The organism is Pantoea sp. Cy-640 (assembly GCF_011752635.1).
GTDB classification, from domain to species: domain Bacteria; phylum Pseudomonadota; class Gammaproteobacteria; order Enterobacterales; family Enterobacteriaceae; genus Pantoea; species Pantoea dispersa.
The window spans coordinates 113,640-171,310 of the sequence record NZ_VWXB01000003.1 but is presented as its reverse complement, the minus strand read 5'-3'; the positions used below and the strand labels follow the sequence as shown (position 1 = coordinate 171,310).

At 59.8% G+C, this 57,671-nt stretch carries 50 protein-coding genes (2 of these 50 cut by a window edge); 16 read left to right on the top strand and 34 right to left on the bottom strand.

Going from position 1 to position 57,671, the window contains the following annotated elements:
* Both uraA and upp read right to left on the bottom strand, forming a co-directional pair.
* Positions 1-46, bottom strand: partial view of a uracil permease gene (gene uraA / locus F3J36_RS09615; RefSeq protein WP_031279414.1) — the 5' end (the start) only. 1,238 nt of this gene lie to the left of the window's left edge; the window shows 46 of its 1,284 coding nt (coding positions 1-46); it begins with the start codon at positions 44-46; the stop codon falls past the left edge of the window.
* 218 nt (positions 47-264) lie between these two features.
* Positions 265-891 (bottom strand): uracil phosphoribosyltransferase, encoded by a 627-nt coding sequence (gene upp, locus F3J36_RS09610; RefSeq protein WP_010617600.1) that lies wholly within the window; start codon positions 889-891, stop codon positions 265-267.
* 240 nt (positions 892-1,131) lie between these two features.
* On the opposite strand from upp, the gene purM reads away from it, so the two are divergent.
* Together purM and purN are read left to right on the top strand one after the other, a co-directional pair.
* A complete protein-coding gene (purM, locus tag F3J36_RS09605) occupies positions 1,132-2,172 on the top strand; it encodes a phosphoribosylformylglycinamidine cyclo-ligase (RefSeq protein WP_021506588.1) in 1,041 nt (346 codons plus the stop codon).
* Positions 2,169-2,807 (top strand): phosphoribosylglycinamide formyltransferase, encoded by a 639-nt coding sequence (gene purN / locus F3J36_RS09600; RefSeq protein ID WP_058758319.1) that lies wholly within the window; start codon positions 2,169-2,171, stop codon positions 2,805-2,807. Before purM ends, purN begins: the two co-directional genes overlap by 4 nt.
* Positions 2,808-2,942: 135 nt before the next feature.
* Here purN and pstB read toward each other — a convergent pair whose 3' ends face one another.
* Genes pstB through F3J36_RS09585 form a run of 3 tightly spaced genes read right to left on the bottom strand, consistent with a single transcriptional unit; the run spans position 2,943 to position 7,411 of the window.
* Positions 2,943-3,710, bottom strand: a complete 768-nt coding sequence (gene pstB / locus F3J36_RS09595; protein ID WP_021506586.1) for a phosphate ABC transporter ATP-binding protein PstB — start codon at positions 3,708-3,710, stop codon at positions 2,943-2,945.
* A gap of 12 nt (positions 3,711-3,722) precedes the next feature.
* Positions 3,723-5,321 carry a phosphate ABC transporter permease PstA gene (pstA, locus tag F3J36_RS09590; RefSeq protein ID WP_058758318.1) on the bottom strand — a complete coding sequence of 533 codons (1,599 nt, stop codon included), beginning with the start codon at positions 5,319-5,321 and terminating at the stop codon, positions 3,723-3,725.
* Positions 5,318-7,411, bottom strand: a complete 2,094-nt coding sequence (locus F3J36_RS09585) for an ABC transporter permease subunit (RefSeq protein ID WP_166719578.1) — start codon at positions 7,409-7,411, stop codon at positions 5,318-5,320. Before F3J36_RS09585 ends, pstA begins: the two co-directional genes overlap by 4 nt.
* Positions 7,412-7,594: 183 nt before the next feature.
* Between F3J36_RS09585 and ppk1 the strand changes: the two genes are divergently transcribed.
* The 6 genes from ppk1 (at position 7,595) to F3J36_RS09555 (ending at position 14,370) form a co-directional block, all read left to right on the top strand.
* Positions 7,595-9,655 (top strand): polyphosphate kinase 1, encoded by a 2,061-nt coding sequence (gene ppk1, locus F3J36_RS09580; protein WP_021506583.1) that lies wholly within the window; start codon positions 7,595-7,597, stop codon positions 9,653-9,655.
* Between the two features lie 5 nt (positions 9,656-9,660).
* On the top strand, positions 9,661-11,184 hold the full coding sequence (gene ppx / locus F3J36_RS09575) for an exopolyphosphatase (protein WP_021506582.1): 1,524 nt from the start codon (positions 9,661-9,663) through the stop codon (positions 11,182-11,184).
* 27 nt (positions 11,185-11,211) lie between these two features.
* Positions 11,212-11,811, top strand: coding sequence for a tellurite resistance methyltransferase TehB (gene tehB, locus F3J36_RS09570; RefSeq protein ID WP_021506581.1), 600 nt, complete (start codon positions 11,212-11,214; stop codon positions 11,809-11,811).
* A 585-nt stretch (positions 11,812-12,396) separates the two neighbouring features.
* Complete coding sequence (locus F3J36_RS09565) at positions 12,397-12,582, top strand: YfgG family protein (protein WP_022548292.1); 186 nt, start codon at positions 12,397-12,399, stop codon at positions 12,580-12,582.
* A 124-nt stretch (positions 12,583-12,706) separates the two neighbouring features.
* Positions 12,707-14,143, top strand: a complete 1,437-nt coding sequence (gene mgtE, locus F3J36_RS09560) for a magnesium transporter (RefSeq protein ID WP_021506579.1) — start codon at positions 12,707-12,709, stop codon at positions 14,141-14,143.
* 47 nt (positions 14,144-14,190) lie between these two features.
* Positions 14,191-14,370, top strand: coding sequence for a hypothetical protein (locus F3J36_RS09555; RefSeq protein WP_010617609.1), 180 nt, complete (start codon positions 14,191-14,193; stop codon positions 14,368-14,370).
* 54 nt (positions 14,371-14,424) lie between these two features.
* On the opposite strand, the gene F3J36_RS09550 is transcribed toward F3J36_RS09555, so the two are convergent.
* The 4 genes from F3J36_RS09550 to F3J36_RS09535 all read right to left on the bottom strand — a co-directional run bounded on the left by F3J36_RS09550 (position 14,425) and on the right by F3J36_RS09535 (position 18,657).
* On the bottom strand, positions 14,425-15,201 hold the full coding sequence (locus F3J36_RS09550) for a DUF3750 domain-containing protein (protein ID WP_021506578.1): 777 nt from the start codon (positions 15,199-15,201) through the stop codon (positions 14,425-14,427).
* Between the two features lie 123 nt (positions 15,202-15,324).
* Positions 15,325-16,089 carry an SDR family oxidoreductase gene (locus F3J36_RS09545; protein ID WP_021506577.1) on the bottom strand — a complete coding sequence of 255 codons (765 nt, stop codon included), beginning with the start codon at positions 16,087-16,089 and terminating at the stop codon, positions 15,325-15,327.
* Positions 16,090-16,099: 10 nt separating this feature from the next.
* Positions 16,100-17,287: an arabinose transporter gene (locus F3J36_RS24185; RefSeq protein WP_247653166.1), complete on the bottom strand. Its 1,188-nt coding sequence runs from the start codon at positions 17,285-17,287 to the stop codon at positions 16,100-16,102.
* A gap of 53 nt (positions 17,288-17,340) precedes the next feature.
* On the bottom strand, positions 17,341-18,657 hold the full coding sequence (locus F3J36_RS09535; RefSeq protein WP_166711985.1) for an amidohydrolase family protein: 1,317 nt from the start codon (positions 18,655-18,657) through the stop codon (positions 17,341-17,343).
* A gap of 140 nt (positions 18,658-18,797) precedes the next feature.
* Between F3J36_RS09535 and F3J36_RS09530 the strand changes: the two genes are divergently transcribed.
* A complete protein-coding gene (locus tag F3J36_RS09530) occupies positions 18,798-19,706 on the top strand; it encodes a LysR family transcriptional regulator (protein WP_152390572.1) in 909 nt (302 codons plus the stop codon).
* A 6-nt stretch (positions 19,707-19,712) separates the two neighbouring features.
* Here the strand turns inward: F3J36_RS09530 and F3J36_RS09525 are convergent, their stop codons facing one another.
* The 3 genes from F3J36_RS09525 to F3J36_RS09515 all read right to left on the bottom strand — a co-directional run bounded on the left by F3J36_RS09525 (position 19,713) and on the right by F3J36_RS09515 (position 21,591).
* Positions 19,713-20,081, bottom strand: coding sequence for a hypothetical protein (locus F3J36_RS09525; RefSeq protein WP_166719577.1), 369 nt, complete (start codon positions 20,079-20,081; stop codon positions 19,713-19,715).
* A gap of 125 nt (positions 20,082-20,206) precedes the next feature.
* Positions 20,207-21,127, bottom strand: coding sequence for an NADP-dependent oxidoreductase (locus tag F3J36_RS09520; RefSeq protein WP_166719576.1), 921 nt, complete (start codon positions 21,125-21,127; stop codon positions 20,207-20,209).
* Positions 21,128-21,147: 20 nt separating this feature from the next.
* Complete coding sequence (locus F3J36_RS09515; RefSeq protein WP_058770844.1) at positions 21,148-21,591, bottom strand: ester cyclase; 444 nt, start codon at positions 21,589-21,591, stop codon at positions 21,148-21,150.
* Between the two features lie 96 nt (positions 21,592-21,687).
* Between F3J36_RS09515 and F3J36_RS09510 the strand changes: the two genes are divergently transcribed.
* Entirely contained in the window at positions 21,688-22,599 is a 912-nt protein-coding gene (locus F3J36_RS09510; RefSeq protein WP_166719575.1) for a LysR family transcriptional regulator, read from the top strand.
* 114 nt (positions 22,600-22,713) lie between these two features.
* Here F3J36_RS09510 and guaA read toward each other — a convergent pair whose 3' ends face one another.
* Together guaA and guaB are read right to left on the bottom strand one after the other, a co-directional pair.
* Positions 22,714-24,294, bottom strand: coding sequence for a glutamine-hydrolyzing GMP synthase (gene guaA, locus F3J36_RS09505; RefSeq protein ID WP_021506569.1), 1,581 nt, complete (start codon positions 24,292-24,294; stop codon positions 22,714-22,716).
* Between the two features lie 72 nt (positions 24,295-24,366).
* The gene (gene guaB / locus F3J36_RS09500; RefSeq protein WP_021506568.1) at positions 24,367-25,833 is read right to left on the bottom strand and encodes an IMP dehydrogenase; all 1,467 of its coding nucleotides are present in this window, start codon (positions 25,831-25,833) and stop codon (positions 24,367-24,369) included.
* A 168-nt stretch (positions 25,834-26,001) separates the two neighbouring features.
* Here guaB and xseA point away from each other — a divergent pair, with 168 nt between their 5' ends.
* From xseA to F3J36_RS09480, 4 genes are all read left to right on the top strand, one after another.
* Positions 26,002-27,369: an exodeoxyribonuclease VII large subunit gene (gene xseA / locus F3J36_RS09495; protein ID WP_166719574.1), complete on the top strand. Its 1,368-nt coding sequence runs from the start codon at positions 26,002-26,004 to the stop codon at positions 27,367-27,369.
* Between the two features lie 125 nt (positions 27,370-27,494).
* The gene (locus tag F3J36_RS09490; protein ID WP_166719573.1) at positions 27,495-28,508 is read left to right on the top strand and encodes a M4 family metallopeptidase; all 1,014 of its coding nucleotides are present in this window, start codon (positions 27,495-27,497) and stop codon (positions 28,506-28,508) included.
* On the top strand, positions 28,505-28,834 hold the full coding sequence (locus F3J36_RS09485; protein ID WP_166719572.1) for a protealysin inhibitor emfourin: 330 nt from the start codon (positions 28,505-28,507) through the stop codon (positions 28,832-28,834). Before F3J36_RS09490 ends, F3J36_RS09485 begins: the two co-directional genes overlap by 4 nt.
* 102 nt (positions 28,835-28,936) lie before the next feature.
* Entirely contained in the window at positions 28,937-29,119 is a 183-nt protein-coding gene (locus tag F3J36_RS09480; RefSeq protein WP_071813581.1) for a general stress protein, read from the top strand.
* Between the two features lie 86 nt (positions 29,120-29,205).
* Here F3J36_RS09480 and F3J36_RS09475 read toward each other — a convergent pair whose 3' ends face one another.
* The 13 genes from F3J36_RS09475 to F3J36_RS09415 form a co-directional block, all read right to left on the bottom strand.
* Positions 29,206-31,644, bottom strand: a complete 2,439-nt coding sequence (locus F3J36_RS09475) for a glucose/quinate/shikimate family membrane-bound PQQ-dependent dehydrogenase (protein WP_021506565.1) — start codon at positions 31,642-31,644, stop codon at positions 29,206-29,208.
* Positions 31,645-31,972: 328 nt separating this feature from the next.
* Positions 31,973-32,200 carry a zinc ribbon domain-containing protein gene (locus F3J36_RS09470; protein ID WP_132464726.1) on the bottom strand — a complete coding sequence of 76 codons (228 nt, stop codon included), beginning with the start codon at positions 32,198-32,200 and terminating at the stop codon, positions 31,973-31,975.
* Positions 32,201-32,284: 84 nt separating this feature from the next.
* Positions 32,285-33,775 (bottom strand): ribosome biogenesis GTPase Der, encoded by a 1,491-nt coding sequence (gene der / locus F3J36_RS09465; RefSeq protein WP_021506563.1) that lies wholly within the window; start codon positions 33,773-33,775, stop codon positions 32,285-32,287.
* Between the two features lie 176 nt (positions 33,776-33,951).
* Positions 33,952-35,133 (bottom strand): outer membrane protein assembly factor BamB, encoded by a 1,182-nt coding sequence (gene bamB / locus F3J36_RS09460; RefSeq protein ID WP_166719571.1) that lies wholly within the window; start codon positions 35,131-35,133, stop codon positions 33,952-33,954.
* 19 nt (positions 35,134-35,152) lie between these two features.
* Complete coding sequence (locus tag F3J36_RS09455) at positions 35,153-35,770, bottom strand: YfgM family protein (protein ID WP_150360863.1); 618 nt, start codon at positions 35,768-35,770, stop codon at positions 35,153-35,155.
* Between the two features lie 39 nt (positions 35,771-35,809).
* Positions 35,810-37,084: a histidine--tRNA ligase gene (hisS, locus tag F3J36_RS09450; RefSeq protein WP_058770848.1), complete on the bottom strand. Its 1,275-nt coding sequence runs from the start codon at positions 37,082-37,084 to the stop codon at positions 35,810-35,812.
* Positions 37,085-37,189: 105 nt separating this feature from the next.
* A complete protein-coding gene (gene ispG / locus F3J36_RS09445) occupies positions 37,190-38,311 on the bottom strand; it encodes a flavodoxin-dependent (E)-4-hydroxy-3-methylbut-2-enyl-diphosphate synthase (RefSeq protein ID WP_021506559.1) in 1,122 nt (373 codons plus the stop codon).
* A gap of 38 nt (positions 38,312-38,349) precedes the next feature.
* On the bottom strand, positions 38,350-39,372 hold the full coding sequence (rodZ, locus tag F3J36_RS09440; protein ID WP_150058768.1) for a cytoskeleton protein RodZ: 1,023 nt from the start codon (positions 39,370-39,372) through the stop codon (positions 38,350-38,352).
* Positions 39,362-40,096 carry a type IV pilus biogenesis/stability protein PilW gene (gene pilW, locus F3J36_RS09435; RefSeq protein WP_058770850.1) on the bottom strand — a complete coding sequence of 245 codons (735 nt, stop codon included), beginning with the start codon at positions 40,094-40,096 and terminating at the stop codon, positions 39,362-39,364. Before pilW ends, rodZ begins: the two co-directional genes overlap by 11 nt.
* A gap of 75 nt (positions 40,097-40,171) precedes the next feature.
* Positions 40,172-41,341 carry a bifunctional tRNA (adenosine(37)-C2)-methyltransferase TrmG/ribosomal RNA large subunit methyltransferase RlmN gene (locus F3J36_RS09430; RefSeq protein WP_021506556.1) on the bottom strand — a complete coding sequence of 390 codons (1,170 nt, stop codon included), beginning with the start codon at positions 41,339-41,341 and terminating at the stop codon, positions 40,172-40,174.
* A gap of 187 nt (positions 41,342-41,528) precedes the next feature.
* Positions 41,529-41,960: a nucleoside-diphosphate kinase gene (gene ndk, locus F3J36_RS09425; protein ID WP_021506555.1), complete on the bottom strand. Its 432-nt coding sequence runs from the start codon at positions 41,958-41,960 to the stop codon at positions 41,529-41,531.
* A gap of 169 nt (positions 41,961-42,129) precedes the next feature.
* Positions 42,130-44,427 carry a peptidoglycan glycosyltransferase PbpC gene (gene pbpC / locus F3J36_RS09420; protein WP_247653172.1) on the bottom strand — a complete coding sequence of 766 codons (2,298 nt, stop codon included), beginning with the start codon at positions 44,425-44,427 and terminating at the stop codon, positions 42,130-42,132.
* Positions 44,428-44,454: 27 nt separating this feature from the next.
* Entirely contained in the window at positions 44,455-49,335 is a 4,881-nt protein-coding gene (locus tag F3J36_RS09415; protein WP_166719569.1) for an alpha-2-macroglobulin, read from the bottom strand.
* Positions 49,336-49,481: 146 nt separating this feature from the next.
* Between F3J36_RS09415 and sseA the strand changes: the two genes are divergently transcribed.
* Positions 49,482-50,321 (top strand): 3-mercaptopyruvate sulfurtransferase, encoded by an 840-nt coding sequence (sseA, locus tag F3J36_RS09410; RefSeq protein WP_166719568.1) that lies wholly within the window; start codon positions 49,482-49,484, stop codon positions 50,319-50,321.
* Positions 50,322-50,412: 91 nt separating this feature from the next.
* Here the strand turns inward: sseA and sseB are convergent, their stop codons facing one another.
* The 5 genes from sseB to trmJ all read right to left on the bottom strand — a co-directional run bounded on the left by sseB (position 50,413) and on the right by trmJ (position 55,212).
* Positions 50,413-51,180, bottom strand: a complete 768-nt coding sequence (sseB, locus tag F3J36_RS09405) for an enhanced serine sensitivity protein SseB (RefSeq protein WP_058758294.1) — start codon at positions 51,178-51,180, stop codon at positions 50,413-50,415.
* Between the two features lie 52 nt (positions 51,181-51,232).
* The gene (gene pepB / locus F3J36_RS09400) at positions 51,233-52,519 is read right to left on the bottom strand and encodes an aminopeptidase PepB (protein ID WP_166719567.1); all 1,287 of its coding nucleotides are present in this window, start codon (positions 52,517-52,519) and stop codon (positions 51,233-51,235) included.
* 57 nt (positions 52,520-52,576) lie between these two features.
* The gene (locus F3J36_RS09395) at positions 52,577-53,746 is read right to left on the bottom strand and encodes an IscS subfamily cysteine desulfurase (protein ID WP_166719566.1); all 1,170 of its coding nucleotides are present in this window, start codon (positions 53,744-53,746) and stop codon (positions 52,577-52,579) included.
* A gap of 89 nt (positions 53,747-53,835) precedes the next feature.
* Positions 53,836-54,333 carry a Fe-S cluster assembly transcriptional regulator IscR gene (iscR, locus tag F3J36_RS09390; protein WP_031279392.1) on the bottom strand — a complete coding sequence of 166 codons (498 nt, stop codon included), beginning with the start codon at positions 54,331-54,333 and terminating at the stop codon, positions 53,836-53,838.
* Between the two features lie 135 nt (positions 54,334-54,468).
* Positions 54,469-55,212, bottom strand: a complete 744-nt coding sequence (gene trmJ / locus F3J36_RS09385) for a tRNA (cytosine(32)/uridine(32)-2'-O)-methyltransferase TrmJ (RefSeq protein ID WP_031279390.1) — start codon at positions 55,210-55,212, stop codon at positions 54,469-54,471.
* Between the two features lie 122 nt (positions 55,213-55,334).
* Here trmJ and suhB point away from each other — a divergent pair, with 122 nt between their 5' ends.
* On the top strand, positions 55,335-56,138 hold the full coding sequence (suhB, locus tag F3J36_RS09380) for an inositol-1-monophosphatase (RefSeq protein ID WP_058758291.1): 804 nt from the start codon (positions 55,335-55,337) through the stop codon (positions 56,136-56,138).
* 46 nt (positions 56,139-56,184) lie between these two features.
* Here the strand turns inward: suhB and F3J36_RS09375 are convergent, their stop codons facing one another.
* Together F3J36_RS09375 and F3J36_RS09370 are read right to left on the bottom strand one after the other, a co-directional pair.
* Positions 56,185-57,492: an IS4 family transposase gene (locus F3J36_RS09375; RefSeq protein WP_166719739.1), complete on the bottom strand. Its 1,308-nt coding sequence runs from the start codon at positions 57,490-57,492 to the stop codon at positions 56,185-56,187.
* A 129-nt stretch (positions 57,493-57,621) separates the two neighbouring features.
* Positions 57,622-57,671: the 3' portion of a hypothetical protein gene (locus F3J36_RS09370; RefSeq protein WP_058758290.1), read on the bottom strand. 964 nt of this gene lie beyond the right edge of the window; the window shows 50 of its 1,014 coding nt (coding positions 965-1,014); its start codon lies beyond the right edge, outside the window; it ends in the stop codon at positions 57,622-57,624.

Here is a 57,671-nt window from a genome sequence, read left to right as displayed (position 1 = left end):
GCAACAGTGGCGGGCGTTCACTAACGCCAATGGCTCTGCGAGTCATCATTTATCCCCTATACGTTTATTTTTATGCTCGTTCGTCAACGCCGCACCTTATCGTAGTGGCGCAATTCATTGCGCCTTGTCCGGATGGGCACCATAGCTTGCCCGGCATCAGCGCGATAAATCGCGCCGCTACAAAATGTGCATCCTGTCGATACGGTGTCTGACTGAACGGTATTTTTGCCAAAAAAAAGCCGACTCTCTGGCCGGCTGGTTTATTTATTTGGTTCCGAAAATCTTGTCGCCGGCATCGCCGAGGCCCGGGATAATGTACCCCTTCTCGTTCAGGCCCTGATCGATCGACGCGGTGTACAGCTCAACGTCCGGATGCGCTTTCTCCAGCGCGGCAATGCCTTCCGGCGCGGCCACCAGCACCAGCACTTTAATGCTGTTGCAGCCGGCTTTCTTCAGCAGATCGATGGTGGCGATCATCGAGCCGCCGGTCGCCAGCATCGGGTCAACCACCAGCGCCATACGCTCTTCGATGTTTGACACCAGCTTCTGGAAGTAAGGCACCGGCTCCAGCGTCTCTTCGTCACGGTAAACGCCCACCACGCTGATGCGCGCGCTCGGTACGTGCTCCAGCACACCTTCCATCATGCCAAGGCCAGCACGCAGAATCGGGACGACGGTAATTTTTTTGCCTTTGATTTGATCGACGTCGACCGGACCGTTCCAGCCTTCAATGGTCACGCGCTCGGTTTCGAGATCGGCGGTGGCTTCATAGGTCAGTAAGCTGCCCACTTCCGAGGCCAGCTCGCGGAAGCGCTTGGTGCTGATATCATGCTCACGCATCAGGCCCAGTTTATGTTTGACCAGCGGGTGTCTGACTTCCACGATCTTCATGATTATTCTCCCGGAATTGAGTTGAGCTAAAAAAAAATCGCCGGATTATACCGCCTTTTTACCGCCGCGCCACCGGTGATTGGTCAGGTAACGTGCACAAATCGCCTGAGAATAAGGATTAGCGAAAAATCAGCACGCTGCAAAGGTGCCCTGAGATGGGACTCGCAAACGTTTGCCTGCGCTGGTAGAATTGCCGCGCTTAATTTTTGCCACCAACCGCAATCGCGTGGGGATTCCGCAGTGACCGACAAAACCTCTCTCAGCTACAAAGACGCCGGTGTTGATATTGATGCTGGTAACGATCTGGTTGACCGTATTAAAGGCGTAGTAAAGAAAACCCGCCGCCCGGAAGTGATGGGTGGACTGGGTGGCTTTGGCGCGCTGTGTGCGCTGCCGCAGAAATACCGCGAGCCGGTGCTGGTCTCCGGAACTGATGGCGTCGGCACCAAGCTGCGTCTGGCGATGGATCTCAAACGCCACGACAGCATCGGCATCGATCTGGTCGCGATGTGCGTGAACGATCTGGTGGTACAGGGCGCTGAGCCGCTGTTCTTCCTCGACTATTACGCCACCGGCAAGCTGGATGTGGATACCGCCTCCGCGGTGATCACCGGTATCGCCGAAGGCTGTCTGCAGTCGGGCTGTGCGCTGGTCGGCGGTGAAACCGCTGAGATGCCGGGCATGTATCACGGCGAAGATTACGACGTGGCCGGTTTCTGCGTCGGCGTGGTGGAAAAGTCTGAGATCATCGACGGCAGCAAAGTGCAGGATGGCGACGTGCTGATCGCGCTGGGCTCCAGCGGTCCGCACTCTAACGGCTACTCGCTGGTGCGTAAAATTCTTGAAGTCAGCCAGACCGATCCCACCACTAAACAGCTGGAAGGCAAACCGCTGGCCGATCACCTGCTGGCGCCGACCCGCATCTACGTGAAAAATATCCTTAGCCTGATTGAGCAGGTGGACGTGCATGCCATTGCCCACCTGACCGGCGGCGGCTTCTGGGAAAACATTCCGCGCGTCCTGCCGGATAACACCCAGGCGGTGATTGACGAGAAAAGCTGGCAGTGGCCGGCGGTATTCAGCTGGCTGCAGCAGGCCGGTAACGTCAGCCGTCACGAGATGTACCGCACCTTTAACTGCGGCGTGGGCATGGTGATCGCGCTGAGCCCGGCCGATGCCGACAAAGCGGTACAGCTGATGACCGCGGCTGGCGAGCAGGCGTGGAAAATTGGCGTGATTAACGCGTCTGATGCCGAAGAGCGTGTGGTTATTAACCCATGAAGAAACTGGTTGTACTGATCTCCGGCAACGGCAGCAATCTTCAGTCCATCCTCGACGCCTGCGAGAGCGGGCGTATTAACGGCAGCGTGGCTGCCGTTTTCAGTAATAAAGCCTCGGCCTATGGTCTGACGCGTGCGCAGCAGGCCAGCGTGCCTGCTCACGCGCTGTCCGCGCAGGATTTCACCGATCGCGACGCCTTTGACCGCCAGCTGATGCAGCAGATCGACGCTTATGCGCCGGATCTGGTGGTGCTGGCCGGTTATATGCGCATTCTGAGCCCGGCGTTTGTCGCGCACTATCACGATCGTCTGCTGAATATTCATCCGTCGCTGCTGCCGAAATATCCCGGTTTGCATACGCATCGCCAGGCGCTGGCGAACGGGGACGCGGAACACGGGACGTCGGTGCATTTTGTGACTGACGAGCTGGACGGTGGACCGATCATTCTGCAGGCGCGCGTGCCGGTATTTGCTGACGATGACGAAGCTGAGATCAGCGCCCGCGTGCAGCATCAGGAGCACGCGATTTATCCGCTAGTGATCAGCTGGTTTGTCGAAGGTCGCTTGCAGATGCGCGCGGGCAAAGCGTGGTTAGATGGCGAACCGTTGCCGCCGGAAGGTTATGCGCACGATTGATTGACCTTGACGCCGTGCGCTTGCAGGAATTGCGCAATAAATTGCGCCGCTACGGGGCTGTGCCGGCTTTTATTACTGCATGATTTCTTTGCACATTTCGTAGCGGCGCGATTCTTCGCGCTAACCTGACAATACTTACCCAAACCGGCCGGTAATATAATCCTCGGTGCGCCGCGCCTGCGGTGCGGTGAAAATCCGGTCGGTTTCATCAAACTCCACCAGCTGCCCGTTATGCATAAACGCGGTGTAATCGGATACGCGCGCTGCCTGCTGCATGTTGTGCGTCACCAGCACCAGCGTGAAATGCTGCTTCAGCGTGGTCATCAACTCTTCAATCACCAGCGTCGAGATCGGATCCAGCGCCGAGGTGGGTTCATCCAGCAGCAGCACTTCCGGCTCGATGGCGATGGCGCGCGCAATCACCAGACGCTGCTGCTGACCGCTCGACAGCGTCAGCGCATTCTGCCCCAGCTGATCTTTCACTTCGCCCCACAGCGCCGCCGCCCGCAGCGCGCGCTCGCAGGCCTCATTCAGCACGCGACGATCGCGCACGCCCTGCAAGCGCAGACCGTAAACCACATTCTCATAGATCGACTTGGGGAACGGGTTCGGGCGCTGGAACACCATGCCGATGCGCCGCCGCAGCGCTGGCAGATCCTGGTTCGCCTGCATCACCGCGTGGCTATCGAGCAGAATCTCACCTTCGATGCGGCAGCCATCAATGACGTCGTTCATGCGATTGAAGCAGCGCAGCAGCGTCGATTTACCGCAGCCGGAGGGCCCAATCAGCGCCGTGATGCGATGCTTAGGGATCTGCAAATCAATGTTATTCAGCGCCTGGCGTTCGCCGTACCACAGCGACAGCTGATTAACGGTGAGCGCAATAGCGTAATCGGGCGTCATGTGTAAACCTTATTAGTGCGTCATAAGCCGGTAGCGCTCGCGCAGCCGATGGCGCAGCACCATCGCCAGCAGGTTAAGCGACAGAATGATCGCCACCAGCAGCAGTGCCGTGGCATACACCAGCGGTCGGTCGGCGTCGATGTTCGGGCTCTGGAAGGCCAGATCGTAAATCTGAAAACCGAGATGCATAAATTTACGGTCAAGATGCAGGTAAGGAAACACCGCATCGACCGGCAGCTCAGGCACCATTTTGACCACGCCCACCAGCATCAGCGGTGCGGTTTCGCCGGCGGCGCGCGCCACCGCCAGAATCAGGCCGGTGAGCATCGCCGGTACCGCCAGCGGCAGCACCACGCGCCACAGGGTTTCTGCCTGGGTTGCGCCCAGCGCCAGCGAGCCCTGACGCAGATTGTCCGGAATACGCGACAGCCCCTCTTCGGTGGCGACGATCACTACCGGCAGCGTCAGCAGCGCCAGCGTCAGCGCCGCCCACAGCAGGCCAGGCGTGCCGAAGGTAGGATTGGGCAGCGAGCGGGAGAAGAACAGCTGATCGAGGGTGCCGCCAATCAGCCAGACAAAAAAGCCGAGGCCAAACACGCCATACACAATCGACGGCACGCCAGCCAGATTCACCACCGCAATGCGCACCAGCCGGGTGAGCGCGTTGCGCCCGGCGTATTCGTGCAGCCAGACGGCGGCCACCACGCCCAGCGGCATGACAATCACTGACATCAGCAGCACCATCAAAACAGTGCCGAAAATCGCCGGCAGCGCGCCATTTTCACTGCCGCCCGAGGTGGGCGAGTCACTGACAAACTGCCAGATCTGACTGAGGAAATGCCCGATTTTCTGCCCGAGGCTCAGGCTGTTTGGATACCAAGCGGCCACCACCTGCGCCAGCGGAATCAGATGATCGTCGCCCTGCACGTCGCGCAGCACCAGCGTATCGCGCTGGCTTTCATGCTGCAGATGCGCCAGCTGCTGCGCCAGCGCGCCGAAGCGTTTATGCAGCGCCGCGCTGTTGGCATCCAGTTCTGACTGATCCTGCAGGCTGAAGTGACCACCGCGCCGCTGCTCGTCAGCCTGCTGTTGCAAACTCTCCAGCTGGGCGTTAAGGCGCGCCATTTCAATACGCCTGATGTTGCTCGCCTGGCGCAGCTGCTCATGCACCTGCTTCAGCCGCTGCTGCAGCAGTGCATCGCGGTCGCGCGCGGTCAGCACCTCGTTGTCTTCACGCAGCTCCACCAGCCAGCCGTAGGCATTGCCGCCACTGCGTCGCTGTAGCACCAGCACTTCTGCCGGGCGTCGGGTTTGCGCTTCGCCCTGACTGACGATGACGCGGAAATCCGGCGCGGCAAAATCGCGGTTACCGGTTTTCACTACGTAGCGCCAGCGATCGCCCTGCTGCTGGCGATCCAGCGTTTCACCCAGCACCATCAGCGGTGCCCCCTGCGGCGGCTGGAACTGATACTGATCGACCGGCTGCGGCCAGAACGCCCTGACGCCCTGCCAGCCCAGCAGGCCGATTAATAAGGTAAATGCCAGCAGGCAGACGGCGACCGCACCGGCAGTCAGCCAGCGCCAGCGATCGTTTTGACGCAGCGCGCTCATGCCTGCCCCTCATGCTGACTGTAGCGCTGGCGCAGCCGCTGACGAATCAGTTCCGCCACGGTGTTGATCGCCAGCGTGAATATCAGCAGCAGCAACGCACTGAGAAACAGAATGCGATAATGGGCGCTGCCCGCCGCGGCTTCCGGCATTTCAATGGCGATATTGGCCGACAGCGCGCGCAGCCCGGCAAACAGGCCGCCTTCGCTCACCGGGGTGTTGCCGGTGGCCATCAGCACAATCATGGTTTCGCCCACCGCACGACCAAAGCCGATCATCAGCGCGGCAAAAATGCCTGCCGACGCGCCCGGCAGCACCACGCGCGTCAGGGTTTGCCACGGTGTCGCACCCAGCGCCAGCGAGCCCTGCCCCAGCGCCACCGGCACGCTAAACAGCGCATCTTCCGCCAGGGTGAAGATTAGCGGCACCAGCGCAAAGCCCATCGCCAGCGCCGCCACCAGCAGGTTACGCTGCTCATAGTGCGCCAGCTGTTCGCCCATCTGCGGCCACCACAGTGTCGGCAGCCACAGCGTCAGTAACGTCACCAGTAACAGCAGTGGCATCAGCAGCAGCACTTCAAACCCGGGCCGCCGCCAGCGCGCCGGCAAACGCGGACTGAGCACGCCGCACACCAGCAGCGTGGCGGCCAGCACCAGCGGCAGCAGCATCACGCCAGGCAGCGCGCGGCTGATGTGCGGCGCCAGCCACACGCCAGCGATCAGGCCAATCACCACGCTCGGCAGCGCGCCCATCATTTCAATGCCCGGCTTGACCCAGCGGCGCAGGCCCGGCGACATAAACCATGCGGTATACATCGCCGCCGCCAGCGCCAGCGGCGTAGCAAACAGCAGCGCCAGCGACGCCGCTTTCAGCGTGCCGATCACCAGCGGCATCAGGCTGAATTTGGCCTGATAGCTGTCGCCGGCGGCGGTGGACTGCCATACCCAGTCCGGCTGCGGATAGTTTTCATACCAGATTTTCTGCCACAGATTGCGCCAGCTGAAATCGGGCCACGGATTATCCAGCGCGAACTGCTGCCACTGTCCGGCACGTTCGACGATCAGGCTATCGCCGCGCGGAGACAACGCCAGCGCGCTGATGCCCGCGGCCAGCTGGCGCGTGACAATCGGGCCCGCCTGCTTGCTGGCGAACAGGCGCACCACGCCCTGCGCGTCAAAGCTGGCAAAAACGCGCCGCTGCGCCTCAGGCACGATACCGAGCACACCCGCGCTGTGCGTGAAGGTGTGAATCTGCTGCAGCCGTGGCCCGTGGTCACCGGTGATGGCAAACCATTGCTGAATGCCACGCGCATCCTGAATCAGTAAGCTGCGCCCGCCCGCCAGCAGTTGCAGGCTGCGCGGTTGCTGAGACAGCGTCTGAGTTTCCCGCAGCTGCGCGCCCTGCGGCGTAATCTGCCACACCCGCAACAGCCGTCCGGTACTGGTGTACAGCAGCGTGCCGTCCGGCGACAACCGCATCAGGTCGGCCTGCTCACCGGGCAATACAATCTGGTCGACGCGTTTCTGGCCGGCAAAGGTCAGCAGGCTGATACCGGCCGGCGTTTGTGCGGCGATGCGCCACTGATGATCGCCAGGCACCGCCAGCGCCATCTGGCTGACCGCGCCCTGCGGCAGATGCAGCAGCCGATCGCCCAGCGGGAAATACCATTCACCGTGCTGGCCGTGGATGAGCGGTTGCATCAGCAACAGATCGCCCTGCATATTGAGCAATACGCTGCCGCCGTCGCTGCTGGTCACCGCCGCCTGCGGCTGGCCGTTCAGCGCCAGCGCGTCGCCCGCTGGCTGGCCGTCGAGCGGAATAAAGCGCGCTTCGTTGCGGCTGATGCGCCAGCCGAGCTGGCCTTCGCTGCCCAGCGCCAGCGCCGGGGCTTTGTCCCACAGCTGCTGACTGAGCGTCGGCTGCATGCCCGGCGCGCTGAACAGCGGCATCACCACCCAGATCAACCAGAAGAACAGCAGCAGCATCAGCAGTAAAATTCCCACACCGCAGGCCGTGACGATGCGGCGCACGAACTGATCGATGGCGCGTCGACGACGGTCACTAAAGTGGACAGGAATACGATTTATGCTCATGCAGGCCAGAGTTACCCTTGAAGTTATGCCGCTATGTTGCCCGTAGCTGATTGATAAGACAACTGTTGAGGTTGGACAAGGCTGCCATACTCTCGCCATAATGGTGGAGGACACTGAGCGGAACCGCAATTTTGCGTTTATTCCGCCGGACATTCCGTCCAGCAACAGCATCACGGAGTCAGAATGGGTCAGGAAAAGCTGTATATAGAAAAAGAACTAAGCTGGTTAACCTTTAACGAACGCGTGCTGCAGGAAGCCGCTGATAAAAGCAATCCGCTCATTGAGCGCATGCGTTTTCTCGGCATCTATTCCAATAACCTGGAAGAGTTTTATAAAGTGCGCTTTGCCGATCTCAAGCGCCGCATTCTGATTGGCGAAGAACAGGGGACGCCCACCACCCTGCGCCATTTGCTGAAAAAGATTCAGCTGCGGGTACAGAAATCGGATCAGGAGTTCGATGCGCTGTATAACGATCTGCTGCTGGAGATGGCGCGCAACCAGATTTTCCTGATCAATGAGCGCCAGCTGTCACCCAATCAGCAGGAGTGGCTGCGCTACTACTTTAAGCATCAACTGCGCCAGCACGTCACGCCCATTCTGATCAACCACGACACCGACCTGATTGAGTTCCTGAAAGACGACTACACCTATCTGGCGGTGGAGATTATCCGCGGCGAAGAAATCCGTTACGCCCTGCTGGAGATCCCGTCCGATAAAGTGCCGCGCTTTGTGAATCTGCCGGCAGAATCGCCGCGCCGTCGCAAGCCAATGATTCTGCTGGATAACATTCTGCGCTACTGCCTTGATGAGATTTTCAAAGGCTTCTTTGATTACGACGCGCTGAACGCCTACTCAATGAAAATGACGCGCGACGCCGAGTACGACCTGGTCACGGAGATGGAATCCAGCCTGCTGGAGCTGATGTCCTCCAGCCTGAAACAGCGCCTGACCGCCGAGCCGGTGCGCTTTGTCTATCAGCGCGATATGCCCGATGCGATGGTGGAAATGCTGCGCCATAAGCTGTCGATCTCCAGTTACGACTCGATTGTGCCGGGCGGCCGTTATCATAACTTCAAAGATTTCATCGGCTTCCCGAACGTGGGCAAAGCCAATCTGGAAAATCGTCCGCTGCCGCAGATTCGTCATATCGGTTTTGATGGCTTCCGCAACGGCTTTGATGCCATCCGCAACCGCGATGTGCTGCTTTACTATCCGTACCACACCTTTGAGCACGTGCTGGAGCTGCTGCGTCAGGCGTCGTTTGACCCGAACGTGCTGGCCATCAAGATCAACATTTACCGCGTGGCCAAGAATTCGCGCATCATGGATGCGATGATCCACGCCGCCTACAACGGTAAAAAGGTCACGGTGGTGGTCGAGCTGCAGGCGCGCTTCGATGAAGAAGCCAACATTCGCTGGGCGAAGCGGCTGACCGAAGCGGGCGTGCATGTGATCTTCTCGGCGCCCGGCCTGAAGATTCACGCCAAGCTGTTCCTGATCTCCCGCCGCGAGGGCGAAGAAGTGGTGCGTTACGCCCACATCGGGACCGGCAACTTCAACGAAAAAACCGCGCGTATTTACACTGACTATTCGCTGCTGACCGCCGATGCGCGCATCACCAACGAAGTCCGGCGCGTATTTAACTTTATCGAAAACCCGTATCGCCCGGTAACGTTCGAACACCTGATGGTGTCGCCGCAAAACTCGCGCGCCATGCTGTATCAGCTGATTGATAACGAGATTGCCAACGCGCAGCAGGGCAATCCTTCCGGCATTACGCTGAAAATCAACAACCTGGTGGACAATGGTCTGGTGGATCGGCTGTATGCCGCCTCATCGGCCGGCGTGAAGATCAACCTGCTGGTGCGCGGCATGTGCTCGCTGATCCCCGATTTGCCGGGCATCAGTGAAAATATTCGCATCACCAGTATCGTTGACCGCTACCTTGAGCACGACCGCGTCTATATTTTTGAAAGCGGCGGCGATAAAAAAGTATTCCTGTCGTCGGCGGACTGGATGACGCGCAACATCGATTATCGTATCGAAGTGGCGGTGTCGGTGCTCGATCCGCGCCTGAAACAGCGCATACTGGATATCATTGCCATTCTGTTAAGTGATACGGTAAAAGCCCGCATCGTAGACAAAGAATTGAGTAACCGTTATGTTCCGCGCGGCAATCGCAAGAAGGTGCGCTCGCAGCTGGCGATTTACGATTACATCAAGAAACTGGAACAACCCGAATAACGCCTATGCCAATCTCCCATAAAAGTACGCCGAAACCGCAGGAATTCGCCGCCATCGATCTCGGCTCGAACAGCTTCCACATGGTGATTGCCCGTGTGGTGGATGGCGCCATGCAGGTGCTGGGACGTCTGAAACAGCGCGTGCACCTCGCCGACGGGCTGGATGCGCAAAATCGCCTGAGCGAAGAAGCGATGGAGCGCGGGCTGAGCTGCCTGGCACTGTTTGCCGAGCGCCTGCAGGGGTTTAGTGCCGCCAACGTCACCATCGTCGGTACGCACACGCTGCGCATCGCGTCCAACGCGGAAGAGTTTCTGCAGCGCGCCGCGGAAGTCATCCCTTACCCGATTGAGGTGATTTCCGGCAATGAAGAGGCGCGCCTGATCTTTATGGGCGTTGAGCACACGCAGCCGGAGAAAGGCCGCAAGCTGGTGATTGATATCGGCGGCGGTTCAACCGAGCTGGTGATCGGCGAAGATTTTGAGCCGCAGCTGGTGGAAAGTCGCCGCATGGGCTGCGTCAGCTTCGCCAACCTCTACTTCCCGAAAGGCGAGATTAGCCAGGAGAATTTCCGCCGCGCCCGGCTGGCCGCCGCGCAAAAGCTGGAAACGCTGGCGTGGCAGTACCGTCTGCAGGGCTGGCAGTATGCGCTGGGCGCGTCCGGCAGTATCAAAGCGGCCTGCGAAGTGCTGCTGGCGATGGGCGAGAAAGAGAAGCGCGTGACGCCGGAAAACCTCGACATGCTGGTGAGCGAAGTGCTGAAGCACAAATCCTTTGCTGCCCTGAGCCTGCCGGGGCTGTCGGATGAGCGCAAGGCGGTGTTTGTGCCGGGGCTGGCGATTCTGTGTGGCGTGTTTGACGCGCTGGCCATTCGCGAGCTGCGCCTGTCGGATGGCGCACTGCGTGAAGGCGTGCTGTATGAGATGGAGGGCCGCTTCCGCCATCAGGATATCCGCAGCCGTACCGCACAGAGCCTGGCGAATCATTACGCCATCGACAGTGACCAGGCACGCCGCGTGCTGGAAACCACCGAACAGCTGTACAGCCAGTGGCTGGAGCAGAATCCGAAGCTGGCCAATCCCCAGCTGACGGCGCTGATGAAGTGGGCAGCGCTGCTGCACGAAGTCGGGCTGACCATCAACCACAGCGGTATGCAGCGTCATTCGGCCTACATCCTGCAGAACTCCAATATGCCGGGCTTTAATCAGGATCAACAGATGCTGCTGGCCACGCTGGTACGCTTCCACCGTAAAGCGGTGAAGCAGGATGAGATGCCGCGTTTCACCTTGTTTAAAAAGAAACAGTTCCTGCCGATGATCTTCCTGCTGCGGCTCGGCACCCTGCTGAACAATCAGCGTCAGGCCACCACGCGCCCCGACACGCTGAAGCTGAGCACCGACGATGGCCACTGGACGCTGACCTTCCCGGCCGGTTTCCTCAGTCAGAATACGCTGGTTCAGCTGGATCTGGAGCGGGAGCAGGCTTACTGGAATGACGTCACCGGCTGGAAACTGATGCTGGAAGAGGAGTAACGCGGGCTTCAGGCCCGCAATAGCACTATGACAACACGCCCCGATAACTATTTTGCGGAGAAATACGGCCTGACGCCGCCCCACTCCGAAGTGCTGGCCGCGCTGCCAAAACTGGCAGTGGGTAACGCGCTGGACCTCGGCTGCGGCCAGGGCCGCAACAGCCTGCTGCTCAATCAGCACGGTTTTACTGTTACCGCCTGGGACAACAATCCGCAGAGCCTGGAACGCCTTAACAGCATCATCGCGGAAGAGCAGCTGCAGCAGATACATACCGAACAGTGCGACCTGAATCAGGTGCGCTTCAACGGTGATTATCAGTTTGTGTTTTCCACCGTGGTGATGATGTTCCTGCAGCCGGCGACCATCCCGCAGCTGATCGCCGATATGCAGGCCAGCACGCGCAAGTACGGTTACAACCTGATTGTGGCGGCGATGAGCACCGACGATTATCCCAACACGCAAAACTTCCCGTTTACCTTTAAATCGGGCGAGCTGAGCCATTATTACCGTAACTGGCACATCGTGAAGTACAACGAAGAGGTCGGTGAACTGCATCGCCGCGATGAACACGGTCAGCGCATTAAGTATCGCTTCGCTACCCTGCTGGCGCAGAAAGCCAGCTACTGATGTCTGGCAACAAGATGGTCCGGTCGCCATCAATGGCGACCCTACAACGGATTAATGCGGTTGGTGAAAGTATGCGAGTTTCGGTCGCCATCAATGGCGTAATGCCGTTCGGTGACGAAAACGCAAGCCGCACCCTATCGTAGCGGCGCGATTCATCGCGCAATAAATTGCGCCGCTACGAAAAGTGCCTCTTTTTTTAAATAAATTCAAAGGTTAACTTTCAAGCGTTACATCATGCGAGTTTCGGTCGCCATCAATGGCGTGATGCCGTTCGGTGACGAAAACGCAAGCCGCACCCTATCGTAGCGGCGCGATTCATCGCGCAATAAATTGCGCCGCTACGAAAAGTGCCTCGTTTTTTAAACCAATTCAAAGGCTAACTGGCATGAGTCACATCATGCGGCTTTCGGTCGCCATCAATGACGCCCCTGCAGAGTCGATGACGCACGCTTCGCCCGGCGGCTGATATCGATCAAAGCAACCTTAACCTTTTCTGCTCATTTTTCACGCAGCGGTTGACCTCCCGGTCGGGTTGTGACTAAATGTTGCCACCGCCCAGCCGGGCTTTGACAGGAACCACCCCGCGTGAATAGCGCCATCTCTGCACGAAGACGTCCCAAAACCGGTACCATGACCCGCATCGTTTTGCTGATCAGTTTCTTTATTTTGGTTGGCCGTCTGATTTTCATTATCCCCGGTGCCATCGAGCATCATCAGCAAAAGAAAGCCGCACCTGAACCGGTCACACTGAGCACCAGCGAGACGCGCTAAGGAATTTGCGGGTCATCGTCGCTCTGCCATCACATTGTCCGCCGCGGCAATGCTGCTTGTTACGCCCACTTTACCCGCAACGCGCTACACTTTGACCTGACTTTACAGACACAAAGGACGCGTTATGTCTGCTTCGCACGCACAACAACTATCAGAAACCCGCCAGCGAATTCTGCACCTTCTGCTCAGCGAGCACGATTTAGTCGATGTGCTGCTGGATAAATCCGTCGACCTCAATGCCGCCGAACTGCGCAAAATCACCGGCTGGCGTCAGCAGCTGGAGCATGAACTGCCGCAGCTGCACGCCGCCGACCTGGCGGACATTCTCGAAGCGCTGCCGGAAGAGGAGCGTCTGGCGCTGTGGCGGCTGGTACCCTACGAGCAGCGCGGTCGCGTGCTGGTGGAGGCCTCCGAAACCGTGTGGGCCAGCCTGACGGAAGAGATGACCGACCGCGAAATCCTTCGCGCCATCGAGCCGCTGGATATTGACGATCAGGTCTATCTGGCGCGTTACCTGCCGCGCGATCTCACCGGCCGCCTGCTCACCACGCTCGACCCCAGCCTGCGCGCCCGGCTGCTGGATGTGATTGAGCTGGATCGCGATCGCGTCGGCCAGGTGATGGACTTTAATATCCTGACCGTGCGCTCAGACGTGACGCTGGCAACGGTGCAACGCTTTCTGCGCAAGCGCAAAAGCATGCCGGACGGCACCGATAAAATCTTCATCACCGACGAACACAATCAGCTGCTGGGTGAACTGGCGCTGACCGATATCCTGCTCAACAAACCTAAAACGCTGGTGGCTGAGGTGATGAACGCGCGCCCCACCACTTTCCAGCTGGATGACAAAGCGGAAGAGGCCGCCAGCGCCTTCGAACGCTATAACCTGATCTCTGCTGCGGTGACCGATGCCAAAGGCAAGCTGATTGGCCGTATCACCGTGGAAGATGTGATTGACCTGGTGAACGAAGAGAACGAAAGCAACATCCGTAAGATGGGCGGCATCAGCCAGGGTGAAGACGTGTTTGCACCGGTGCGCAAAGCGGTAAGAAAGCGCTGGACCTGGCTGGCCGTCAACCTGTGTACGGCATTTATCGCCTCGCGCGTCATTGGCCTGTTTGAGGACACCATTTCGCAGCTGGTGGCGCTGGCCACGCTGATGCCGATTGTCGCCGGCATTGGCGGTAATACCGGCAATCAGACCATCACCATGATCGTGCGCGCGCTGGCGCTGCATCAGGTTGAACCCGGCAACTTTTCGTTTCTGATTGCGCGCGAACTCGGCGTGGCGCTGCTTAACGGCCTGTTCTGGGGCGGCATCATGGGCGGCGTGACCTGGCTGATGTACGACAACCTGCAACTGGGCGGCGTGATGATGCTGGCGATGGTGCTGAATCTGCTGCTGGCGGCGCTGATGGGCGTGCTGATTCCGCTGATTATGACCAAACTCAAACGCGACCCGGCGGTCGGCTCCAGCGTGCTGATCACCGCCATCACCGATACCGGCGGCTTCTTTATCTTCCTCGGTCTGGCCACGCTGTTTCTGCTGCACGGCCACTAAAGCGCAGCTACAATCAGCGTTGATCCCTAATCAGCTGGAGAGCAGTGATGTTTAACGTGGATGATTTTGTGCAGGCGAAAACCGGTGGTCCAAAAATGCAGGTGTTGCGCGTTGCGGGCGATACGCTGTGGTGCGCCCGCGTTGACGATCCGATCAAAAAAGAGATCGAGGTGAAGGCCGACAGCGTCAATCTCTATCATGAAGACGGGGATTTCGGCGTCTGTTAACGGCTGCGAGCCCGCGCCGCCCGCGAACCGATACTGTCGCGGCGCGGCGCTGTCTCAGGGCTTATCCTTCTGTAAATTATCCTGCCCCACCCCGCCGATAAACGGCAGCCGCAGGCGCAGCGGGGTGAAATCCAGCCCCAGATTCAGTCCCAGCAGATTCACCTCCACGCCCTCTTCCGCTCCCAGCGTGACGCCCAGCACGCCGAGCAGCGACAGCTGCACGCCGCGCCCGGATGGCGGCAGGCCAAGCGGATGCAGCAGCGAACGGAAATCCTTACCGATGGCATTGGCGGGCAAATCGAGCTTCAGCGCCGGCACTTCACGGCCAATGTGAGCGAGGAAGGTGTTGCTGTTGGGGCCCGGCCACGCATGATAGGTGTTGGGCCACGGATAGGATTGAATCGCCGCTTCAATCTGCGGGATCATCGCCTGCGCAGCCGCACCGCGATGTGACACCAGCAAACGCGGACGCGCACCGTACCAGTAGCCGTCCGGCAGATTGCTGTTGCGCCGCACTTTATCGCCGCTGCCCCAGCTGATCACCTCATAACGGTTGTAGCGGGTTTCTCCGGCGCGCTTAAAGATAATCCACGGATGCACGGCCACCGCGCCTTTCCAGCCGTAGGTCGGCGCAGCATACACCTGCACAATCGCCTCACTGGCGAAGCGCTGCGGATCCGGTGCCAGCCCAGCCGAATCACGGCGCGCTGTCGCCCAGCCGCCGCGTTCGGTGGTGAACTCACCGCTGCGCGTCGCCTGCGCCAGGCTGGCCGCCAGCGACAGTAACACCACACAGAGAAAAGAGAGTAAAACAGCTTTAACAGGCAACATGCATGGGCATCCCGGTGGTGAAAAAACGCTCCCGCCATGATGCGCCGAAACGGCAGCGTCTGTATTCACCAACTATGCGGTGGACAAAAAATGCGTTGCGGTGCCCGGTCAGCTGATTTTTCCTTAGTCAGGCAGGGCGATACCGCTGATATCGGCGCATATCGCCAGCAACTGCTGCTGCAGCCGTGGATTGCGCGCCTGCGGATTAGCCGCCAGCGCCTGACGGTGATAAAAATACTCCCCGCTGACGCGCGCCTCATCGGCGGTGGCTAACCACACCTGGGTACGATGCGCCTGATCAAGATCGTCGGGTGCCCCGGCACCGCCCATTTTGGTCGGCACCCAGCCTGGCTCCAGCGCGTTGCTGTATACCTGCGGCCAGCGCCGGGCGATAGCAAACGCCAGTATGGCATCATGCAGTTTACTCTCAGCATAAGCCTGCGAAGCGTGCCAGCGCCGCCGCTGCCACAAAATATCATCCAGGTTAGCTTCGGCATGATGATGCATGCCGGAGCTGAGGTAAATCAGCCGCTGCGGCCGTTCAATCAGCGCCGTAAGAATATAGGGTGCCAGCGTGTTGATGGCGAACAGATGCGGCAGGCCATCTGCGGTTAACTGATAAGGCTCGCGATAGCCAACCGCCACGTTGTGGATCACCGCATCAAATCTGCCGAGCGCATTAACCTGCTGCGCCACACTGCGGGCGCCGGCGATGGTTATCACGTCGCCGCTGACCACGGCTTCAGCCTGCGGTAGCGCCTCCTGCGCGGCGCGGGCACGCGCGGCGTTGCGTCCGTGCAGCACCACCTGATGGCCCTGCTCAACCAGCAGTTCAGCCGCCATCAGCCCGAGGCCGGTGGATGAACCGGAAATAAAAATACGTGACATGGAAAACCCCTTAAGCGTGAAGTGAAGCGGCGCGCGATGTCAGCGCCAGCAGCGCCCCGAGCAGCGCACAGGCCGCACCAAACAGATAGACGGCGGCATAGCTGAAGTGGCTGGCGATGGCACCGGCAATCGGTCCGGAAATACCATAAGCGATGTCGAGAAAAGCAACGAAGGCGCCCATGGCGCTGCCGCGACTGGCCGGCGGCACGCGCTTCAGCGCTTCCACGCCGAGGGCGGGAAAGATCAGCGCACAGCCAAGACCGGTAATCAGCGCGCCGGTGAGCGCCAGGGTTTCGTCAGGCGCAAACCACAGCAGCATCTGCCCCAGCGCCTCCACCAGCAGTGAATAAGCCGCCACGCGGTAGCCACCAATGCGATCCGGCAGATGTCCAAGCACCAGGCGCACGGCGATAAAACCAACGCCAAACGCGGTCATCACCCAGCCGGCCAGCTGCCAGTGACGCGCGGCGAAGTAGAGCGAGGCGAAGGCCGTCAGGCCGGCCAGTCCGACGCCCTGCAGCATCAGGCCACAGCCTTCACGCCAGATGCGGCCAATCACCCGATAGAACGGCAAACGTGTTCCCCCGACCGCGCGATAACCGCTGGCAGCCGTGGCGATGAGCGCCGCCAGCAGCGGAGCCGCGATGCAGGCCAGCATCGCCGCCGCTAAGCCGACATGCTGATACAGCATCATGCCGGCAGGGGCACCGAGCGACAGCGCGGCAAACATGGCGATGCCGGTCCAGGACATCGACAGACCGGCACGCTGTGGCCCGACCGAGGCGATTGACCAGGCCACGCAGCCGGTGACGAACTGGCTTTCGCCCATACCCGCCGCCAGCCGTCCGGCAATCACCAGCGCCAGACTGACCGCCGGTGAAAAGCCCGGCAGTGCGGCCAGCCAGTAAAGCACGCCAGCCAGCGCGCACACCGCCGCGCCCTGCAGCGCCGAGCGCTTACCGCCAACGCGATCGGTCAGTTGACCGGCGTAACCGCGCGTCAGCACGGTGGCAACAAACTGTATCCCGATCACCAGCCCGACCCACAGGTTGCTGAAACCGAGATGCTGATGGATAAACAGCGGGATTACCGGCAGCGGCAAGCCGACCGCCAGATAACCGCAAAACAGCGCGGCAATCACGCCGGTCGCCGGTCGCGACAAATGCGCAGCTTCAGCCTGCGCGCTTAATGCAGACATAACAGCCTCCATAAATGAACAGACAGCGCGGCAGGCCGCCGCGCTGCGGAAAATCAGGCAAACAAAGGATGGTGATAGCCGCTGGCATTCAGCAGATAGTCGCGCGAGGCGGTGATTTCCGCGTTCAGCTGTGCCACATCGACGTTGAGCAACTGACCATGACGTTTACGCAGTTCACCCGCCACCATCACGGTATCAACATCGGCGCGTTGCACCGCCTGCACCACCGTTGCCGTCACGCTGGTCAGCGGGAAAACGCCGATACCATCGGTGCGCAGCATAATAACGTCGGCCTGTTTACCTGGCGTCAGCGTGCCCGTTTGCTGCTCCAGCCCGGCCGCACGCGCGCCGTTAATCGTGGCCGACTGCAGTACGGCTTCCACGCTAATCGGTGCCGGTACGTCGCTTTCGCCCCGGAAGCGGCGATAGCGCATCGCTGAGCGCTGCTGGTTAAACAGCGCCTGCATTTCACCGAACAGATCGCTGCCGAAGGCGGTATCGAGATCGATACCGAGCGCCGGCGTCATTCCGCGATCGACCGCCTGCTGCCAGGCAAAGCTGTCGTCGTCGAAACCAAACAGCGCATCCGAACGCGGATTCACGGTAATGTTGACGCCCGCGTCCGCCAGCTGCTGCCAGGTGTGCGCCGGTACGCGCGTACAGTGGTTGAAAATGTTGTGCGGACCCAGCAAGCCGGCTTCGGCAAACTCCGCCGGCAGCTGCGCCAGGTCACCAATAAACTCAGTGAGAATGCGCATATCCAGCTCGCGCGCCACGCGCCACCACGCCAGGTTGAGCTGGCCAAACAGGCCAACCTGCACACGGCTGCCGGCGTGGTTCCAGCGGCTGGCGAGACGGGCCAGATCGCCCGGCAGATGATCGCTGGAAGCCTGCTTATCCATTGCTGCGCCAACCATGTGCAGCGCACGAATCCCGCTCTCCTGCAGCGCGTCGAGCGCCGCATCGGTATGCGCCGGACTGCGTGAACTGTGGCAGGCATCAATCACCGTGGTGATGCCGGCATCCAGGCAAGCCAGCGCCGTCAGCCGGGTGCTGAGGTACATATCCAGCGGACGGTAATGCGCGCCGAGCGTTTCTGCCACCACATCGATATAGGCAAACAGGTCGTCAACGTTGGGCATCAGACGGCGCATCGCACCCAGCCACATATGGTGATGCGCATCCACCAGGCCTGGCATCACGATATGGCCGCGGGCATCAATCACCTGCGCATCGTCGGCGGAAAGGTTTTCCCCCACGGCGGCAATACGATCGTCCTCAATCAGCACATCGCCACAGACGAGGTCGGGCACGCTGGCGTCCAGCGTCAGGATAGTGCCGCCTTTAAAAAGGGTGCGCCGTACAGTCATAACATTCTCCTCAAAAGAGATCAGGAATCCGGCGGTCAGTGCCGGTCGCGTTTCGGGGCACACAATAAGTTGCAGCGCATTTTTGATAAAGGTAGGCTCAGGCAAATGATCTTTGCTAAAAATCAAAGATGGAGAACAGGATGAGTTTTGATGGCCGACTATTATCCGGCATGAGCGTGCTGGCAGCCGTGGTTGAAGCTGGCAGCTTCAGCCGCGCCGGTGAAGTGCTGGGGTTGTCCGCCTCGGGCGTCAGCCGGGCGATTTCACGACTGGAACAGCGTCTCGGCGTGCGCCTGCTGGATCGCACCACCCGCACCCTGCATCTCACCAGCGAAGGTGCCAGCCTGTATGAGCGGGCAGCGCCGCATCTGGAAGGGATTGAAGAAGCAGCAAACTACGTCTCCGGCGCCGCCGTGACGGTGCGCGGTACGCTGCGCGTGAGCCTGAATCCGCTGTTTTCCCGCTATGTGCTGGCGGCAAAGCTGCCGCTGCTGCGTGCCCGTTATCCGCATCTGGAACTGACGATTTTGCAGCAGCCCGATGTGGGCGATCTGGTGGCAGAAGGTATTGATGTGGCGGTGCGTTTCGGGCCGCAGCCGCCGTCCACCATGACCTCACGCCTGCTGTTACAAACGCGCGTCCTGACGGTGGCCGCCCCGGACTATCTGGCACGCTGTGGCCACCCGACGCAGCCGACGCAGCTGACTGAGCACAATTGTCTGCAATACATCGATCCGCGCAGCAATAAGCCCTTTAGCTGGGAGTTTCATCGCGGCACGCAGCGGCTGACGGTCGCCACCCACGGCCATCTGACCACCACCGATCCGGATTTAATGGTACAGGCGTGCGTCGGCGGTGCCGGCGTAGCCCAGGTGCTGGCGCTGAGCGTGCAACATCTGATCGCCAGCGGTGAACTGGTCGAACTTTTCCCCGACTGGCCTGACGAAACCTATCCGCTGTTTATCACCCGGCCTTCGCGCCGTCTGGCCCCGGCGGCGGTGGAGGCATTTCTCGGTTTTTGCCTGGAGATTTGTGCGGAACAGCACTGACGCAAATTACCGATTACCCTCAGCGCGTGTTTGCCGGTAATAGCCCACCAGCTGAACGATGAAGGTGAGCGTTGCGAGTAAAAACAGTATCCCACCCAGGGGAATGGTGCCGAGCAGGAACCAGCCCATGACACCTAATTCATACAGCAACTGGCCGCGATCTTCTCCCAGGATGTAACAGGGATGCACGTTGCCTTCGTCCAGCTGGCAGCCCGCCAGACTGGCGACATATCCCGCGCCTATCGCGCAGATCAGCGGCAGAAACGCGAGAAAAGCCGTACCGCACAGCATCACAAGATAGAGAATGATGATGGATGTCAGCGGGCGTTTGCCCGGTGGTGCGCGCTTGCCCGCAGCTCTGAAATTAAACAGCACGTTTCCTCCTGAAGCCTCTGCCGTTAACGCCAGATTATTAACACATCCTTATCCCCTGCGACAGACCGGTAAACAAACGCCCGCAGGATAGCGGGCGCGTTTTTACTGCGACATGACGCCAGGCGTTAAGGGTTGGCGCGGATAATCACTTTGCCGCGCGCATGGCCGGTCGCCACCTTCTCCAGCGCGGAGCGCGCATCATCCAGCGAAAAGATAGCGTCGGTGATGACCTGTAACTGCCCGGCCTGGAACAGGCTGCTCGCCCGGGCAAGATACGGCGTCGCGCTGGCGAAGAAGACAAACTCGCCGTGATACCCGGTGGCAGGCGTGATGCCGAACTCCACCAGCGAGGCAATGCGCCCGCCAGCGCGCAGCACGGACCAGGAGCGGCTCAGCGTTTCGCCACCGACGCTATCAATCACCAGATCGACATCGCGCGTTGTTGCGAAGTCCTGCGTGCGGTAGTCAATCACTTCATCGGCGCCCAGACTGGTCACCAGCGCGTGGTTTTTCGCCGACGCCGTGGCGATGACATAAGCGCCCGCCTGATGCGCCAGCTGGACGGCCATGCTGCCGACGCCACCCGCTGCGGCGTGAATCAGCACGCGCTCGCCGCGCTGCAGCTGACCCACATCGAACAATGCCTGCTGCGCGGAGCCAAACGCGGTAGGCAGCGCCGCGGCCTGTTCGGCGCTCATCGCTGCCGGGACAAGGCATACGTCATCGGCGGCGATCACCAGGCTTTGTGCAAAAGCCCCGCCTGCACCCGGTGGCGTGCGCCCGAATACGCGATCGCCCGGTTTTAAATGGCTAACGCGCTCGCCAGCTGCTGTAATCACGCCGCAGAAATCCATGCCCGGCACGTAAGGCAGGTCCACCGGGAAAACCTGCTGCATATGCCCTGAGATGATTTTCACATCCAGCGGGTTAACGCTCGCCGCTTCAACCTGCACCGTCACCTCATCCGGACTGGCGGCGCGTAATTGACGTTCGCCAATCGTCAGCACATCGGCGGTGCCAAACGTATCAATCAATGCTGCTTTCATTATCAACTCTCCGGTCTGATTCAGGCTTGTGGCGGAAACTGGCCAAGCTGGAGGAACAGGCCAAACCAATCCTCCATGTGCCAGGTGGTGATCAGACGGCCGTCCTCCAGCGCATGGAACTCATGCAGACGGAAGCTCACTTTCTTACCAGTCGGCGCGATACCGAAAATTTCGCCGAGATGGGTGCCGCTGATTTCCGCCCGCGCCGCGATGCGGCCCGGTTCCTGAATCATGTCATGCACCACGATCTGCACGTCCGGAAAGGCCTGCGCCAGCATGCGAATGATCGGCTTGATGCCTTCCGGCCCGGGCGCCTGTCCCGGCGCCAGCGGGATGTCTTCCCATGACGGTGCCAGCACGCTATCGACCAGATCGGGGTTGTTGTCGCTGAAGGCCTGATAGAGCGTCTCTACCGCCTGTCGTTCAATTTTGAGCCGTTGTACGTATTCTGCTGCTGGATTCATCGTTATTCACTTTCAGGTGGGGGGTTGGTTGTGGAATTTTGCGCAGCGCCCTACAATTCGTCCAACAAATATTCAATATGAGTGATTATTTGCCGTATGGATTTTCATGGCATCGATCTCAATCTGTTAGTGGCTTTTGACGCGCTGATGAACGAGCGCAACGTCACGCGGGCGGCAACCCAGGTGGGCGTCAGCCAGCCGGCGATGAGTGCGGCACTGTCACGGTTACGCACCCTGTTCGGTGACCCGCTGTTCATGCGCAGCGCGGAGGGTTTATTGCCGACTGCGCGTGCGCGCGATCTGTCCGGCCCCATCGCCGGGGCGTTGCGCCAGCTCGAAGCGACGCTGGTGGCAAAGCCCGCGTTTGCAGCGGAAAAAGCGCAAATAAACTTCAAACTGGGCGTGTCGGAGTATCCGGCTTTCGTGTTGCTGCCTTCGTTAATGCAGGCGCTACAGGACGCCGCCCCCGGCGTGTCATTGAATGTGCAGGCGTTTACCAACCGCGATCACGCGGTCGATTTGTTAGATGCCGGCGCGATTGATGTCGCTATCGGCGTCATGCCTACCCACAGCGATAGCCGCATCATCTCCCGGCCGGTATTGCGCGACGAATTCGTCACCATCGTCGCCAGCAACCATCCGGCGGCCAGACGCGGCATGAATATGGAGAGCTACCTGGCGCTGCCGCATATTCTGGTCTCGCCGGAAGGTGAACTGTACGGCCTGGTTGATCAGGTGCTGGCGCAGCAGGGTAAAAAGCGCCGGCTGGGGCTGACGGTCCAGCAGATGTTTACGGTGCCGTCTATCGTGGCGCAAACCCACATGACGGCGACCGTGATGAAGCGCGTGGCGCTGCATGCGCAGGCCAGTCGCCAGCTGGTGCTGTTCCCTCCACCGCTGTCGTTGCCCGAAATGGTGTTCAACCTGATCTGGCACCGGCGCAGCGACGCGCATCCCGCCCAGCAATGGTTCAGAGAATTTATTGAACATCAGGCGGCACGGCTGTAGGCGCTGTATCTGAATTCTGCGCGGATCGGGCGATGCGAAAGATGGCAGGATAAAAAAAGCCCGCAGTTACGCGGGCTTTGAGGCTTCAGGTGCTGGCGGTTGCCAGTGCGGGCGTTATTCCCACTCAATCGTCGCAGGCGGTTTACCTGAAATATCATAAACCACGCGTGAAATGCCGTTCACTTCGTTGATGATGCGGTTGGAGACGCGGCCGAGGAAGTCGTACGGCAGGTGCGCCCAGTGGGCCGTCATGAAGTCGATGGTTTCGACAGCACGCAGGGAAACCACCCAGTCGTATTTACGCCCATCGCCCATTACGCCGACGGAGCGCACCGGCAGGAACACGGTAAAGGCCTGGCTGACTTTGTTGTACAGATCGGCTTTGCGCAGCTCTTCGATAAAGATGGCATCGGCACGGCGCAGCAGGTCGCAGTACTCTTTCTTCACTTCACCCAGTACGCGCACGCCCAGACCCGGGCCCGGGAAGGGATGGCGGTACAGCATGTCGTAAGGCAGGCCGAGTTCCAGACCGATTTTACGCACTTCATCTTTGAACAGCTCTTTCAGCGGCTCAACCAGGCCCATCTTCATCTCTTTCGGCAAACCGCCCACGTTGTGGTGCGATTTGATCACGTGCGCTTTACCGGTAGCCGAAGCCGCCGACTCAATCACATCCGGATAGATGGTGCCCTGCGCCAGCCACTTCACGTCGGTCAGCTTCAGCGCTTCTTCATCGAACACTTCCACAAACACGCGGCCGATGATTTTACGTTTGGCTTCCGGATCGTTCTCGCCCGCCAGCGCGTCGAGGAAGCGCCCTTCTGCCGCAACGTGCACGATGTTCAGACCAAAGTGGTCGCCGAACATGTCCATCACCTGCTCAGCTTCATTCAGACGCAGCAGTCCGTTATCGACGAACACACAGGTCAGGCGCTCGCCAATCGCGCGGTGCAGCAGCATCGCGGTCACGGACGAGTCCACGCCGCCGGACAGGCCGAGAATCACACGGTCTTCACCCACCTGCTCACGGATGCGCTCTACCGCATCTTCGATGATTTTGGCTGGCGTCCACAGCGCTTCACAGCCGCAGATGTCGCGCACAAAACGCTCCAGCATGCGCAGGCCCTGACGGGTGTGCGTCACTTCCGGGTGGAACTGCACGCCGTAGAAACGCTTCTCTTCGTTAGCCATGATGGCAAACGGGCAGCTTTCGGTGCTGGCAACCGTCACGAAGTCTGCCGGGATCGCCGTGACTTTGTCACCGTGGCTCATCCACACGTCGAGTAGCGGTTTGCCCGCCGCGCTGATGGCATCTTCGATATCACGCACCAGCGCGCTCGGGGTTGTCACTTCAACCTGCGCATAACCAAATTCACGCTCGTTCGAGCCTTCAACCTTACCGCCCAGCTGCATCGCCATGGTCTGCATGCCATAGCACACGCCCAGCACCGGCACACCGGCGTTGAACACATATTCCGGCGCGCGCGGGCTGTTGTGCTCGGTGGTGCTTTCCGGACCACCGGACAGGATGATGCCGTTCGGGTTGAACTGGCGGATTTGCTCTTCGGTGACATCCCACGCCCAGAGTTCGCAGTAGACGCCCAGCTCACGCACGCGGCGCGCGACCAGCTGCGTATACTGAGAACCAAAATCGAGGATCAAAATACGATGTTTATGAATATTTTCAGTCGTCATTGAGGCGTTTCCATTGGGATGGACTTAATAATAAAAGCGCCCGGCTGGAGCCGGGCGGGAAATCTTACGGGATTATGAACCCATGCGGTAGTTCGGTGACTCTTTGGTAATGGTCACATCGTGCACGTGGCTTTCGTTGATGCCGGCGCCGCTGATGCGCACGAACTCGGCTTTGGTGCGCAGATCGTCGATGGTCGGGCAACCGGTCAGGCCCATGCAGGAGCGCAGGCCGCCCATCTGCTGGTGCACGATCTCTTTCAGGCGGCCTTTATAGGCAACGCGCCCTTCGATACCTTCCGGCACCAGTTTGTCGGCGGCGTTATCGCTCTGGAAGTAGCGGTCAGACGAGCCTTTGGACATCGCGCCCAGTGAACCCATCCCGCGGTAGGATTTGAACGCACGGCCCTGGTAGAGCTCGATTTCGCCCGGCGATTCTTCGGTACCGGCCAGCATGGAGCCAACCATTACCGCCGACGCACCCGCGGCGATGGCTTTGGCGATGTCACCAGAGAAACGGATACCGCCGTCAGCGATGACCGGAATACCGGTACCTTCCAGCGCTTCAACCGCGTCGGATACTGCCGTGATCTGCGGTACGCCAACGCCGGTAACGATACGGGTAGTACAGATGGAGCCCGGGCCAATGCCCACTTTCACCGCGCTCACGCCCGCGTTAGCCAGCGCCAGTGCGCCTGCACCGGTCGCCACGTTGCCGCCGATGATTTCGAGGTCCGGATATTTTGCGCGGGTTTCACGGATACGCTGCAGCACGCCTTCGGAGTGGCCGTGCGAGGAGTCGATCAGCAGTACGTCAACGCCCGCAGCGACCAGCGCATCAACGCGCTCTTCGTTGCCGGCACCGGCACCCACTGCGGCACCGACGCGCAGACGACCCTGCGCATCTTTACAGGCGTTAGGTTTACGCTCAGCTTTCTGGAAATCTTTAACGGTAATCATGCCCAGCAGGTGGAAGCTGTCGTCAACAACCAGCGCTTTCTCGACGCGTTTTTCGTGCATTTTCTGCAGCACGACTTCACGCGCTTCACCCTCTTTCACCGTCACCAGGCGCTCTTTCGGCGTCATGACCGCGGTCACCGGCAGCGTCATATCGGTCACGAAGCGCACGTCACGACCGGTAATGATGCCCACCAGCTCGTTGTCGGCGTTAACCACCGGATAACCGGCGAAGCCGTTACGTTCGGTCAGCTCTTTCACCTCGGCCAGCGTGGTGGTTGGCAGCACGGTCTGTGGCTCCGTTACGACGCCGCTTTCGTGTTTTTTCACCTTGCGAACTTCATCCGCCTGGCGCTCAATCGACATGTTTTTGTGGATAAAGCCCAGACCGCCTTCCTGCGCCAGCGCAATCGCCAGACCGGCTTCGGTCACGGTGTCCATCGCTGCAGACAGCATAGGAATGTTGAGACGGATGTTTTTGGTCAGCTGGGTGCTGAGATCGGCCGTGTTGGGTAAAACAGTGGAGTGAGCGGGAACGAGCAGGACGTCGTCAAATGTGAGGGCTTCTTTCGCGATTCTTAACATTGCAATATCTCCACCTGGGGCGTTTAAAACAGATAAAATATTGCCGCGGCATTATACAGGCCGAAATCGGTTGCCTCCAGTGTTTTTTCGGAAAAAGTCTTGATCCTCCGGGGCAGGCATGTAGTATCGGTTAATTAACCCTCTGATTTGAAATTTGATCCTCATCACATGTCGCTACCGCCAACCGCCAATATTTTTACTGTCAGCCGCCTGAACACCACGGTGCGCCAACTGCTGGAAAATGAGATGGGCCTGGTGTGGCTCAGCGCTGAAATTTCCAATTTCACTCAGCCCGCTTCCGGTCACTGGTACTTCACTCTGAAGGACGATGGCGCGCAGGTGCGCTGTGCCATGTTCCGCAACAGCAATCGACGCGTCAGCTTTCGCCCGCAGCACGGTCAGCAGGTGCTGGTGCGTGCCAGCATCACGCTGTATGAGCCGCGCGGCGACTATCAGCTGATTATCGAAAGCATGCATCCGGCCGGTGAAGGGCTGCTGCAGCAACAGTTTGAGCAGCTGAAAGCCCGGCTGGCGGCGGAGGGGCTGTTCGAGCAGCAGTTTAAACAGCCGCTGCCGGAGCCGGCGCGCCAGGTGGGTGTGATCACCTCCGCCACCGGCGCGGCATTGCACGATGTGCTGCGCGTGCTGCATCGCCGCGATCCCTCGCTGCCGGTGGTGATCTATCCGACCGCAGTGCAAGGCGTTGATGCGCCCGCCGCCATCGTGCGCGCCATCGAGCTGGCCAACCAGCGTGACGAGTGCGACGTGCTGATCGTCGGGCGCGGCGGCGGTTCACTGGAAGATCTGTGGAGCTTCAACGACGAGCGCGTGGCGCGGGCCATCTTTGCCAGCCGCCTGCCGATCGTCAGCGCCGTTGGGCATGAAACCGATGTCACCATCGCCGACTTTGTTGCCGATCTGCGCGCGCCGACGCCTTCTGCCGCTGCCGAACTGGTGAGCCGCAACCAGATCGAGCTGCTGCGCCGTTTGCAGTATCAGCAGCAGCGCATGGAGATGGCGATGGATTATTACGTGGCGCAGCAGCAGCGCCGCTTCACCCGGCTGCAGCATCGTCTGCAACAGCAGCATCCGCAGCTGCGCCTGGCACGGCAGCAAACCACGCTGATTCAGCTGCAGCGTCGTCTGCAGGAAGCGGCCGACCAGCGGCTGCGCCTGGCGCATCGCCAGCAGGATCGCCTGCTGCAGCGCCTGCAATCCCAGCAGCCGCAGGGACGTATTCTGCGCGCTCAGCAACAGTTACAGCAGTGGCACTACCGGCTGCAGCAGGGCATGGAAAAACAGCTCAATCACAGCCGGCAGCGTTTTGGTACGCTGGCAGCACAGCTGGAAGGCGTAAGTCCGCTGGCGACGCTGGCGCGCGGCTTTAGCGTCACCACCGATGCTCAGGGCCAGGTGGTGAAAAAGACCCGTCAGCTGCATACCGGCGATCTGCTGCGTACCCGGCTGGATGATGGCTGGGTGGAGAGTCAGGTGACGGCGTTACAACCACAGAAGACGCGCAGCCGTAAGGCGTGATAATCTTTTCAGCCGCATAAATGGTTGATAACCCCCCTTAAATCGCGCGTGCTGCAGACGCAGCGGCGCGCGATTGATAAGCGGGTCTATACTTTCTGACATACCCATCCGTCAGGGAGTCCGACATGCCTTACAGCGTTATTCCTCCGTACATTCTGCGAAACATCATCGATAACTGTTCCGGCGCACAGCAGGATTACGCGCGGCGCACCCTCACCCACGTGCAACAGCTGATGGCGGAACATCCTCACACCGCCAGCACAGCCAGCACTGCGCAGCCCGGCAGTGTTTTGCGTGCTATCTACGACGCGGGTAATACGCAAAATCTGCCCGGCACCCTGATCCGTGAGGAAGGCCAGCCCGGTAACGGTGACGTCGCCGCCGACGAAGCGTGGAACTATCTCGGCATCACTTATGATTTCTACTGGCAGATCTACCAGCGCAACTCGCTGGACAACAAAGGCCTGAAACTGGATGGCACCGTGCATTACGGCAAGGAGTACCAGAACGCCTTCTGGAATGGCCAGCAGATGGTATTTGGCGACGGCGACGGTGAGATCTTCAATCGCTTTACCATTGCCATTGATGTGGTCGCGCACGAGCTGACGCACGGCGTGACCGAAACCGAAGCCGGGCTGATTTACTTCCAGCAGGCGGGTGCGCTCAACGAATCGATGTCCGATGTGTTTGGCTCGCTGGTGAAGCAGTATCACCTCAGGCAAAGCGCCGATCAGGCCGACTGGATCATCGGCGAAGGGCTGCTGGCGGCGGGTATTAAGGGCAGCGGCCTGCGCTCGATGTCTGCGCCCGGTACCGCCTATGACGATCCGCTGCTCGGCAAAGATCCGCAGCCTGCCGATATGGATCACTATATCGACACGCGCGAAGACAACGGCGGCGTGCATCTTAACTCCGGCATTCCCAATCGCGCCTTCTATCTGGCGGCGACCGCGCTGGGCGGCTTTGCCTGGGAACGGGCCGGTCAGGCATGGTACGACACGCTGTGCGATAAGGAATTGCCGCAGGATGCCGACTTCAGCACCTTTGCGCGCTTTACCGTACAGCATGCCGCAAAACGTTTTGATAATACGGTGGCACAGGCGATCCAGTCCGCGTGGCACGAGGTAGGTGTAAGGTGAATATTCAGCTGACCGATGACGCCATCATTGATCTGGCGCGTGAAGGCGGCATTGCATTTATCCCCGGCCTGCGCAGCGAGCGGCGATTTGCGCTGGCGCAGCTGCCGGAACCGCAAAAGCAGCGCGTGTGCAACGTGCTGGAGCAGGCGCTGCCGCTCGGCGAACCGGAGGAACAGGCCGCCAGCATCGGGCGCGGCGACCAGCGCTATTTCCGCATCCAGATTAGCTACGCAACTCACCGCGAAGCCGGAACGATTGTGATCCTGATTCCGGAAAACGTTGCGCCTCCTGAACTGCAGGCGCTGTGGCGCGATGGCGAAGAATAACTTAGACAGTTCCCACAGCATCGCCGTAACTAACTGACTATACTGGATAACGTGGCTAGCTAGTCCACATCAAAGAAAATACCCTTAGATGAGGTCTCTGCTATGACACAAACCAAGCAACGAGGCGGTGCCGGGAACTTTGCAGAGGACCCGGAGCGCGCCAGGGAAGCCGGTAGCGCGGGCGGCAAAGTCAGTGGGGGCAATTTCAGGAACGATCCTGAGAGAGCCAGGGAAGCTGGAAGAAAAGGAGGTCAAAAAAGCCGTCGCCCCTCCAAGCAGAAGTAAGTAAGGATCCTTACAGGAAGGAGTACGCCACGGAAGGTTAATAAAAAAGGCCGACATCATGATGTCGGCCTTTCTTTTACTGCGGCTTACTTGCTGTCGGGCAGCGCGTAAGCAATCACGTAATCACCGCGATCCGGCGACTGACGCGCACCGCCTGCAGAGATCAGGATGTACTGTTTGCCGGTTTTCGGCGAAACATAGCTGATTGGTCCGCCCTGGCTGCCCACCGGCAGACGTGCTTTCCACACTTCTTTACCGGTTGAGCTGTCGAAGGCGCGCAGGTAGTAATCCTGGGTGCCGGCAATAAATACCAGACCGCCCTGCGTTGCCAGCGTACCGCCCAGCGTCGGCATACCAACCGGCATCTGCGCATGCATTTTGATACCAAACGGACCGGTATCCTGCACCGTACCCACCGGCACCTGCCACACAATCTGACGGGTCTTCATGTCGATGGCCGACAGCGTACCGAACGGCGGTGCCTGGCAGGGAATGCCCAGCGGTGACATAAAGCGGTTTTTGTTTACTGCGTACGGCGTGCCTTTCAGCGGTACCGCACCCATGCCGGTGTTGATGGCTTCACCGCCGTTGCTGGCAGCCGATTTGGTGGTGTCCTGCGGAATCATCTGCACCCATAGGCCGAGACGCATATCGTTAACGAACATGTACTGGTTGTTCGGATCGAACGAGATGCTGCCCCAGTTCATGCCACCGAGCGAGCCCGGGAAGCTGAGCGAAACATCGGTGTCCGGCACGGTGAACAAGCCGTCATAACGCATGCCTTTAAAGGCAATACGGCAAGCCAGCTGGTCAAACGGCGTGGCGCCCCACATGTCTGACTCGGTCAGTTTCTGATTGCCAATGTTTGGCATTTCTACCGAGTGCGGCTGAGTTTTGGTGTACTGCTCGTTCGGGATATGGCCCTGCGGCATCGGCAGCTCTTCAACTTTGGTCAAAGGCTTGCCGGTCAGGCGATCCAGCACCCAGATCATGCCGGTTTTCCCGCCGATCACCACCGCAGGTTTGGTGGTGCCGTCCTTCATCGGGAAGTCCACCAGGCTCGGCTGCATTGGCAGGTCGAAGTCCCACAGGTCATTGTGGACCGTCTGATACACCCACTTCTCTTTACCGGTGGTGGCATCCAGCGCCAGCACCGACGCGCCATACTTGTGATCCAGCGCGGTACGGTTGGCACCCCACAGGTCCACCGACGAGCTGCCCATCGGCAGGAACACGGTGTTCATCGCCGGATCGTAAGAGATTGGTGCCCATGAGTTTGGCGTGCTGCGGGTGTAATCCTGACCCGGCATCAGCACGGCGTTTGGATCTTCATTGCCCGGGTCAAACGCCCAGCGCATCTGGCCGGTGATGACGTCGAAGCCACGGAGAACGCCGCCAGGCATGTCTGTCTGTACGTTATCCGCAACGCGACCGCCCACCACGACCGTGGTGCCCGCCACCTGCGGCGGCGAGGTCAGCTGATACTGCGGATCCGGCGCGCTGCCGAGACCTTGCTTCAGATCGACCACACCGTGGTTACCGAAGTTTTCACACAGCTCGCCGTTATCGGCGTTGATGGCAATCAGACGCGCATCGATGGTGTTCATCAGGATGCGACGCTGGCAGCTATCGCCCGCTGCCAGCGTTACCGCTGGCACCGGCGTGGAGCCCGGCTGCGTTGGCTGCTGTACCGGTTTGGTGGCATCAAAGTACGCCAGACCACGGCAGCGGTTCCACACCTGCGCCTGCGCATTGATTTCGCGCTTCCAGATCTGCTTACCGCTGTCGGCTTCCACCGCAATCACGTTGTTGTGCGGCGTACACAGATACAGGGTGTTACCCACCTGCAGTGGCGTTTCCTGATCTTCTGCACCGTTACCGGTCGGGCTGATCGGCGTGTCGCCGGTATGGAACGTCCAGGCAACCTGCAAGTCTTTCACGTTGTCGCGGGTAATCTGGTCGATAGCGGCAAAACGGTCGCCCTGCGGCGTACGGCCGTAGCTGCTCCAGTCCTGCTGCGGTTTGCTTTTATCTACCGGGATCAGCGGCAGCTGCTTGCCGGTGAAGGCCACGGTCGGATGCGGCTGGAACATCTGGACAAAGGTGACCACCATACCAACGGCAATCACTGCTGACAGCGCATACGAAAGCTTCGCCAGCGAGGCCTTGCCTTCACGCTTACGCAGCGCCGGCCAGGTAATAAACGCCAGCACCATCAGGCCGGCCGGCACCATCAGGCGCGACACCAGCGGCCAGAACTGCCAGCCAGCATCGTACAGCGCCCAAATCAGCGTGCCGGCGAAGACCAGAATAAACAGCGTAACCGCTGAGGATTTACGGCGAAAGAACTGAATCGCCGACAGTAACATGACGATACCGGCAATGAGGAAGTACCAGCTGCCGCCCAGGGCCACCAGTTTACCGCCACCGATCGCGAAGAACAGGCCGATCGCCAGCAGGACCAGCCCGAATAACACGGACCAGAGACTCAACCCTTTACCGGGACGAGCGGAATTTTCTGCCATAACACAAACTCTCCTGAAAAAAAACGCGTGGCGGCCGGAATGCGGGAGCAGCCGGTCAATGTCTTCCTGGCTGAGCAGGGACAGGAAGTTATCCGTTACGCTTTATTTTATATCTGTTGGTACGGGAGCTACGCCCGTTATGCAGCGCTTGTGAGCGAGGCCGCAGGATCAACATCCGCTGGCATTCGCGACAAGGCGGGCAGGATTGTACCATCCGGTACAATTAAAAGTGAACATCCATAACGCGGTAGTTACTGGGCAATAGCATTTTTGCTACAAACGCAGCGCGAAGCGAGCAGCCAGCGCCACTTCGCGCTATCGCAAACCCTCATTCCCTAACGTCTTCCGGGCGATAATGCACGCGCCTGCTGGAGATCAGGCCGTGACCGTGGGTACAGAAATAATCTATGGCACCGCACGCTTTCAGCACCTGCAGCGGCTGCTGGCAGTCGGGACAGCAGGCCAGCGCGGTGAAATGACGCTGGCAGTGCGGGCAGTCGAAGCGTTGTTCGCTGTAAGTGAGCGGTTGCTGACAGTGAGGGCATGGGGTGAGCATGATGACTCCGGAATCGTGGCTGAGGATCGTGATAAACCGGATGTTACGCCAAAAAAAGAGGGCCCATCCGGGCCCTCATCATGTTTAGCGTTTGTTTTTCTTCAGATGCGATATCAGACGCTTACGCTTACGCTGCTGGGTTGGTGTCAGCAGGTTGCGTTTGCCCGCATACGGGTTATCGCCCTCTTTAAACTGGATGCGAATCGGCGTTCCCATCACGTTCAGCGAGCGGCGGAAGTAGTTCATCAGATAACGCTTGTAGGAATCCGGCAGATCCTTTACCTGATTACCGTGAATCACCACAATCGGCGGGTTATAACCACCGGCATGCGCGTATTTGAGTTTCACGCGGCGGCCACGCACCAGAGGCGGCTGATGGTCGTCAGCAGCCATGTTCATGATACGCGTCAGCATGGAGGTATTTACGCGCTTGGTCGAGCAGTCGTACGCTTCGGTCACGGATTCAAACAGGTTGCCCACGCCGCTGCCGTGCAGTGCCGAGATAAAGTGCACGCGCGCGAAGTCGATAAAGCCGAGACGGAAGTCCAGCGTCTCTTTCACTTCGTCTTTAATCTCCTGCGACAGGCCATCCCACTTGTTGACCACAATCACCAGTGAGCGCCCACTATTCAGGATAAAGCCGAGCAGCGACAGGTCCTGATCGGAAATGCCCGCGCGCGCGTCAATCACCAGCATCACCACGTTGGCATCTTCAATCGCCTGCAGCGTTTTGATGACGGAGAATTTTTCCACCGTATCAGTGATTTTGCCGCGCTTACGCACGCCCGCGGTATCAATCAGAATGTACTCGCGGTCATCACGCTCCATTGGAATGTAGATGCTGTCGCGCGTGGTGCCCGGCATGTCGTACACCACCACACGATCTTCACCGAGGATACGGTTGGTGAGCGTTGACTTACCTACGTTGGGACGCCCGACAATTGCCAGTTTGATCGGCAGACCGGTCGGATCGAAGGCTTCTTCCTCTTCTTCCTCCAGCGCTTCACCGTTCTCTTCGGCGGCTAACGCGGCCCAGTAAGCTTCGTTTTCGTCCTCTTCGCTGACTTCCCGCGGCGCGATGTCATCCATCCACGGCAGCAGCGCGGTTTCCAGCAGGCTGGTGACGCCACGACCGTGCGACGCGGCAATCGGGTGAATCTCACCCAGGCCGAGCGCGTAAAAGTCCAGCACCGCAGCATCCGGATCGAGACCGTCAGTTTTGTTGGCAACGAGGAACGTCGCTTTATCGCGCGAACGCAGATGATTGGCGATCTGCTGATCCGCCGGCATGACGCCAGCACGCGCATCGACTAAAAACAGCACCACATCGGCCTCTTCAATCGCCAGCAGCGACTGCTCCGCCATGCGGTTTTCCACGCCTTCCTCGGTGCCATCAATACCGCCGGTATCGATAACAATAAATTCGCGCCCTTCCACTTCGGCGCGACCATATTTGCGATCGCGAGTCAGTCCAGGGAAATCGGCCACTAACGCATCACGTGTGCGCGTTAAGCGGTTAAACAGCGTGGATTTCCCCACATTGGGACGCCCAACCAGCGCGACCACAGGTACCATAACACTTGCCTCAGTTTTAAAAATAAATCGCCCGAATGGCGTGATTCTAACGGCATTTGCCGTCAGGTTCAGGCCGCAGGCGCCAAGAATATCATGCCTGACTAAAAACAGAACGGCCCCTGACGAATCAGGAGCCGTATCAATGCGTGCGAAACGCTGCCCGTCGGGCCATCGCCTTAACGGGTGATGGCGTAGACCTCACCGCCTTTCGCCTGGATCAGCAGTTTGTCACCGGCCACGACTGGCTCGGTCTGGAAGCCATCGCTGTCCAGTTTCTGCTGCGCCACAAAGCGGCCGTCCAGGGTGTTAATCCAGTGCACGTAGCCTTCGCTATCGGCGACCACCAGGTAACCGTTGAACAGCACCGGAGACGTCAGGTTACGGTGCAGCAGATCGCTCTGACGCCAGATCGCCACGCCGCCATCGGCGTTGAGCGCAATCACGCGGTCATCCTGATCCACCAGATAGATGCGACCGGCATCGACGATCAGATCTTTGACGCCGCCGATTTCACGCTTCCACAGAATCTGACCGGAACGCAGATCCAGCGCCGTCAGGTTACCGTTGTAGGCCAGCGCATAGACCACGCCATTGACGATAACCGGCGTGGTGTCGACATCGTTAAGACGATCGATCTCGGTCGCGCCGCTTGGCTGGGAGATACGCTGCTGCCAGATCAGCTGCCCCTGGTTCATGATCACCGCGCTGACGCGGCCGTTATCACCGCCAACAATCGCGCCGCCGAACGCCACCGCAGGCGCCGATTCACCGCGCAGCGACAGCGCTGGCATATCCAGATTCACGCTCCATTTCACCGCGCCGCTGCTCTGATCGAGCCCCTGCAGCATACCGTTGCTGGTGTGAATCAGCACCAGACCATCGCTGACCACCGGACGCGATAGTGCTTCGCCAGCCACTTTGGTCTGCCAGGCAATGCTGCCGTCGCTGCTGTTCAGGGCAAATACCTGCCCCCGCTCGCTACCGATGTAGAGGCGATCGCCAGTGGCCGTGATACCGCCAGACAGCAGTGCCGAAATGTTTTTCGAGAAGAAGCCGGTTTTCTCAGAGAGGTTCACTTTCCACTTCTCTTTGCCGTTGCTGGCGTCGAGCGCTTTCACGATACCGAAGCGGTCGGCGGCATACACGGTGCCGTCCTGCCAGGCGGGATGCAGATTGGAGTAGAAATCACCCACGCCGTCACCGACCGAGGTGCTCCACGCGGTTTCCGGCGTGAACTGGTTTTCAACCTTCGGCAGCGGGGCCATTTTCACTACATCTTCTTCGCCGCTGAACAGCGAGCAACCGCTGAGCAGAGTGACTGACATCAGCCCTGGCAGCAGGTATTTACGTAATTCCATGTGCGCTCTCTTGACTGGCTTAACTTAAGTTATTCATCTTCATCTGCAGCATCTGCTTCAGCGCAGGAGAAGCCTGCGATTCCGCACCTTTGCTCCAGGCATCACGGGCGCCCTGTTTATCGCCTTTGCTCAGCAGTGCTTCGCCACGAATGTCCGCCACAATGGCTGTCCAGCCATCACCCTTCACATTGTTCAGGGTAGTAAGGGCGGCATCGGCCTGATTTTGCTGCAGTTGAATGCGTGCCAGACGCAGGTTGATCACCGCCTGCAGATTGGCATCTTTGGTGTCTTTCAGCCCGCTCTGTAACAGCGTGATGGCTTTGTCTAACTGATTGGCGGCAACGTACTGTTTAGCCAGATCCAGCGCGGCCAGCGCACCGTAGGTGTTGTTGTTCTCGCTGGCGAAGCTGGCGACCGCTTCCAGCGTCTGCGGCTTGTCTGCCTGCATGGCGCTGGTCAGCTGCTGATACTGCGCCGACGCGGCTTTGTCCGTCCCTTCCTGATGGCTGCTCCAGAAACGCCAGCCACCCAGTGCAGCGATACCGACGATAACCCCGACCGCCAGTGCTTTGCCATTATTGGCAAAGAAGCGACGCAGCGCATCAACCTGTTCGTTTTCGTTGCTGTAAACTTCCACGCAATCCCTCTCCTTAAAATGCCTGTTGCAGTGCTGCGCTTACTGCAGCAGCGTGTGCAGCGTCGCGGCGGCGTCGCTCTGCGCCAGCGTCTGCTGATCGCCGGTGCGCAGGTCTTTAATCACCACCTGGCCCGCTTTCACTTCGTCTTCGCCCAGCACCAGCGCAATGCGTGCGCCCCACTTGTCTGCACGGGCAAACTGCTTCTTGAAGTTACCGCCGCCGAAGTTGGTCATCAGCTTCAGCGCCGGGTCGGCATCACGCAGTTTTTCCGCCAGTTGCATCGCGGCGGACTGCACGCCCTGCCCCGAAGCGATAACATAGACATCAACAATGCGCGTCGGTTCAAATTCCGGATTCACCGCCTGCACCAGCAGCACCAGACGCTCGAGCCCCATGGCAAAACCGACCGCCGGCGTCGCGCGGCCGCCCAGTTGCTCCACCAGACCATCATAGCGACCGCCACCGCACACGGTGCCCTGCGAGCCGAGGCTGCTGGTCACCCATTCGAACACGGTGCGGTTGTAGTAGTCGAGGCCGCGCACCAGGCGCTGATTGATGCGATATTTGATGCCGGCATCGTCGAGCAGCGCGCACAGGCCGCTGAAGTGTTCACGTGACTCCTCGTCGAGGAATTCACCCAGCGTCGGCGCGTCGTTAAGCAGCGTCTGAATATCCGGATTTTTGCTGTCCAGCACGCGCAGCGGATTGGTATACATGCGGCGTTTGCAATCTTCGTCCAGCACCTCTTTATGCTGTTCGAGGAAGGCCACCAGCGCGCTGCGGTAGTTGGCGCGTGCTTCCAGTGAACCGATGGAGTTCAGTTCCAGCTCAACGTGGTCAGCAATACCCAGCGCTTTCCACCAGCGATGGGTCAGCATGATCAGCTCGGCGTCCACGTCCGGCCCCTGCAGGCCAAACACTTCCACACCCATCTGATGGAACTGGCGATAGCGCCCCTTCTGTGGACGCTCGTAGCGGAACATCGGACCGATGTACCACAGGCGCTGCTCCTGATTGTACAGCAGACCATGTTCGATACCGGCGCGCACGCAGCCTGCGGTGCCTTCCGGACGCAGCGTCAGGCTTTCGCCGTTGCGGTCTTCAAAGGTGTACATCTCTTTTTCAACCACGTCGGTGACTTCACCGATCGCGCGGCTGAACAGTGGGGTTTGCTCGACGATTGGCAGACGGATTTCACTGTAGCCGTAGCTGGCCAGCACCTGCTTCAGGGTGCCCTCAATACGCTGCCAGATGGCGGTATCTGCCGGCAGGTAATCGTTCATCCCGCGAATCGCTTGAATATTCTTCGCCACGTTAGAATCTCTTAATACAAAAAAACCTGTCCGGCATCATACCTTATGAGGATGAAACCGCACAGGTTCAATCACAACTGGCGTGCGCCGGGCGCACACCGTCCTTTATTTTTCCAGCTGCTGCACGTTGATGCGGCGGCTCTCGTCCAGCATGGTGGCTTTTGCACGGATGCGCGCTTCCAGCTGATCGATCATGTCATTGTTGTCGAGACGATCGCGCTGGCGCACGCCATCTTCGTAGAAACCGCTTTTCTTGTTGCCGCCGGTGACGCCGAGCGTCGAGACCGTGGCTTCGCCGGGACCGTTCACCACGCAGCCAATGATCGAGACGTCCATCGGCGTAATGATGTCTTCCAGCCGCTCTTCCAGCGCGTTCACCGTGCCAATGACGTCAAACTCCTGGCGCGAACAGGTCGGGCAGGCGATGAAGTTGATGCCGCGTGAGCGGATGCGCAGTGATTTCAGGATGTCGTAGCCGACTTTAACCTCTTCAACCGGGTCAGCGGCCAGCGAAATGCGCAGCGTATCGCCAATCCCTTCCGCCAGCAGCAGACCAAGGCCGATCGCTGATTTCACCGCTCCCGCACGCGCGCCACCGGCTTCGGTGATGCCAAGGTGCAACGGCTGATCGATGGCTTTTGCCAGCAGACGGTAAGATTCCACCGCCAGGAACACATCGGAGGCTTTGACGCTCACTTTGAACTGGTCAAAGTTGAGGCGATCGAGGTGATCAACATGACGCATCGCGGATTCGAGCAGCGCCTGCGGCGTTGGCTCACCGTATTTTTCCTGCAGATCTTTTTCCAGCGAACCGGCGTTAACGCCAATACGGATCGGAATATTGTGGTCACGGGCGCAATCCACTACCTGGCGAATACGCTCGTTGTTACCGATGTTGCCCGGGTTAATGCGCAGGCAATCGACGCCGTACTCGGCCACTTTCAGGGCGATGCGGTAGTCAAAGTGAATGTCCGCTACCAGCGGCACGTTGACCTGCTGCTTAATCAGTTTGAAGGCTTCCGCCGCATCCATGGTGGGCACGGACACACGCACGATATCCACACCGACGCGCTCCAGCTGACGGATCTGATTCACCGTGGCTTCGACGTCCGTGGTACGGGTGTTGGTCATTGACTGAACGGCGATAGGCGCGCCATCGCCAACCGGCACCTTGCCGACGTAAATACGTGTAGATTTGCGACGGATAATGGGTGCTTCGTTATGCATATTCTCTCTCCACAATTACCCGGAAAGCGCGCTGCGCGTTATTGCGCACCCAGCGTCAGACGGGCAACCTGGTTATTACGGATAAAACGACTTAAATCAACGGGCTGATTCTGATATTGCACGTCAACCGCACCCGGAGCGCCAATTTTCAGACGATACGGAGCGGTGCCGGACAGGCTGAGTTTACCGCCGCTACGTTGCAATCCGCTGAACAGCTTCTTACCGGTCGCATCGGTGACTTCCAGCCAGCAGTCAGCTTTGAAGTTCATCACCACGGCGTTAGGGTCGCCCGCAGGCTGGCTGACGGCAGCGGTACCGGTTGGCATTGAGCCTGCCGGCACGCTGTTGGCCGGCGCCGGTGAGGTGGCCGCTGGCGGTGCGTTATCAATCGGCGCCTGGCTCGGGGACACCACTGCGTTGTCGCTGCTGGTTGCCGTGTTGCTGCTGGTCGCTGCTGGCGCACTGCTGGTACTGCCAGCGTTGTCTGGCGTGCTGACCGCACCGGCACCGGTGTCAATCGGCGTACCGGCTGCGTTAGTGTCGCTGTCGGTAGTGCTGTCCGTGCTGTTATCACCCAGCGGAATCGACTGGCTGTTGTCGCTGCTGCTGCCGTTCTGGTCAGCCATCGACACCAGATCCGCCTGCGAGGCTTTATGGTTCTGCCACCACCAGGCGCCGGTCAGGCCGACCACCACAAAAATCACCAGCCAGGTGAAGATCATCAACCAGCCGTCACGCTTTTTACGACGCTTACCCAGTGAGAAGCTCTGCATCGGCTCAATTTTCGCCGCACGCACCGGAGCCTGCTTCGCCATCATCGGCAGCAGGTCATCTTCAGGTACATGCACCAGACGCGCATAAGAGCGAATGTAGCCGCGCAGGAAGGTCGAGGCCAAATCCGCCGGGGATTTATCCTCTTCAATATCACGCACGGTAGAAAGTTTCAGGCACAGGCGCTCAGCGACGTTTTGCTGGGTCAGCCCCATCTGCTCACGGGCCAGACGCAGGCGTTCACCTGTGGAATGTACTGCAGAATTCTCTTGAGTGGCTTCAGTATTCATTAGCTAAATAACGCTGGTACTGTATCGATTGTGGAAAACTTCGCGCCAACCGGTCGCCATAACGTGTAACGTCAGCAGCGTTTCCCTGTTGCGCGGCGAAACGTATCTGTAACCCCAGACTCTCTGCCGTTGCTGGCAAATGCTGATGGTAAACTTCTAAAAGCAGCGGCACTGAAGCCCACTGCTGCTGTTCAAGCCGTCGTTCCACTTCCGTCAGCAGCATACTGCCCTGCTCCGGTGCGGCATCCAGCGCGAGATCGAACTGCTGGCGCGCGGCGCGATCCTCTCCCGCCTGCAGGTAACAATAGCCCGAAAACAGCAGGGCATCCTGAGCGGCGTCGCTGTGCTGCGCTTCAGTTGCCAGCTTAAACTGTTGATGCGCTTCGTCATACTGCCTCAAACCGCAGAGAAACGCACCGTAATTGTTAGCCACATAACCATTCAGCGGCGCTAACTGCTGCGCGCGCTGGTAGTAATGGCGCGTCCGGGCGTTATTCTGCTGTGCCTGCGCGACGCGCGCAAGCGCCAGCGGCACCCGGTAATCGCGCGGCGCGGCCTGCTGCGCGCGCAGCAAATTGCGCTGCGCCGCGGCATAATCCTTCACCGCCAGATAGTGCAATCCCAGCTGCAGCCGGATATCGGCCGCGCCGTGCCGCGCCGGTGCTTCGACACACCCGGTTACAACAAAGCCGGCCAGCAGCGCGGCGGGTAATCCTTTACGCATCTCAGTCTCTCCCTGTCAGTTCAGCGCAGAGACTGCCATGCCTGACGCCCGATGCGTAGCAGCGGGCGCGATCTTTCAGAGCGCCTTCACAGAGATGGCTTCACCGGCCATTTTTTTACGCAGCGTACGCTTGGTGCGGTCGATAACATCGCCCGCCAGCTGACCACAGGCGGCATCAATGTCGTCGCCGCGCGTTTTACGCACGATGGTGGTGAAACCGTACTCCATCAGCACTTTGGAGAAGCGGTCAATACGGCTGTTCGAGCTGCGGCCATACGGCGCGCCCGGGAAGGGGTTCCACGGAATCAGGTTGATCTTGCACGGCGTCTCTTTCAGCAGCGCCGCCAGCTCATGCGCGTGTTCGGTGCTGTCGTTGACGTGATCCAGCATCACGTACTCAATCGTCACGCGGCCCTGATTGGCGTTGGATTTGCCAATGTAGCGCTTCACCGCCGCCAGGAAGGCTTCGATGTTGTACTTTTTGTTGATTGGCACGATGTCATCGCGGATGGTGTCATTCGGTGCGTGCAGCGAAATCGCCAGCGCCACGTCGATCATATCGCCGAGCTTGTCCAGCGCCGGCACTACACCCGAGGTCGACAGCGTCACGCGACGTTTGGAGAGGCCGAAACCGAAGTCATCCAGCATGATCTCCATCGCCGGTACCACGTTGGTAAGGTTCAGCAGCGGCTCGCCCATGCCCATCATGACCACGTTGGTGATCGGACGCTGGCCGGTCACTTTAGCGGCACCGATAATTTTTGCCGCGCGCCATACCTGACCGATGATTTCAGACACGCGCAGGTTACGGTTAAAGCCCTGCTGCGCGGTCGAACAGAATTTACACTCCAGCGCACAGCCTACCTGCGAGGAGACGCACAGCGTGGCGCGGTCGGCTTCCGGGATATACACGGTTTCCACCAGCTGATCGCCGACGCGAATCGCCCACTTGATGGTGCCATCGCTGGAGCGCATCTCTTCCGCCACTTCCGGCGCACGAATTTCAGCGCGCTGCATCAGCTTGCCACGCAGCACTTTATTGATGTCTGTCATCTGCTCGAAATCATCGCAGCAGTAGTGGTACATCCACTTCATGACCTGATCGGCACGGAACGGTTTTTCGCCCATCTCAACAAAGAATTCGCGCATCTGCTGACGGTTAAGATCCAGCAGGTTAATTTTTTCGTTTTTCGGGGAAACAACCACGGGGGAAGCGGACGACGGCGTCACAATCTGTTCGGACATAATGTTCTCTGGCCTCGTTGTTACACGTTACGGCTCTGGTTAAGAATAGGAAAAAAACAGCGCCCTCGCTGAGCCAGGCTCAACAAGGGCGCATAATTGTACTACATCTGCTGCGTGATGCCAGGGGAACGTCTTAGCCACCGGTTACAAGGTGTAAAGACGCCTGTCCGCATCCGCTACCGCGCACTTAGCGGGTACGTGGGCAGACTTCGTTTTCTGCGAAGAAGTAAGCGATTTCGCGTGCCGCAGATTCTGCAGAGTCAGAACCGTGGGTGGCGTTTTCGGTGAAGCTGTCTGCGTAGTCAGCACGCAGCGTACCGGCCAGCGCGTTGTCCGGGTTAGTTGCACCCATCAGATCGCGGTGACGCTGGATAGCGTTTTCGCCTTCCAGAACAGATACCACAACCGGGCCAGAAGTCATGAACTCAACCAGACCATCAAAGAACGGACGGCCTTTGTGCTCCGCGTAGAAGCCTTCAGCCTGCTCTTTGGTCAGGTGCAGCATTTTCGCACCAACGATTTTGAAGCCAGCGCTTTCGAAACGGTTGTAGATAGCACCAATCACGTTCTTAGCGACGGCGTTTGGTTTGATGATGGAGAAAGTGCGTTCGATTGCCATGATTACCTCTGATTAGCATCCTGAAGAAACCGGGAACCCGCTCCCGGTAAGAAAACGCGCCGATTATAGGGAGATCGGCGCGCCTTGCCTATGACTGAAGAGAGGAATTATTGAAAATAATTGATTTCTGTCGGGGCAAACACGCAAAAAATATGCCATAGCGCTGCGTTTAGCCGCGCGTGAAAGACACCGAAGCCAGCTGCCCGGCCTCATCCATCACCACCAGCTGATAGCGACCGGGCTCGCGCAGCACCAGCGAGGCGCTGCTTTTTCCCGCCGCCAGCTCCACTGGCTGCCCGTTTAAAAACCACCAGCGCTGCGTACCCTGCCCGCCCTGCACCGCCACCGGCAGCAGCAATACGGCCTTACCGGGCAGCGGCTGCACGCGCTGGCCATTGATCACGCCGGTCACCAGCAGCGGCGCGCTGTCCCCCTGATTCAGCGGCGGACAGGTCGCATCCACTGGCGGCAGGCGCTGCGCCCGCCGTTCGCCCGGTGGCAGCCATGGCTCGAGCGGCAGCGGCCACATCACGCGTTCCCGGCTTTGCGCATCCGGACAATCCGCCGCCACGCGCAGCCCTTTGCTGTTTTGCCAGAAGCGCTGGCGTAAGCCATTGACGCCCTCCTGACCCGGCGCCAGCAACGTTGGCGGCACGGTCTGATTCAGCACCCAGCTGTAACGCCGCTGCCGGCAGTTCTCGTCGCCGGCGGGCAACGGCTGGCCGCCGGGCCAGCAGATACTGACGGCGCTGACCGTTGCCGGGCGCGGATCGCCGGGCACGCCGCGCGCCGGCAGGTGTCCCGCCAGCAGGTGATTAACCTGCTGCATCACCGGCACCGCCGACGCGTAACCGAACTGGCCGGCAACCGGTGTGGCATCCGGCCTGCCCACCCAGACGCCAATCAGATAGCGTAGCGTGATACCGACGCTCCAGGCATCGCGATAGCCGTAGCTGGTGCCGGTTTTCCACGCCAGCGACACGATATCGGCAACCGCCCCGCTGGCGGCAGGCTGCGCCTCACCGGCGAGGATGCGGCGCACAATCCACGCCGCGCCGGGCGACAGTAACGGGCGCTGCAGCAGCGGCTGCTGCGGCAGCCAGCGCAGCTGCGCAGCATTACCGTGACGGGCAAAGGCGCTGTAGGCGGCGACAATGTCGTCCAGCCGCGCGCCGGTGCCGCCCAGCACCAGCGATAGATTCGGTTCACCGCCCGCCGGAAAACGCAGATTCAGGCCGACATTGCGCAGCCGCGCGGCGACGTTTTTCGGTCCAAGCGCCTCCAGCAGCTGCACCGCCGGCAGGTTGAGCGAACGCTGCAGCGCTTCGCTGGCGCTGACCGGGCCGTGAAAGCCGCTGTCGAAATTGCCGGGACGATAGTCGCCAAAGCGGCGTGGCACATCCTGCAGCAGCGATTCGCCATGAATCAGGCCATCATCCAGCGCCATGCCGTAGACAAACGGCTTGAGCAGCGATCCCGGCGAACGCACGCTGGCAATCATATCCACGTGGCCAAAGCGGCTGTCGTCATTGAAAGACACCGAGCCGACGTAGCCGCGCACCTTCATGCTGCTGTGATCGACAACCAGCAGTGCCAGCGAGGTGCGCGGCGGCAGCCGGGTTTGCAGCGACGCAGCGAGGTTCTCCAGTTCGCGCTGCAGCGACACATCCAGCGTGGAGGTAATTTTGCTGTCGGGCGACAGCGACAGCAGCCGGCGTGCCAGCAGCGGCGCCAGCTGCGGCAGCTGACGCGGCGGCAGCCATACCGGCTCCTGTTTGATTTCGGCGACGGTCTGCGCCGGCCACACCTGATACTGCGCCAGGCGATCCAGCACTTTATTGCGGGCAGCTTCAGCGCGCTGCGGCCAGCGGTCCGGGCGCAAACGGCTGGGTGCCTGCGGCAGCACCGCCAGCAGCGCCGCCTCGCCGCGGGTAAGCTGCGACGCCGGTTTGCCCAGCCACATCCAGCTGGCGGCGCCGACGCCCTCAACCGTGCCGCCAAACGGGGCGCGGTTGAGATACAGCGTGAGGATCTCGCGCTTCGACAGATGCCACTCCAGCTGCAGCGCGCGCCACGCCTGCACCACTTTGCCTCGCAGGGTACGCGGCTGCGGATCAATCAGCCGCGCCACCTGCATAGTCAGCGTGCTGCCGCCGGAGACAATGCCGTGCTGTAGCAGGTTTTGCCCAACGGCGCGCACTATCGCCAGCGGGTTAATGCCGGGATGGTGCCAGAACCAGCGGTCTTCGTAGGTCAGCAGCGCCTCGATATAGGCCGGTGACACCTCGTCCAGCGTCACCGGATAGCGCCACACGCCCTGTCGATCGGCAAAACGCCACAGCGGCGTGCCATCTTCCGCTACCACCACCCGCGCCGGCTGTAACTGGCGCAGCGGCAGCGGATCGAGCCGGTCCAGCAGCCATACTGCGCCCACCAGCAGCAGTAACAGCAGCACCAGCCCGCACAGGCGTCGGTGGCCCAGCGTCACGGGCGCTTAACGCACATGAAGTTTTTCCGGCGTGGTGCCGATGGCGCGCCACGCGGGCACATACATCGACTCCACCTGCGGTGGCGGCAGACGATAACTGCCCGGCGTCACCGCACGCGCCAGATACAGCAGCGTGCCGGGCGTGTAGCCATCCAGCGCCAGCGCGGCGACAAAGCGGTCGTCGCGAAACTCAAGATGTTTGATGTTGGCCTGCTGCATGTCCATCATGCTCTCTTTCAGCGCATCGGCACTGTCGCCCAGGCTGGCGCTGCTGTCGCTCAGGTTTTGATTTTCCAGCTCCAGTCCGGCCGGCAGCAGATCCACCACCAGCGCATCGCTGACGCGCTGACTGGCACCCACCTTCAGCCGCACCACCAGCAGCTCACCGCTCTTAAGGTTATTGAGATCGGCCGGTTTGCCGTCCAGCGTGAAGTATTCGCGACTGATGCTGAGCACGTTGCTGACCGGTGACGGCGCAGTGCGCGGATAGCCGACCACATTGAGCGTGCCGTACAGCGGCGACGGCGTGTAGCTGGTCACCGTCAGGCCCTGCTGCAACTGCTGCGCGCTCAGCCCGAGACTCAGCGGCCGATTGCTGCGCAGCGGCTGGTTCTGCAGTGTGGCCTGCCAGGCTTCACCCGGATGCTGCTGCAGCGTCCGCGCAGCGAGGAACAGCGCATTGTTCTCCTGGGTGGAGAACCAGCGCTGCCCGTGCAGCGTTTGCGCCAGTTCAATCAGCAATGGCCCCTGCTGCTCCGGCAGCAGCTGATTTTCCGTCAGCAGCGTCAGGGTCAGCGCGCGGTCACGCAGCGGACTGCCGTAATCGCCCAGCCACATGTCAGGCTGGCGTTGCAGCGCGATGCCCTGCATCAGCGCCAGCTGCGCGCGCTGCGTATCGCCCATCTGCTGCAGCGCCACGCCAAGCTGCACCAGCGCCAGTCCGGACTTCGCCTGGGCGCGTTGGTCATACAGCGCCCGCAGCGCGCCGAGCGGCGCCTGCTGCTGACGCGCCAGCACCAGCCCCGCATAGGCCTGCACGCTAAAACGCAGCGCATCGGCATCGCTGCTCCAGCTGGTTTCGATTTGCGCCGGATCCTGCAAATAACGCAGCAGGCGCTGGTCGGCGCGATTAATCACGCCCTCCGGCACGCTGTAGCCCGCTTCGCTGGCGCGCAGCAGGAAGTCAGTGACGTAAGCGGTGAGCCAGAACTCCTCGCTGCTCTCTTTGCTCCACAGGCCAAAGCTGCCGTTACCGCGCTGCATGCCGGCCAGGCGCGCAATGCCGGTGTCAATTGCCGCGCGGCGCGCCTCATCACTGCTGGTTTTGATGCCCATCGCGCTAAGCTGGGCATGATTGGTGAAAAGTGAAGGCCAGATGCCGCTGGCGGTCTGCTCCAGACAGCCATAGGGATAAGCGTAAAGCTGGCTGATGTAGCTGGCGATATTCAGCGGCGGCTGAGAACTCAGCGACAGCTGGCCACTCAGCGTGCTGGCCTGCAGGCCGTTGAAAGCGCTTGCCATCACCTGCCAGCGCTGCCCGCTGTTCATTACGTTATCGAAACTCAGGGTTTGCGCCGGATAAGCCGGACGCACGCCAATCTTCCAGCGGCGCATGCTCGGTGCCAGCGTCTCGTTCGGCAGGGTCAGCCCCGAAACGGTCACCTGCACGTCGCCCTCACCAAAACCGTCCTGCGCTTTAACCGGAATCGCCAGCGTGGTACGCGCCCCTTTCGCCAGCTGCACTTTGCCCGGGATTTGGCCGTTGACTGCAATCAAGCCGCTGGCGTTAACCGCGACGTTCAACGTTTGAGGTTGATCGGTAAGGTTGGTCAAATCCAGCGCCAGTGTTGATTGATCGCCGCTGGCAAGAAAGCGCGGCGTCGCCAGTTCGCTTACCAGCGGTGCGGCGACCACCATTTTACGATCCGCCGCGCCGAAACTGTCTTCGCTCCACACCTGCGCCATCAGCCGCAGCTCGCCGTTGAAGGCCGGTACCGGCAGTTCCAGCGTGCCCTCGCCGCTGGCATCCAGCGTCACCGGTTGCAGCTGCTGCGCCACAATCTGCGCCTCGGTGACCGGCTTTTTACCGCCGCGCGACAGCGCATCGGCATCATCCCCGTCACCGCCAAAACGCAGCGCCGCCAGTTTGCCACCGCCCTCAATCAACTGTCCGAACACGTCATACTGATCGGCGTTGTAGCGCTTGCGGCCAAAGAAGCCGTTCCACGGATCGGGGGTGGCATAGTCGGTAATGCTCAGCACGCCGCTGTCCACCGCCGACAGCAACACCTGCACCTGCTGCGGCAGCGCACCGCCCTCCCCGCGGGCTTTAACCTTGACTTGCACGGTTTGTTCCGGCCGAATCCTGTCCGGTGCCTCAAGCGCCAGCGTCAGGCGGCGCGCGGCGGTTGCCATCGGCAGATGCAACAAGCCGACCGCGCGTTTTGGCGTGGTGCCGTTCGCTTTGTCGCCGTCGCGCACCACAATCGCGCTGAGATACAGATCGTGGCGTTTCCACTCCGCACTGACTGGCACATTAATGGTTGCGCCGCCCGCCGGTACATCCAGCGGTTGCCACCACAAGGTGCCGCTGCTCGACTCCACCAGCAGATAGCCTTTGCCGGCCGCCGGGGATTCCACCGTGACACGCGCGGTGTCGCCGGGTTGATAGGCGGCTTTGTCGATCTTCAGTTTGACCTGATCCGGACGCAGCGCGCCGGTGCCGTTGGTGTTGTCCTGCCACCAGTAACCTGCCTGGAAACGCACGCTGCTGACGACGTTGTCACCGGCATGCACTTCAAGACGATAGGTGCCCCACTCTACCGGGAAGCTGACTTTCTGGCTGCCGCCCGCCGCAATGCTGATGCGCTGCTGCTCTTCCTGCAGATCTTTTTCATCGTAACGTGACTGCCAGCCTTCACTGTCGGAGAAGCTCCAGAAGTAGTCGCGACGTTCGTGGATCAAACGCACATCAAGGTCCTGCGCCGCCAGCTTTTCGCCCTGCGCATTGGCGTAAACCACGTCAAATTCGGCGAGGCTGTTTTCCGGCACGGTTGGCTCATCGTTATAACGATCGGTGCGATAGTCGTACACCGATTCGCTGTTAAACAACGGACGAATGCCCGGCAGCGTGGCCGCAGGCCAGATCGCTTGCGTGGTGCGGCGCGTTACCGGACGACCGCCGGTCTCCAGCAGGCTGGCCTGCAAAATCAGGTTGAGCGGAGAGTGGCTCTCCGCCCAGCTGCTTTCGACCTTAAGCTGCAGCCTGCCGCTGTCGTCCAGCTTTTCATCCACATCATCAAGGCTTCGTTTCAGTTCCTCAGTGATGTCGCCAAATTGGTAATCTGGCAACGCAGCGACCGCTTCACGCGCCGGGCGCAGGAACAGCTGGCCTTGCAGTTCGTTGCCTGCCGCTGGCGCGCCATACAAATAGCGACCTTCGATATCAAAGGTGACGTCGGCATCTGGCGACAGTGGCTGAGTGTTGCTTTTAAGCGACAGCGCCATCCGTTCTGGCAGGAAATCTTCTACATTGAACGGCCAGCTGCGCGGCTGGTTGTCGCCGCTGTTAATACGCAGCGTCCATTTACCGGTCATCGCCGAGGCCGGTAAGGCAAAACGTTGTTGATAAACGCCGTTCTCTGGCTGCCAGACGAAGGTTTGTGCCACTTCACCATTCGGCTGCACCACTTCAGCTTTCACCGGCTGCGGCGGCAGTGGTTTGCCATCGGCATCGCGCAGCAGCGCATTAACGATCACCGTTTCGCCAGGGCGATAGAGATCGCGCGGGCCAAAAATGAAGAACTGTTTGTCGTAGCCTTGCGGGCCATCAATCGGGAATTCGGCCAGATCCAGCGCCGGGCGATTAAGGTCGATGAGCGAAGTCTGGCCTTTACTGGTCGCCAGCAGCAGCTTGCCTTTGGCGTTAGCCGCTAAACGCAGATGCCCCTCGCTGTCGCTGCTGCCGCTCGCCAGCTGTTGGCCTTTTTCATCCAGTAACTGCACGCTGACATCCGCTAGCGGATCGCCACTGGCGAGGCTTTGTGTAAACAGTTCCAACTGGGTGGGAAAACGGTGCAGCGACAGACCAATGTCGCTCAGGGTGAACAGTGTCGCCGGTTGCGTGTAGTTGTAGGTGCCGGCCTGCTTCATCACCGCCAGATAGACACCCGGCTGTTTCAGCGCCGCGACGTCGCCGAGCGGCAGCTGCATTTTTTCCCGCGTATTGCGTGCCGGGTTGAGATCGAAGCGGCCGCTGTAAACCAGATCGGCGTTTTTCAGCAGATCGCGCGATTCCCAGTACGACAAATTGTTGCCGTAATTCCACTGGGCGAGAAAATCTGCCAGTGAGGCATTTTTCACCCGGAAGAAATCAACATCGATCTGGTTAACGTTGAGCGCCAGCACCGGCAGTCCCTGCGCCAGGCGCAGCGGCAGCAGCGAGCCACGACTGGCGAAACCGACCATCGGCTGGATGTCGCGCGTGGTGAGTGTCTGGCTGAATGGGCTGGCTAAGGCACTGCCATCCGCGGCCTTCAGGCCGGCATTGACGGTGACGGTGAGCTTGCGCGCCGGCTGCGGATGACGGAAGCGCAGCACTTTGCCGTTCTGCGCCAGCTCCCAGCCTCCGTCGACCTTGCCGCTGCTGTCATCGGTGAGGCTGATCCAGTGGTTGAAATCCTGCTGACCGTCGAGCGCGCGGTTGAAGGTCAGTACCAGCGCCGCCGCGCCGTCCAGCTGCAGCTCGGACAGGTCGATCACCTCAAGAGCGCGTGTCGCGGCCTGCGGCGCAGGCATATCAGCCGCCTGCAGCGACGGCTGCGCGCCGCCCAGTAATGCGCCGCCGATCAGCACGCTGAACAGCAGTCGTTTTACACATCTTGCCATGGTAATTCCCTCACCAGCCCCAAAAGGTTAAACGTGTTGTGCTGCGCAATTTCACATCAAGCCGCCAACTTTAGCAATGTTACCCTTGAGATAGCCTTCACATTCCCGGACACTGGGCCTTTGCCGCTGATGGAGAAGAGGTTGCTATGACAGCCATGTTTGTGTCCGCTGATTGGTTGAATGAACATTACCACGAAGAGCGTTTGCAGGTGCTGGATGCCCGCATGCTGCCGCCAGGTCAGGAAGTGGTGCGCGATATCACGGCGGAGTATCTGGCCGGGCATCTGCCGGATGCGCCTTTTTTCAACATCGAAGCGCTGTCCGATCACACCAGTCCGTATCCGCATATGATGCCGCGCGCAGAGACCTTTGCCGTGGCGATGCGCGAGCTGGGCATCAGCCAGGATAAGCATCTGGTGGTGTACGACGAAGGCAATCTGTTCTCCGCGCCGCGCGCCTGGTGGATGCTGCGCGCCTTTGGCTGTGAGCAGGTGTCGATTCTGGCGGGCGGCCTGCAGGGCTGGAAAGCCGCTGGCTTCAGCCTGGCTACCGGTCCGATAAATCTGCCTGAAGGCGAGTTCGACGCACAGTACGACAGTAGCCAGGTAAAGCGCCTGACCGATGTGCTGCTGATCAGCCACGAGGGCGGCGCGCAGATTGTCGATGCGCGCGCGGCCAACCGTTTCAATGCCGAAGTGGATGAGCCGCGTCCCGGCCTGCTGCGCGGCCATATCCCGCACAGCCTGAATATGCCGTGGAACGATCTGGTGGCCAACGGTGAGCTGAAACCGGCCGCCGAGCTGCGCGATCTGTTTGCAAAGGCAGGCATTAAGCTGGATCAGCCGATTGTCGCCAGCTGCGGCTCCGGCGTGACGGCGGTGGTGGTGATTCTGGCGCTGACCGCGCTGGGCGTGCGTGACGTGACGCTGTACGACGGTTCGTGGGGAGAATGGGGCAGCCGCGACGATTTACCGATTGAGAAATAAGTGTCGGATGTGGTGCGTGTAACCGGTCGCCGTAAACGGCGACCCTACATGGCATCGGTGCGATTTACCGGCGCACTGATGCGCACCGGCACTAAATAATCCGCTGGCTGCCTTTGAAATCGCGCAGGAAACTGCCCCAGCGGCGCTCATAAAACGGCGTAATGTGCGCGGTGAAGAAATGGCTGACACCCTGCTCGTTGCTGACCACTTCACAGATATCAATTGGCGCGTCATCGGGCAGCGTATCGGTCGCCACGCTGCCGGCCGCCTGAATAATCGCATCAATATCGCTGTCGGCTTCAATCCCAATCAACAGATTCGCCTGTTCATCGGCACGCTCACGAATGCTGGCAACGTAGGCGCGACGCACCTGTTTGTATTTCGCAAACAGCTGGGTCAGCGAATCGATCATCTGCGCTGGCGGCTCGGCCACTTCGGACAGCAGCAATGCATGACCGCCCTCCAGCACCGTTTGCTGGCTCAGCGCACTGCCCTCTTCGCCCAGCAGATGCGCGATCTCACCGGGTGAAAACTCTTTGCCGGCCGGCAGTTTTGGATTGAGGAACAGCGTTTCGCCCAGCGTCATTTCAAACAGCGTGCGCGTCGGTAAACGCAGGTACGGCTGCTCACCCTGGATGGCTTCGCTCATCGCTGCTTCTGAGGTAAAGAAAGGGATCACGCTGCCGCCGCCCTCTTTCTCCCAGTGCTGTAATTCTACCGGCGAGGTGGCATCAAACTGCTCCGCGGGACTTTCGCCCGGCACCCAGACATCGGCCTCCAGCAATAGCTGAAAAAATTCCGGACGGTGCGCAGGCTCGGTGGCCGCCAGCTTCAGCACCTCTTCAAGACGGTTACTCATAAGGGATAGGCTTCCAAAAAAGACGGCAGGTTGCAGCCTGCCGTTGTCGGGATTATTTCAGTAACAGATTGGCAATGGTACGCACGCCAAGGCCTGTCGCACCGGCGGACCACTGATCGACCGCGCTTTTGCGATAGGTCGCGGAGCAGTCAATGTGCAGCCAGCCCTGCTGATAGTTGCTGACGAACCATGAGAGGAACGCCGCCGCGCTGCTGGCGCCCGCCGCGTGGGCTGCGCTGGCGATGTTATTCAGATCGGCAAAGTTGGACGGCAGATGGTTGCGGTGGAATTCGGCCAGCGGCAGACGCCAGAAAGCTTCATTCTCGCTGGTGGCGCTGCCCAGCAGCGACTCCGCCAGCACGTCGTCAAAGGTAAACAGCGCATGGTAATCGTTGCCCAGCGCGGTTTTCGCGGCACCGGTCAGCGTGGCCGCATCAATCAGCAGCTGCGGACGCTGTTCGCTGGCGTCGATCAGCCCGTCGGCCAGTACCAGACGCCCTTCGGCGTCGGTGTTCATCACTTCAACGGATTTCCCGTTGCGATAGCGGATGATGTCGCCAAGGCGGAACGCGTTGCCGCTTACCATGTTATCGGCGCAGCACAGGAACAGCTTCACGCGTTTATCCAGGCCGCGCGCAATCGCCAGCGCCAGCGCACCGGTTACCGTTGCCGCGCCGCCCATATCGGATTTCATCGAATCCATAAATGCGCTCTGCTTCAGGCTATAACCGCCGGTATCAAAGGTGATGCCTTTGCCCACCAGGCAGGCGTACACCGGCGTGCTATCGTCGCCGCCGGGGTTGAAGTCCAGCGTCAGCAGCACTGGCGGACGCGTCGAGCCGCGGCCTACGGTATGAATTCCGGCATAGCCCTGCTCACGCAGATCCTCACCTTTGATGATGCGATAGCTCACCGCGTCACCGCCTGCTTCGCTGATCAGATCGATGGCGCTGTGCGCCAGCTGCTCCGGGCTCAGATCTTCCGCAGGCAGGTTGATGGTGTCGCGCACCCAGTCAACGATCTTCAGGCGACGATCGAATTCGGCCTGATCGGCCTCACTCAGCGTCGGCCATTCGACCTGACGCTGGCCTTTCGGGCTGCGGAAACCCTGCCAGAACGCCCAGCATTTCTCCAGATCCCAGCCTTCGCCGCTCAGCGCGACGTGGCGGATGCCCTGACCGTCCAGCTTGCGTCCGGCACGTTGAATGCTCATCAGCGCATCGGCACCGGTCAGGTGAACGGTCATGCCACTTTCATTGCTGCTCAGCAAGGCTTTCTCGCCCCAGCGCGCGTCGGCGGCCTGGGAGCTGAGCGTAATCGTCATGGGTTGTGTTGTCATCGCGTGGCTCCGTTTGCGTTTGTTATCCCTGCGCACTGACCGGCGCAGGGCGAAAATTTAGCGGGAAGTGGCCGGCGTCAGCGCCCGTAAGCGCGTTACCGCCTTATGTACCACCCCGATGGCATAATCGATCTCTTCCTGCGTGGTAAAGCGACCCAGCGAAAAGCGCAGCGAGCTGTAGGCCAGCTGCTGATCCACGCCCATGGCGCGCAGAACGTAGGAAGGTTCAAGGCTGGCAGAAGTACAGGCGGATCCCGACGACAGCGCCAGATCTTTCAGCGCCATGATCAGCGATTCGCCATCGACGTGGGCAAAACTGATATTGAGGATATTCGGCGCGCCCTGTTCGAGTGAACTGTTGAGCTGTACGTCGCTTAGCGTGCTGATGCCCTGCCACAGACGATGGCGCAGCGTAGCCAGACGCGCACTCTCGTCCGCCATCTCTTCGCGCGCGATGCGATAGGCCTCGCCCATGCCGACAATCTGGTGCACCGGCAAGGTCCCCGAACGCATGCCGCGCTCGTGACCACCGCCGTGCATCTGCGCGTCGATCTGCAGTTTTGGTTTACGCCGCACCCACAGCGCGCCGATGCCTTTCGGCCCGTACAGTTTGTGCGCTGAGAACGACATCAAATCCACCGGCAGCGCGCTGACGTCAAGCGGCAGTTTGCCCACGCTTTGCGTGGCGTCCACGTGGAACAGGATGTCGCGCGCGTGACACAGCGCGCCCAGCGCGGCGATGTCCTGAATCACGCCGGTTTCATTATTGACGTGCATCAGCGACACCAGCACGGTGTCGTCGCGCAGTGCCGCTTCCAGCATCGCAGGCGTGACGATGCCGTCCGCGCCGGGCTGCAGAAAGGTGACGTCAAAGCCTTCGCGCGCCAGCTGGGCACAGCTGTCGAGCACCGCTTTGTGTTCGGTCTGACTGGTGATGATGTGTTTACCGCGCGCCTGATGCTGCTGCGCCGCGCCTTTGAGCGCCAGGTTATCGGCTTCGGTGGCACCGGAGGTAAACACGATTTCGCGTGGATCGGCGTTGATCAGTTCGGCAACCTGGTTGCGTGCCACGTCAACGGCCTCTTCAGCCTGCCAGCCAAAACGGTGGGAACGGGAAGCGGGGTTACCGAAGGTGCCATCCAAAGTGAGGAACTGCATCATTTTGCTGGCGACACGCGGATCCGCAGGCGTTGTCGCTGCGTAATCCAGGTAGATCGGTAATTTCATTGCGCTAAAACTCCGTATAAAAAATCATACGTCTTTATAGCACGATTCAGCCTCTCCTGGGTTAACAGCAGAGGCTGAACGAGAGAGGATCAGGCGCGCAGATTGACGTTGATGGTTTCCTGCACGCGATGCTGCTGGAAGCGACGGTTGTCAACGCTGTTCTGGCGATCGGCCACGTCGAGGATCTCCTGGTTATTCACCAGTTCCGCCAGCGTGATGTTGTTGAGGAAATCGCTGATGCGCTCGCTCAGGTCGCGCCACAGAACGTGGGTCAGGCAGCGCTCGCCGCCCTGGCAACCCTCTTTACCCTGGCATTTGGTGGCGTCAACGGATTCGTCCACCGCGGTAATCACCGCGCCGACCGCAATCGCGCCGGCGTCTTTGCCTAACAGATAACCGCCACCCGGACCCCGCACGCTGGCCACCAGACCGTGCTTACGCAGACGCGAGAATAACTGCTCCAGATAGGAGAGCGAAATGCCCTGACGCTCTGAAATATCGGCCAGCGGTACCGGGCCCTCGTGCGAGTGCAGGGCAACGTCCAGCATAGCGGTTACGGCATAACGTCCTTTGGATGTCAGTCTCATAGCATACAACCTCGTAAGCGTCCGCCAGCGAGTCGGCGGGTTATCTGAAGAATGGAGGCCAGTCTGACATTCCCGAGTATTTTGGTCAACTATTTAACCGAGTATTTCGCTCAACTATTTAACCTGGTGTTTTACTCAACTATTACCCTTGTCGTTTTTGGGTTTTTCAAACGACGACAGCATGCCGCGCAGAATGTTGAGTTCATCGCGCTCCGGACGCGCACGGGTATAGAGGCGACGCAGTTTGCTCATCACCTGGCTCGGTGTGCCCTGGCGGATAAAACCGCTGTTCAGCATCATCTGCTCGATGTGCTGATAGAAGCGCTCCAGATCGTCAACCAGCGGATACGGCGAGGCTTCGTACTGCGGCTGCGGACTGGCTTTCTCCTGCGCGTCCAGCCACGCCATGCGCACTTCATAGGCGATAATCTGCACCGCCATCGCCAGGTTGAGCGAGCTGTACTCCGGGTTGGCCTGAATGGCGACATGATAGTGGCACTTCTGCAGCTCTTCGTTGGTCAGGCCTACGCGCTCGCGACCAAACACCAGCGCCACCGGCGCCTGCTGGCCCTCTTCCACGCTTTTGATGCCGCATTCACGCGAGTCAAGCATCGGCCACGGCAGCGAGCGCGAGCGTGCGCTGGTACCCACCACCAGGCTACAGCCGGCAATCGCCTCATCCAGCGTATCGACGATCTTCGCCTCACCGATCACATCGCTGGCACCGGCAGCCAGTGAAATAGCCTGCGAGTCCGGTTTCACCAGCGGATTGACCAGATACAGGTTGCTTAAGCCCATGGTTTTCATGGCGCGGGCAACGGAACCCATGTTGCCGGTGTGCGAGGTTTCTACCAGTACGATTCGGATATTTTGCAGCATAATAGATAGCGATAAGGAAATGATGGCGCGCATCCTAACATAAAAGCAGGACATTTGCTGAACACCCTGATATACTCCGCGCCGTTTTCACCCCGTTCTTTAACATCCAGTGAGAGATACCGATGCATCCGATGCTCAACATCGCCGTGCGCGCAGCGCGCAAGGCCGGAAATTTAATTGCCAAGAATTATGAAACCCCGGACGCCGTCGAAGCCAGCCAGAAAGGCAGCAACGACTTCGTTACCAATGTTGACCGCGACGCAGAACGTCTGATTGTCGAAGTGATTCGCAAATCTTACCCTCAACACACCATCATCACCGAAGAAAGCGGTGAGCTGGCGGGCGACGATCAGGATGTTCAATGGGTAATCGATCCACTGGATGGCACCACCAACTTCATCAAACGTCTGCCCCACTTTGCTGTTTCTATCGCCGTGCGCATCAAAGGCCGCACCGAAGTGGCGGTGGTTTACGATCCAATGCGTAACGAACTGTTCACCGCTGTACGCGGTCAGGGCGCGCAGCTTAACGGCTATCGCCTGCGCGGCAGCACGGCGCGTGACCTCGACGGCACCATTCTGGCTACCGGCTTCCCGTTCAAGCTGAAGCAGCACGCCACGCCGTTCATCAACATCGTGGCAAAACTGTTTACCCAGTGCGCTGATTTCCGCCGTACCGGCTCTGCTGCGCTGGATTTGGCCTATGTGGCCGCAGGTCGCGTTGACGGTTTCTTTGAGATTGGCCTGAAGCCATGGGATTTCGCTGCCGGTGAACTGCTGGTGCGTGAAGCGGGCGGTCTGGTGACCGATTTCACCGGTAACCACGGCTATATGCTGTCTGGCAACCTGGTGGCCGGTAACCCGCGTGTGGTGAAGGCGATGCTGGCCAGCATGCGCGAAGAACTGAGCGAAGCGCTGAAGCGCTAAGCAAAAAAAGGCGGCTAAATCAGCCTAATGCTTGTCAGATAAGCTTTTAAGAACGCCGCAGCGGATAACGCTGCGGTTTCTTTTTTACCGCCCGCGGATAATGCCGCTGACGACGGCCGGGTAATACGAAGCTTCCCGCCATCGCCATTATTTCATTCATCACCTTCGGTATTCTTCCCGGTGCAACCGCAGGCAGCAGACTCAGCTGACCGGCCAGATACAGCGCCGCCTGTTTAAAGCCCAGCTGATAAGGCTCCACATTTTTAAGGCTGTATGCCATCTGTGCCATCATAAAGCGCAGCAGGTTATACGCCAGTGCCACCCCCCACAGCTCCTGCTGCACCAGCTCCGGCTTTTTACTTCTCAGCGTCAGCTCATTATTCAGCAGGTGCTGCTTCATCTCCCTGAAGCCATGCTCGATTTCCCAGCGATGACCGTACAGGTCCACGATATCGGCTTTCGGATAGCGAAGCGGATCACACATGGACGTCACTATCTGTACCGTTCTGCCGCCGGTTTCCTTACTGATAAGTCTTGCCGTCAGCGTGGCCGGTGCGCCGCTCCATTTTTTCCGCGCCTGCGGCGTCAGGCTCAGCTCAACCAGCTCATGTCCGGGACCCAGCCTCTCTTTTACCCGGTACTGAGCACCTTTTCGCAGCGGTATCATCCAGTGCTTTTCGGTGCCTGATGTCTGCCAGTGATGAAGGAGGCCCGGAGCATAGAAGCCCTTGTCCATTATCGTCAGGGAATGAGCAGGCGTCTGCGCCGCCAGCCGGGCGGCGAGCTCAACTTCGCTGGTTTCAGAGACGCTGCCGAAGGCAACGCCCGACAACAGGTGACTGGTGACCTCCATCTGACAGACCATGCGCAGCTGTGGCCAGTCAGAACGGGCGTGTTCATTGGCCGTGCGGCCGAATGCGGCGTCGTTTTCCGGCGTGTCCGGCGTTCGCCACAGCGTCCCGTCCACCGCCATCAGCGTGAGGCCGTTCCAGTGCGACATCGGTGTTTTTTCGAACCAGAGCTGGCGGGTCTTTTCAAAAACCAGGCGGACGGCTTCAGCCCCGAGCCGCTGACGTGCCTGCACAACCGCGCTGGGTGCGACGAAGGGACGTTTACCCGGGAGGACAATATCAAGGTGGGAAACTAGCTGACTCATGGAAAGAGAGCGGAAAAGCGCCATGCCGGTCACGGCCCATACCATCATTTCCATGGGCAGACGGCGCTTTCGCACCGTGACAACGCCGGTATCCGCCAGGCATTCGTCAATGAGTTCAGGGGAAAGCAGGTCAGAAAGAGCAGAGAACTCTTTCGGTGAGAACTTAAGAACAGCGTCAAGGGCCTGGCTGAGGAGCATAAAAAAATCCGTAATCATCCATGAGAGATTACGGATTTTCACACAGCGACCGGATCGTTCAACCGATCATTTTTGTCTTAACTGATCGGCATTAGGCTAAATCAGCCGCCTTTTTTATTACTGACTTTGTTACCGACGCTCGTGGGTTAACACGGTGCGCGGCTGGGTACGCCGACCGA

Bases quoted from the DNA above. Each gene is read 5' to 3' on its own strand.
- guaA (WP_021506569.1), bottom strand. From the start codon at position 24,294: ATGACGACTGAAAATATTCATAAACATCGTATTTTGATCCTCGATTTT.
- F3J36_RS09375 (WP_166719739.1), bottom strand. From the start codon at position 57,492: ATGCTCCTCAGCCAGGCCCTTGACGCTGTTCTTAAGTTCTCACCGAAA.
- ispG (WP_021506559.1), bottom strand. From the start codon at position 38,311: ATGCATAACGAAGCACCCATTATCCGTCGCAAATCTACACGTATTTAC.
- F3J36_RS24185 (WP_247653166.1), bottom strand. From the start codon at position 17,287: ATGTCTGCATTAAGCGCGCAGGCTGAAGCTGCGCATTTGTCGCGACCG.
- F3J36_RS09520 (WP_166719576.1), bottom strand. From the start codon at position 21,127: ATGAAAGCAGCATTGATTGATACGTTTGGCACCGCCGATGTGCTGACG.
- F3J36_RS09530 (WP_152390572.1), top strand. From the start codon at position 18,798: ATGAGTTTTGATGGCCGACTATTATCCGGCATGAGCGTGCTGGCAGCC.
- iscR (WP_031279392.1), bottom strand. From the start codon at position 54,333: ATGAGACTGACATCCAAAGGACGTTATGCCGTAACCGCTATGCTGGAC.
- F3J36_RS09550 (WP_021506578.1), bottom strand. From the start codon at position 15,201: ATGTTGCCTGTTAAAGCTGTTTTACTCTCTTTTCTCTGTGTGGTGTTA.
- upp (WP_010617600.1), bottom strand. From the start codon at position 891: ATGAAGATCGTGGAAGTCAGACACCCGCTGGTCAAACATAAACTGGGC.
- sseB (WP_058758294.1), bottom strand. From the start codon at position 51,180: ATGAGTAACCGTCTTGAAGAGGTGCTGAAGCTGGCGGCCACCGAGCCT.
- F3J36_RS09490 (WP_166719573.1), top strand. From the start codon at position 27,495: ATGCCTTACAGCGTTATTCCTCCGTACATTCTGCGAAACATCATCGAT.
- pepB (WP_166719567.1), bottom strand. From the start codon at position 52,519: ATGACAACACAACCCATGACGATTACGCTCAGCTCCCAGGCCGCCGAC.
- pilW (WP_058770850.1), bottom strand. From the start codon at position 40,096: ATGCGTAAAGGATTACCCGCCGCGCTGCTGGCCGGCTTTGTTGTAACC.
- purN (WP_058758319.1), top strand. From the start codon at position 2,169: ATGAAGAAACTGGTTGTACTGATCTCCGGCAACGGCAGCAATCTTCAG.
- pstB (WP_021506586.1), bottom strand. From the start codon at position 3,710: ATGACGCCCGATTACGCTATTGCGCTCACCGTTAATCAGCTGTCGCTG.
- F3J36_RS09395 (WP_166719566.1), bottom strand. From the start codon at position 53,746: ATGAAATTACCGATCTACCTGGATTACGCAGCGACAACGCCTGCGGAT.
- F3J36_RS09515 (WP_058770844.1), bottom strand. From the start codon at position 21,591: ATGAATCCAGCAGCAGAATACGTACAACGGCTCAAAATTGAACGACAG.
- ndk (WP_021506555.1), bottom strand. From the start codon at position 41,960: ATGGCAATCGAACGCACTTTCTCCATCATCAAACCAAACGCCGTCGCT.
- pstA (WP_058758318.1), bottom strand. From the start codon at position 5,321: ATGAGCGCGCTGCGTCAAAACGATCGCTGGCGCTGGCTGACTGCCGGT.
- sseA (WP_166719568.1), top strand. From the start codon at position 49,482: ATGACAGCCATGTTTGTGTCCGCTGATTGGTTGAATGAACATTACCAC.
- xseA (WP_166719574.1), top strand. From the start codon at position 26,002: ATGTCGCTACCGCCAACCGCCAATATTTTTACTGTCAGCCGCCTGAAC.
- F3J36_RS09470 (WP_132464726.1), bottom strand. From the start codon at position 32,200: ATGCTCACCCCATGCCCTCACTGTCAGCAACCGCTCACTTACAGCGAA.
- mgtE (WP_021506579.1), top strand. From the start codon at position 12,707: ATGTCTGCTTCGCACGCACAACAACTATCAGAAACCCGCCAGCGAATT.
- F3J36_RS09480 (WP_071813581.1), top strand. From the start codon at position 28,937: ATGACACAAACCAAGCAACGAGGCGGTGCCGGGAACTTTGCAGAGGAC.
- F3J36_RS09475 (WP_021506565.1), bottom strand. From the start codon at position 31,644: ATGGCAGAAAATTCCGCTCGTCCCGGTAAAGGGTTGAGTCTCTGGTCC.
- F3J36_RS09510 (WP_166719575.1), top strand. From the start codon at position 21,688: ATGGATTTTCATGGCATCGATCTCAATCTGTTAGTGGCTTTTGACGCG.
- trmJ (WP_031279390.1), bottom strand. From the start codon at position 55,212: ATGCTGCAAAATATCCGAATCGTACTGGTAGAAACCTCGCACACCGGC.
- F3J36_RS09415 (WP_166719569.1), bottom strand. From the start codon at position 49,335: ATGGCAAGATGTGTAAAACGACTGCTGTTCAGCGTGCTGATCGGCGGC.
- F3J36_RS09535 (WP_166711985.1), bottom strand. From the start codon at position 18,657: ATGACTGTACGGCGCACCCTTTTTAAAGGCGGCACTATCCTGACGCTG.
- F3J36_RS09555 (WP_010617609.1), top strand. From the start codon at position 14,191: ATGTTTAACGTGGATGATTTTGTGCAGGCGAAAACCGGTGGTCCAAAA.
- tehB (WP_021506581.1), top strand. From the start codon at position 11,212: ATGACAACACGCCCCGATAACTATTTTGCGGAGAAATACGGCCTGACG.
- ppx (WP_021506582.1), top strand. From the start codon at position 9,661: ATGCCAATCTCCCATAAAAGTACGCCGAAACCGCAGGAATTCGCCGCC.
- F3J36_RS09545 (WP_021506577.1), bottom strand. From the start codon at position 16,089: ATGTCACGTATTTTTATTTCCGGTTCATCCACCGGCCTCGGGCTGATG.
- suhB (WP_058758291.1), top strand. From the start codon at position 55,335: ATGCATCCGATGCTCAACATCGCCGTGCGCGCAGCGCGCAAGGCCGGA.
- F3J36_RS09430 (WP_021506556.1), bottom strand. From the start codon at position 41,341: ATGTCCGAACAGATTGTGACGCCGTCGTCCGCTTCCCCCGTGGTTGTT.
- guaB (WP_021506568.1), bottom strand. From the start codon at position 25,833: ATGTTAAGAATCGCGAAAGAAGCCCTCACATTTGACGACGTCCTGCTC.
- ppk1 (WP_021506583.1), top strand. From the start codon at position 7,595: ATGGGTCAGGAAAAGCTGTATATAGAAAAAGAACTAAGCTGGTTAACC.
- rodZ (WP_150058768.1), bottom strand. From the start codon at position 39,372: ATGAATACTGAAGCCACTCAAGAGAATTCTGCAGTACATTCCACAGGT.
- der (WP_021506563.1), bottom strand. From the start codon at position 33,775: ATGGTACCTGTGGTCGCGCTGGTTGGGCGTCCCAATGTGGGGAAATCC.
- F3J36_RS09585 (WP_166719578.1), bottom strand. From the start codon at position 7,411: ATGAGCATAAATCGTATTCCTGTCCACTTTAGTGACCGTCGTCGACGC.
- bamB (WP_166719571.1), bottom strand. From the start codon at position 35,133: ATGGAATTACGTAAATACCTGCTGCCAGGGCTGATGTCAGTCACTCTG.